41 protein-coding genes and 1 riboswitch (1 of these 42 running past the window's edge) are annotated in these 45298 nt (G+C 46.2%); of the genes, 17 read left to right on the top strand and 24 right to left on the bottom strand.

Annotated elements, in window-relative coordinates; all coding sequences use genetic code 11:
• Nucleotides 1-192 precede the first annotated feature (192 nt).
• The 4 genes from AKL11_RS02980 to AKL11_RS02965 all read right to left on the bottom strand — a co-directional run bounded on the left by AKL11_RS02980 (nucleotide 193) and on the right by AKL11_RS02965 (nucleotide 3974).
• Nucleotides 193-1365 (bottom strand): Na/Pi symporter, encoded by a 1173-nt coding sequence (locus tag AKL11_RS02980; protein WP_172807228.1) that lies wholly within the window; start codon nucleotides 1363-1365, stop codon nucleotides 193-195.
• A gap of 223 nt (nucleotides 1366-1588) precedes the next feature.
• Nucleotides 1589-2827, bottom strand: coding sequence for a molybdopterin molybdotransferase MoeA (gene moeA / locus AKL11_RS02975; RefSeq protein WP_067515113.1), 1239 nt, complete (start codon nucleotides 2825-2827; stop codon nucleotides 1589-1591).
• A complete protein-coding gene (gene mobB, locus AKL11_RS02970; protein ID WP_253705160.1) occupies nucleotides 2820-3389 on the bottom strand; it encodes a molybdopterin-guanine dinucleotide biosynthesis protein B in 570 nt (189 codons plus the stop codon). Before mobB ends, moeA begins: the two co-directional genes overlap by 8 nt.
• Before the next feature lie 18 nt (nucleotides 3390-3407).
• Nucleotides 3408-3974, bottom strand: a complete 567-nt coding sequence (locus AKL11_RS02965; RefSeq protein WP_067515111.1) for a dihydrofolate reductase family protein — start codon at nucleotides 3972-3974, stop codon at nucleotides 3408-3410.
• Nucleotides 3975-4096: 122 nt separating this feature from the next.
• Nucleotides 4097-4247: riboswitch (molybdenum cofactor riboswitch) on the top strand.
• On the opposite strand from AKL11_RS02965, the gene moaA reads away from it, so the two are divergent.
• The 6 genes from moaA to AKL11_RS02935 all read left to right on the top strand — a co-directional run bounded on the left by moaA (nucleotide 4236) and on the right by AKL11_RS02935 (nucleotide 10570).
• Complete coding sequence (gene moaA, locus AKL11_RS02960; RefSeq protein WP_366556841.1) at nucleotides 4236-5240, top strand: GTP 3',8-cyclase MoaA; 1005 nt, start codon at nucleotides 4236-4238, stop codon at nucleotides 5238-5240. It overlaps the preceding riboswitch by 12 nt.
• A gap of 105 nt (nucleotides 5241-5345) precedes the next feature.
• A complete protein-coding gene (locus tag AKL11_RS02955; protein WP_067515110.1) occupies nucleotides 5346-6461 on the top strand; it encodes a hypothetical protein in 1116 nt (371 codons plus the stop codon).
• Between the two features lie 80 nt (nucleotides 6462-6541).
• Nucleotides 6542-7237: a pyroglutamyl-peptidase I gene (gene pcp / locus AKL11_RS02950; protein WP_067515109.1), complete on the top strand. Its 696-nt coding sequence runs from the start codon at nucleotides 6542-6544 to the stop codon at nucleotides 7235-7237.
• A gap of 50 nt (nucleotides 7238-7287) precedes the next feature.
• On the top strand, nucleotides 7288-8259 hold the full coding sequence (locus tag AKL11_RS02945; protein WP_067515108.1) for an aldo/keto reductase: 972 nt from the start codon (nucleotides 7288-7290) through the stop codon (nucleotides 8257-8259).
• Nucleotides 8260-8477: 218 nt separating this feature from the next.
• Nucleotides 8478-8699 carry a hypothetical protein gene (locus AKL11_RS02940; protein WP_157673382.1) on the top strand — a complete coding sequence of 74 codons (222 nt, stop codon included), beginning with the start codon at nucleotides 8478-8480 and terminating at the stop codon, nucleotides 8697-8699.
• Between the two features lie 26 nt (nucleotides 8700-8725).
• Entirely contained in the window at nucleotides 8726-10570 is a 1845-nt protein-coding gene (locus tag AKL11_RS02935) for a DEAD/DEAH box helicase (RefSeq protein WP_067515106.1), read from the top strand.
• Between the two features lie 55 nt (nucleotides 10571-10625).
• Here AKL11_RS02935 and AKL11_RS02930 read toward each other — a convergent pair whose 3' ends face one another.
• The gene (locus AKL11_RS02930) at nucleotides 10626-12257 is read right to left on the bottom strand and encodes a zeta toxin family protein (protein WP_067515105.1); all 1632 of its coding nucleotides are present in this window, start codon (nucleotides 12255-12257) and stop codon (nucleotides 10626-10628) included.
• 233 nt (nucleotides 12258-12490) lie between these two features.
• A complete protein-coding gene (trhA, locus tag AKL11_RS02925; RefSeq protein WP_067515104.1) occupies nucleotides 12491-13168 on the bottom strand; it encodes a PAQR family membrane homeostasis protein TrhA in 678 nt (225 codons plus the stop codon).
• Nucleotides 13169-13601: 433 nt separating this feature from the next.
• Here trhA and AKL11_RS02920 point away from each other — a divergent pair, with 433 nt between their 5' ends.
• Nucleotides 13602-14330, top strand: coding sequence for an META domain-containing protein (locus AKL11_RS02920; protein WP_067515103.1), 729 nt, complete (start codon nucleotides 13602-13604; stop codon nucleotides 14328-14330).
• Between the two features lie 45 nt (nucleotides 14331-14375).
• Here AKL11_RS02920 and AKL11_RS02915 read toward each other — a convergent pair whose 3' ends face one another.
• A complete protein-coding gene (locus AKL11_RS02915) occupies nucleotides 14376-14765 on the bottom strand; it encodes an acyl-CoA thioesterase (RefSeq protein ID WP_067515102.1) in 390 nt (129 codons plus the stop codon).
• A gap of 264 nt (nucleotides 14766-15029) precedes the next feature.
• Between AKL11_RS02915 and AKL11_RS02910 the strand changes: the two genes are divergently transcribed.
• From AKL11_RS02910 to AKL11_RS02895, 4 genes are all read left to right on the top strand, one after another.
• Nucleotides 15030-15362, top strand: a complete 333-nt coding sequence (locus AKL11_RS02910; RefSeq protein ID WP_067515101.1) for a PBPRA1643 family SWIM/SEC-C metal-binding motif protein — start codon at nucleotides 15030-15032, stop codon at nucleotides 15360-15362.
• A 238-nt stretch (nucleotides 15363-15600) separates the two neighbouring features.
• Nucleotides 15601-15894: a GIY-YIG nuclease family protein gene (locus tag AKL11_RS02905; RefSeq protein ID WP_067515100.1), complete on the top strand. Its 294-nt coding sequence runs from the start codon at nucleotides 15601-15603 to the stop codon at nucleotides 15892-15894.
• A 162-nt stretch (nucleotides 15895-16056) separates the two neighbouring features.
• Nucleotides 16057-17775: an AMP-binding protein gene (locus AKL11_RS02900; protein WP_067515099.1), complete on the top strand. Its 1719-nt coding sequence runs from the start codon at nucleotides 16057-16059 to the stop codon at nucleotides 17773-17775.
• 548 nt (nucleotides 17776-18323) lie between these two features.
• The gene (locus AKL11_RS02895) at nucleotides 18324-18755 is read left to right on the top strand and encodes an H-NS family histone-like protein (protein WP_067515098.1); all 432 of its coding nucleotides are present in this window, start codon (nucleotides 18324-18326) and stop codon (nucleotides 18753-18755) included.
• 253 nt (nucleotides 18756-19008) lie between these two features.
• Here the strand turns inward: AKL11_RS02895 and AKL11_RS02890 are convergent, their stop codons facing one another.
• Complete coding sequence (locus AKL11_RS02890; protein WP_067515097.1) at nucleotides 19009-19740, bottom strand: DsbA family protein; 732 nt, start codon at nucleotides 19738-19740, stop codon at nucleotides 19009-19011.
• 356 nt (nucleotides 19741-20096) lie between these two features.
• Between AKL11_RS02890 and AKL11_RS02885 the strand changes: the two genes are divergently transcribed.
• Nucleotides 20097-20363: a hypothetical protein gene (locus AKL11_RS02885; RefSeq protein ID WP_067515096.1), complete on the top strand. Its 267-nt coding sequence runs from the start codon at nucleotides 20097-20099 to the stop codon at nucleotides 20361-20363.
• Nucleotides 20364-20563: 200 nt separating this feature from the next.
• Here the strand turns inward: AKL11_RS02885 and AKL11_RS02880 are convergent, their stop codons facing one another.
• From AKL11_RS02880 to AKL11_RS02850, 7 genes are all read right to left on the bottom strand, one after another.
• Nucleotides 20564-22477, bottom strand: a complete 1914-nt coding sequence (locus AKL11_RS02880) for a DUF1302 domain-containing protein (protein ID WP_067515095.1) — start codon at nucleotides 22475-22477, stop codon at nucleotides 20564-20566.
• Between the two features lie 405 nt (nucleotides 22478-22882).
• Nucleotides 22883-24067, bottom strand: a complete 1185-nt coding sequence (locus AKL11_RS02875) for an SO2930 family diheme c-type cytochrome (RefSeq protein ID WP_067515094.1) — start codon at nucleotides 24065-24067, stop codon at nucleotides 22883-22885.
• 3 nt (nucleotides 24068-24070) lie between these two features.
• A complete protein-coding gene (locus tag AKL11_RS02870) occupies nucleotides 24071-25297 on the bottom strand; it encodes a parallel beta-helix domain-containing protein (protein WP_067515093.1) in 1227 nt (408 codons plus the stop codon).
• A 110-nt stretch (nucleotides 25298-25407) separates the two neighbouring features.
• The gene (locus tag AKL11_RS02865) at nucleotides 25408-26553 is read right to left on the bottom strand and encodes a helix-turn-helix domain-containing protein (RefSeq protein ID WP_067515092.1); all 1146 of its coding nucleotides are present in this window, start codon (nucleotides 26551-26553) and stop codon (nucleotides 25408-25410) included.
• Between the two features lie 270 nt (nucleotides 26554-26823).
• Nucleotides 26824-27507 (bottom strand): hypothetical protein, encoded by a 684-nt coding sequence (locus AKL11_RS02860; RefSeq protein ID WP_157673381.1) that lies wholly within the window; start codon nucleotides 27505-27507, stop codon nucleotides 26824-26826.
• A gap of 226 nt (nucleotides 27508-27733) precedes the next feature.
• Entirely contained in the window at nucleotides 27734-28366 is a 633-nt protein-coding gene (locus AKL11_RS02855; protein WP_067515090.1) for a hypothetical protein, read from the bottom strand.
• Between the two features lie 494 nt (nucleotides 28367-28860).
• Nucleotides 28861-29322 carry a hypothetical protein gene (locus AKL11_RS02850; RefSeq protein WP_157673380.1) on the bottom strand — a complete coding sequence of 154 codons (462 nt, stop codon included), beginning with the start codon at nucleotides 29320-29322 and terminating at the stop codon, nucleotides 28861-28863.
• A gap of 250 nt (nucleotides 29323-29572) precedes the next feature.
• Here AKL11_RS02850 and AKL11_RS02845 point away from each other — a divergent pair, with 250 nt between their 5' ends.
• Nucleotides 29573-30541, top strand: a complete 969-nt coding sequence (locus AKL11_RS02845) for a LysR family transcriptional regulator (protein WP_067515088.1) — start codon at nucleotides 29573-29575, stop codon at nucleotides 30539-30541.
• Here AKL11_RS02845 and ilvM read toward each other — a convergent pair.
• The 7 genes from ilvM to AKL11_RS02810 form a co-directional block, all read right to left on the bottom strand.
• Nucleotides 30515-30775 carry an acetolactate synthase 2 small subunit gene (gene ilvM, locus AKL11_RS02840; RefSeq protein ID WP_067515087.1) on the bottom strand — a complete coding sequence of 87 codons (261 nt, stop codon included), beginning with the start codon at nucleotides 30773-30775 and terminating at the stop codon, nucleotides 30515-30517. The genes AKL11_RS02845 and ilvM overlap by 27 nt on opposite strands.
• Nucleotides 30772-31893, bottom strand: a complete 1122-nt coding sequence (locus AKL11_RS02835; RefSeq protein WP_095210114.1) for a thiamine pyrophosphate-dependent enzyme — start codon at nucleotides 31891-31893, stop codon at nucleotides 30772-30774. The genes ilvM and AKL11_RS02835 overlap by 4 nt, the downstream gene beginning before the upstream one ends.
• Entirely contained in the window at nucleotides 31863-32780 is a 918-nt protein-coding gene (locus tag AKL11_RS02830; protein WP_366556846.1) for a UPF0236 family transposase-like protein, read from the bottom strand. The genes AKL11_RS02835 and AKL11_RS02830 overlap by 31 nt, the downstream gene beginning before the upstream one ends.
• Nucleotides 32781-32874: 94 nt before the next feature.
• The gene (locus AKL11_RS02825) at nucleotides 32875-33168 is read right to left on the bottom strand and encodes a hypothetical protein (RefSeq protein ID WP_067515085.1); all 294 of its coding nucleotides are present in this window, start codon (nucleotides 33166-33168) and stop codon (nucleotides 32875-32877) included.
• 285 nt (nucleotides 33169-33453) lie between these two features.
• Nucleotides 33454-33882 (bottom strand): IS200/IS605 family transposase, encoded by a 429-nt coding sequence (gene tnpA / locus AKL11_RS02820; protein ID WP_067515084.1) that lies wholly within the window; start codon nucleotides 33880-33882, stop codon nucleotides 33454-33456.
• Nucleotides 33883-33960: 78 nt separating this feature from the next.
• Entirely contained in the window at nucleotides 33961-34317 is a 357-nt protein-coding gene (locus AKL11_RS02815) for a hypothetical protein (protein WP_157673379.1), read from the bottom strand.
• Nucleotides 34318-34459: 142 nt separating this feature from the next.
• On the bottom strand, nucleotides 34460-35074 hold the full coding sequence (locus tag AKL11_RS02810) for a thiamine pyrophosphate-binding protein (protein ID WP_095210112.1): 615 nt from the start codon (nucleotides 35072-35074) through the stop codon (nucleotides 34460-34462).
• A gap of 637 nt (nucleotides 35075-35711) precedes the next feature.
• Here AKL11_RS02810 and AKL11_RS02805 point away from each other — a divergent pair.
• Nucleotides 35712-37445 carry a SufS family cysteine desulfurase gene (locus tag AKL11_RS02805; RefSeq protein ID WP_067515082.1) on the top strand — a complete coding sequence of 578 codons (1734 nt, stop codon included), beginning with the start codon at nucleotides 35712-35714 and terminating at the stop codon, nucleotides 37443-37445.
• Here the strand turns inward: AKL11_RS02805 and tcdA are convergent.
• Nucleotides 37442-38236: a tRNA cyclic N6-threonylcarbamoyladenosine(37) synthase TcdA gene (gene tcdA, locus AKL11_RS02800; RefSeq protein WP_067515081.1), complete on the bottom strand. Its 795-nt coding sequence runs from the start codon at nucleotides 38234-38236 to the stop codon at nucleotides 37442-37444. The genes AKL11_RS02805 and tcdA overlap by 4 nt on opposite strands.
• A 205-nt stretch (nucleotides 38237-38441) precedes the next feature.
• Between tcdA and AKL11_RS02795 the strand changes: the two genes are divergently transcribed.
• Both AKL11_RS02795 and AKL11_RS02790 read left to right on the top strand, forming a co-directional pair.
• Nucleotides 38442-39872, top strand: a complete 1431-nt coding sequence (locus tag AKL11_RS02795) for a baculoviral IAP repeat-containing protein (RefSeq protein WP_067515080.1) — start codon at nucleotides 38442-38444, stop codon at nucleotides 39870-39872.
• Nucleotides 39873-40256: 384 nt separating this feature from the next.
• Nucleotides 40257-41654, top strand: a complete 1398-nt coding sequence (locus AKL11_RS02790; protein WP_157673378.1) for a T3SS effector OspC family protein — start codon at nucleotides 40257-40259, stop codon at nucleotides 41652-41654.
• 61 nt (nucleotides 41655-41715) lie between these two features.
• On the opposite strand, the gene AKL11_RS02785 is transcribed toward AKL11_RS02790, so the two are convergent.
• Nucleotides 41716-44097: a Lon protease family protein gene (locus AKL11_RS02785; protein WP_342669745.1), complete on the bottom strand. Its 2382-nt coding sequence runs from the start codon at nucleotides 44095-44097 to the stop codon at nucleotides 41716-41718.
• A gap of 214 nt (nucleotides 44098-44311) precedes the next feature.
• On the opposite strand from AKL11_RS02785, the gene dacB reads away from it, so the two are divergent.
• Nucleotides 44312-45298, top strand: partial view of a D-alanyl-D-alanine carboxypeptidase/D-alanyl-D-alanine endopeptidase gene (gene dacB / locus AKL11_RS02780; RefSeq protein WP_067515077.1) — the 5' portion only. It continues 420 nt past the right edge of the window; 987 of the gene's 1407 nt are visible here — the first part of the coding sequence; its start codon is at nucleotides 44312-44314; the stop codon falls past the right edge of the window.

The following is a 45298-nucleotide window of genomic DNA, read 5'->3' as shown; positions in this document are numbered from 1 at the left end:
TAGTTATGGCAAAAAATGATCTGTAATTATACGTCTTGAATCGTTTTTCGTTTCATGCTTTGGATCAATTTATCTGCTCATTTAGAACCGTATGTTTCAAATGAGTTTTGGTTTATGCAACTGAGATAGAAAGGGGATGCTATTTAGGAGATGAAAACCATCGACATAGGTCGATGGTTTTAGGGGGGCAAATCAGGCGGTCAGAAAAATAATGATGCCTGGCAGGATAAAGAACGCAATGAACAGATAACCAAAAGCGTACATTCTGTTTTTTACTGCCAGATCAGACAGCTTGTCTGCCATAAACAGCGGAATCTCTCTTAACCACTTGATACCGTAAATCAGTACAACGGCAGATAAGTTAAAGAAGAAATGAACCATCGCGATGGTTAACGCCGGCAGAGCTGCTGGGCCCGTAATTGCTGTGGCTGCCAAAAGCGCAGTAATAGTAGTACCGATATTGGCACCCAGTGTGAAAGGGTACATCTGTCGCACGGTAAACAAACCATTCGCCACCATGGGAACCATCAGGCTGGTGGTGGTAGAAGAAGACTGAACCATTACTGTCATAGTCATACCAGACAAGATTCCGCTGACAGGACCACGACCAATCGACTTGTGAAGTGCATCTTTTGCTCTGCCCACCATGACTTTCTTCAGTAGCTTGCCAAGACGAACTACCGAGAAAAAGATCAGAACGATACCAATACCAATCATCGCGATACCAGATAGGGTACTGTCAGGCAAAACAGTAACGAAGCCTTTGATAATATCTTCAGCCGGTGCTGTCAGTGGTTTGATAAAGTTCAGGCCTTTCATCGACATATTCTGACTACCAACCAGCATACCAGCGACGTATGTTGATATCTTGGTGAGGAAGCCGGTGAACAGTTCCAGAGGCAGAAGGATCAGAACCGCCAGCCAGTTGAAGAAGTCGTGCACTGTAGAAGCAGCAAAGGCCTGTTTGAACTCTTTATGGCAGCGAATATGGCCAAGGCTGACAATCGTGTTGGTGATGGTTGTACCAATGTTGGCACCCATGATCATCGGGATAGCCAAATGTACCGGCAGGCCGCCTGCCACCAGACCGACGATAACAGACGTCACAGTACTGGAAGATTGAACCAGTGCTGTGGCAAGAGTACCGGCTAACAGACCCAGAATGGCATTGTTTGCGAAACTGAAAAGCTGTGCTGCCGCTTCACTGCCGCCGACTGCCATTTTAAAGCCGGAGCCAATAACACTAACAGCCACAAGCAGAGCGTAGATCCAGAGAACCACACGTAACCAGATACGACCATAGTGTCGTGTGGTTAGTGTTTCAAAGTCGACGCTCTGTTCAGAAGTTGATGTCATTTCAGACATAGAGTGTGCACCTGGTGCTTGTAAAGATGTGTGTAACTTAGCTTTTGTTTATGACAGTTTTATTACAAAATCTTCATATAGCTGACATATTTGAGCGGGAGCACGTTTATAAAATATCCGGGCTAATCCTCAGCATAAAGTTGGAGTGCTCAGGCAGATCAGCTATTGGTTCAGGAATAGAAAAGGCAGCTGTAAGTCTAAACAGCCGCCTGTTAACAAGAAGTTATTTCAAAAGTTCATCAAACAGCTGAACTTTTACGGTGCTTTCTGCATCAATATTTCCTTCCTCCTCAGCCAGAACAATATAGCAATCTGACTGACTGAGAGTGCTCATTACACCTGAACCTTGATTGCCGGTGGATATGACTTGCAGTGATCCTGCCTGATCTTGAACCAGCTTTCCTCGCTGAAAATCACGGCGGCCAGGTCTCTTTTTCAGGCCAGATTGAGAGGTCAGTGTTAATTCCACTGGTTTTTCTGGCGCTTGGTTCATCATATGACGCAGAGCAGGTGCAGCCAGTTGTTGAAATGTGACGGTTGCTGAAACGGGGTTACCCGGCAAGCCAAAGAAGACACTGTTCGGTAGCTGACCAAAAGCAAAAGGTTTACCGGGCTTGATTGCCAGTTTCCAAAATCCGGTTTCGCCCAGTTCGTCCAGAATGTCTTTCGTGTAATCAGCATCACCAACAGACACACCGCCGGAGCTGATCACTGCATCGGCTTGCTCATCGGCTTTAAGAAATGCGTCTCTTAACTGGGCTTTGTCGTCTGCTATTTTTCCAAGGTCGAGAATGTCGATGTTCATTTTCTGTAGCATCGCTTTGATAACAAAACGATTGCTGTCGTAAATATCACCTTGCCCTAATGGTTCGCCGGGCAGCTTGAGCTCGTCACCTGTGGAAAAAACAGCAACTTTTACTTTGCGATAAACCTTTACAGACGCCACCCCCAAAGAGGCCAGTAAGCCAACGTCCTGTGGGCGAATTCTGCGCCCGGGGGTAAATACCAAACTGCCACCGGGGATATCTTCACCAGCGTGACGAATGTTATTACCGGTTTTTTCTGGCTTACTGATGAATCGGATATGACTGCCAACCGTCTTGGTTTGCTCCTGCATGATCACCGTGTCGGCACCTTCAGGAATGCTGGCGCCGGTCATAATCCGGATGCAGCTGCCTGCAGGCATCGATTCCTTAAAAGGATGGCCGGCAAGAGACTGCCCGGCTAATGGCAGAGTAGCATTCGACTGTAAATCCTGAAGTCGAAGCGCATAACCGTCCATGGCTGAATTATCATGGGATGGCACATTAATGGGTGAGATGACTTCTTGTGCCAGCACTCTGCCCAGACTGTCTTCCAGTGAAATGTTGTCGATGTCGGTAACGGGGCGGACACTGCGAATAAGAATGTCCAGCGCTTCTTCCAGTCGCATTAATCCATCGGTTGCGCAGCAATCACTCATAGTGGTCCTCGTTGGGATTTTTGTAGGCATTGTCATTGAAAGCGTGACAAAACTGTTCAATAAAGGCAGCAATGTTTGCCGGATTGTTGATGTCCAGCTCCGTAATGGTGCTTGGTAGCGTAATACCGTCGTTTATATCCCAGGCTATCGCAATGATGTTTGGGTCTGATGGAAACAGGTAGGGTTTGTCATAATCACTGCGGTGCAGTTCGATTTTCGGGATGGGTGCTTCACGAAAGCCTTCGACAATGATTAGTTCCAGTGCGTCATGATCCAGAAGGTTTAGCTGTTCTTCAAGGCTACGCTCATGGCCTTGAGCGTATTCGGTGTAACAGATTGAACGACCAGGGGTGCTTAATACCAATTGGTGCGCGCCAGCTTGTCTTAAACGAAAGCTGTCTTTGCCCGGAGGATCCGGCTCAATGGTGTGGTGTGAGGCTTTTACCATCCCGATACGAAAGCCTCTATTCGTCAGGATAGGAATAAGCTGTTCAATCAATGTAGTTTTGCCGGTTCCACTATGGGCGGCAACACCGAGAACAGGGATAGTCAGTTTGATCACAGAAGTTGCCATGCAATGTCAGGCTTCACGTTTTCTCAGGTAATGACGTTGAACCAGTTGGTTGTTGAGTACTTTGGTATCGATGTTTTCAAACCATAGTCGTTGATCTGGTTCGCCAAGCCGTTCACCAAATTTTTCACCAAATAAAGGTGTTCCACTACCCAGAACTACCGGGATATCAGTCAGAATCAGTTCATCAATCAGATCTTTTGCCAGTAGGCTTTGAATCGTTTGGCCTCCGTCAATATAAAGGTTTTTGAAACCCTTGCTGTGAAGAGACTCAATAGCTTCCTCTACCGGTGAGCAGATATGGCAGACTTTGTCGTTTAGCTCAGCAGGAACGCTGGTGAGCATGGATGTGCTGATAACAAATACTGGCTTTTCATAGGGCCAGGGTACATCAAAGCCAATGACCGTTTCGTAGGTTTTCCGACCCATTAATAACGCATCAATGCGATTCATAAAGGCAGAAAAGCCGTAATCGTCGTTTTCTGGGTTGGGTATCTGATTGAGCCAGTCAAGGTTTCCATCACTGTCTGCAATATAGCCATCAAGACTTTGAGCAATATAGACAATATTGGCCACAGCTAGTCTCCTTTATAAACAGGTGGCAAGTGTATAGAAGAATTACGTACTGTACGAACAAAACAATAGCGTCTCAGGCATGGTTTTGCAGCGGATAAGCGGGTAGGATTCGGGGTAAATCGTTTAATCGCGAGCGCCGAGCTTTAGCACCTAAAGAGATGCATTCTTCACAGAGCAGTCTCCATGGACTAAAAGCCGCAGCCTTGGCTGCCAGGGTAATGGAAGAAACTCTATTGCCTCCCGCATTTGGAAAGGTGTTCTATGGAATCTACTTCTCGCTCTATGCCCGAGGGGTTGCAGGATATTCAGGGTCGAACGTTTCCCTACCTGCGCCTGTCGGTGACTGATTTATGCAACTTCCGCTGCAACTATTGTCTGCCGGACGGTTGTGTTGATCATCATCACAATGATGCCCTGTCAGTGGACGAGATTCGTCGTCTGGTAACGGCGTTCGCCTATCTTGGTGTCCAGAAAATACGTCTCACCGGTGGTGAGCCGACTCTGCGTCAGGACTTTACCGACGTGGTTCATACTATCCGTCAGGTGTCTGGTATTAAAAAGCTGGCAATGACTACCAATGGCTATCGTATGGATAAAAGGGTTACCAGCTGGATGGATGCTGGCATCGATGCCATTAATGTCAGTGTGGATAGTCTTGATCCCCGCGCTTTTAAAGCCATTACCGGGCATGATCGGTTACGAGAGATTTTGTCGGGCATTCAGGCGGCATTTGATCATGGTTTGCCGTCCATTAAGGTTAATGCGGTGGCCATGAAAGGGGTGAATGACGATCAACTGGATGCGTTTCTGGAATGGATACGCAGTCACCCAATCTCAATCCGCTTTATTGAATTGATGCAGACTGGTGGGAATCTGGCGTTCTTTCAACAGCACCACTTTCCGGGAAAAACGATCCAGGAACTTCTGCTGGCGCGTGGCTGGGTGCGGAAGATGAGTGCGGCTGATGCCGGGCCGGCTCAGGAGTATTGTCACAGTGACTATCAGGGCACCGTTGGTTTGATTATGCCCTACAGTAAGGATTTCTGTAATGACTGCAATCGCCTTCGGGTGACCAGCCTGGGGCAGCTACAGCTGTGTCTGTTTGCAGAATCGGGCATTGATCTTAGAGATTTGTTGCAAAGTGATGATCAACAAGGTGCGCTGGTTATGCGTATTCGTGACTCTCTAAGATTGAAAGAAAGCGGCCACTTTCTGGACCAGGGGCTTACCGGTGGAACCCGCAACTTATCTCAGATGGGGGGGTGATCGAGGGAACTTTCTGTTGTTAGTACTGTCATCTATGTACGTTAGTTTAATATTAAGCGGGTGCATTTCAAGCCTGCTCAACGTGTACAGTACCAGGAGCAGGCAATGGACACAGCGATTAACAGTCAGCACTTACCCCACCCAGTGTTATCTTCTGAAGGGCGTGCAACAAGTGCTGACCCCGAAAGTAGTTTTCGTGGTCGTGATGTTAAGTTACAAAAGGTTGAGCGTTTTTTTGTCAAGATTGGAGCAACTATTAATAAAGGTCTTCAGTCTTTTAGTGCTCTCTGCCACCGTGTTATTTCAGTAATACTTACCCCTATTATCTGGCTTGCCGAAAACCGCTTTGGGTTGACTAAACTCGCTGGGCTATTGTTGGTTCCTTCTCAATTTGATGTGCTCTGTAACTCTAAACAGTGTACCAAGCTCATCAATGCCCTTTGTAAAGTGGAGTTTAAAGATGGTAGAAGCTATCGACAGATAGATGTTGAGGATGGCTCTACCAAGCTCAAAGCAGTGATTTGCTACCCTCCCGGCTGGAATTATCAGGATAATCCAACATCAAACTGCATTGTATTTAACAATCCAAATGGGATGGTGACAGGTCAGCTATTTAATCCCGAGGGCAAGTTCTGGTGTGATATGTTGCCTGGTTATCTTCAAAAACAAAGACATTGCCCTGTGATTATTTATGACTACAGCGGTACCGGACTCAATAAAACTCCCTCATCTCCCTGGCCTACTGGTGATACGATTATTCGTGATGGTTGCGCTGTTCTTAAGTACGCGGCAAAGCATTTTGGGCATATTGAAAACACCGGCACTTCTTTGGGAGGCGGTGTTGCTACGGTTAGCCTTGAGAAACTGGTGAGTGAGGGCATGCTGGAGGAAAAACGCGCAAACCTGATAAGCCATGATTCATTTACCTCAATACCAAGGGTTGTCATGCCCAGGTGTCATGCCTTCGCTGATTTTCTGGGTTTGCTGGTGGGCGGAACGGTTAATGCGGAACGGTCAATGAATAAATTGATCGACAGAAGTGTGTCGGTAAAAGTACTCAATAATAAAAAAGATCACGTGATTCGTGATGGTGCGAGAATGTCTGGCTTTGCATCCTGCTATGCCAAGAGGCTTAATGTGAGTGTTTATGAAAGTGCCGAAGGTCAGGGGCATATGGCCTTACCTTATAAATTTAGGGAGGCACTTAAAGACCCTGCTTAAGTTTTTTGTTACTGGCGCACAGAAATTATGTTTAGAGCTATTATTGATAGACATAATTATTTCAAGCCATCGGGTAGTCCATGAAAACAATACTAGTGACCGGTTTTGAACCTTTTGGTGGCATGCCACTGAACCCGGCATTAGAAACGATCAGAGCGTTGAACGGCACGCAGGTCATGGATGGTTTTGCCGTTTTTCAAAAAGTCTGTGTACCGGCTGTTCATAATAAGTGCATTCAGAAGGTCTTGGCTGCCATCGAACAGTATCAGCCTGAGCTGGTTCTGATGTTAGGGCTTGCTCCCGGGCGTAAGGGGGTTACCCCGGAGCGGGTGGCGATCAATATGGATGATTTTCGTATCCCGGATAACGAAGGTAATCAGATCGTAGATAACCCCATTGTTTCTGATGGGCCCGCTGCATATTTCAGTACGCTGCCTATTAAGTCCATGGTTCATAAAATGCACCTGTCTGGTATCCCCTCTTCAGTGTCTAACAGCGCTGGCAGCTTTGTATGCAATCATCTTTTTTATGGCGTGATGCATCATTTACACAGCCCTGAGCCTAGAAAAAGCCTTGCGCCAGGAGAAAACCTTACGCCAGGAAAAAGCCTTGTGCGTGCAGGGTTTATCCACATCCCACTGTTACCAGAGCAAGCAGTGAAAGGTGATGAACCTTCAATGTCACTGGAACACATTGTGAAAGCAATAAGGGTTTGCGCAGAAACGGCGCTGTCTGTTACAAAGGATATGGTAATTACAGGCGGAGAGATTGCCTGAACCTATTCCCCCATAATAATTGCATAAGTTGGCCAATGGGTCGGAGTCTTATGAACAGAATTCCCTTAAATATTTTTTTACATCATTCCAGTCGGATTGCTGCGGGGTGCATGGGTTTGGGCGGAAGCTGGGACGATGCCCCAGTGACAGGCAATGATGTCCGTCTTGCCCATGAGCTGGTGGATCATTCATTGGATTGCGGCATTAATTTTTTCGATCATGCCGACATTTATACCCGTGGCAAGGCTGAACAGGTATTCGGGAAAGTATTGTCTGAACGACCAGAATTAAGAAGAGATATTTTTATCCAAAGTAAGTGCGGTATTCGCTTTCAGGAAAATGGTGCGCCTCAGCGATACGATTTTTCCAAAGAATGGATTATCAGCAGTGTCGAAAACAGTCTTGCCCGATTAAACACAGAATATCTGGATCTGTTGCTTCTGCACCGCCCTGACCCGTTGCTGGAGCCAGAAGACGTCGCCGATGCCTTTCAGCAATTACAAAGAGCAGGCAAAGTGAAGCATTTTGGTGTTTCCAACATGAATGGACATCAGATTAAATTCCTTCAGGGGTATCTTGAGCAACCCATTATTGTGAACCAGCTGGAGATGAGCCTTTCTCACCTGGACTGGGTCGATGAAGGGGTTGTGTTTAATTATCCAGACAGTGCTGCCATCAGCTTTACGCCGGGCACCATTGAATACTGCCGTACTCATAACATTCAGTTGCAGGCTTGGGGCTGTTTAAGTAAAGGGTTGTTCAGTGGCAAAGACATCAGCGGTGAATCCGAATCTGTGAAAGCAACGGCTCAGCTGGTTGCGAGTTATGCCGCAGAGTTGAATGTCTCGCGAGAAGCGATTGTTCTTGCCTGGCTGATGCGTCATCCGGCAGGTATTCAGCCGGTGATTGGCACCACCAATGGTGAGCGGATTCGAGCCTGCCAGCAGGCGGAAAGCATCGAACTGAGTCGTGAACAGTGGTACCAACTATTTTTAACGGCTCGAGGTCGTGCACTTCCTTGACCTGAGTCATTGAAATAAAAGAGTATTCACTATCCGAAAAACGCGCTAGAATACGCGATCTTTTTCTTGTCCCCTGTATTTTGGCTTTGTTCCACAATACAGGGTGTGTTGAGAAGTCCTGGCACTTCGTTTCCTGCATCTCATTAAGTTGATTGTTCGAATCAACGGTTAACCGGCGGATCTGGCTGATGATATAGCCCCGTCAATGCAGGCCAAGCTTGTTTATTCAAGCCTCTTCAAACGCAGTCATGGACCTAACCGGCGATCTGGAATCAGGAGTCTTATCTCCTGATCCGGATACCAGCACCAGGAAGTCCATGGCGAGCCACCTTTCCGAACATCTCTCGGTAATGTGCATTGCCATTTTATTTCTGCTTGTTCAGGGCGTCGCCAGCCCAAAGCAGCCGTGGGTCAGAATTGCCCGTGAGCCGCTTTTTTAGTACGGAATTCATTTTTGGAGTTATTAATGACAGATACCAATGACGCGATCACCTTTGCGGATCTTCCCCTGTCAGAAGCGGTACTCAAGGCGGTTCAGGACGTAGGCTACGAAAGCCCATCCCCGATTCAGGCCCAGAGTATTCCTCATCTTCTGGAAGGAAAAGACCTGCTGGGTCTGGCGCAGACCGGTACCGGTAAAACAGCAGCTTTTGCTCTGCCACTGCTGTCCGGCATTGATCTGAAACAGCGCGATCCTCAGATTCTGGTACTGACACCAACCCGTGAACTGGCCATTCAGGTAGCGGAAGCATTCCAACGTTATGCTCGTCATATGAAAGGCTTTCACGTACTGCCAGTATACGGCGGTCAGGATATGCGTGGTCAGCTGCGTAGCCTGCAGCGCGGTGCTCACGTTATCGTGGGTACGCCTGGCCGTGTAATGGACCATCTGCGTCGTGAAAGTTTGAAACTGAGCGGCTTGAAAACGGTGGTTCTGGATGAAGCCGACGAAATGCTGCGCATGGGCTTCGTAGACGACATCGAGTGGATTATGGAGCAGACACCTGCTGAGCGTCAGGTAGCTCTGTTCTCTGCCACCATGCCTTATCAGATCCGTAAGATTGCTGATACGCACCTGAAGAACCCAGCAACGGTTGAAATCAAGGCTAAAACAGCCACCGTTGATACCATCACCCAGAAAGTCTGCATGGTCAGCGGTTTCCACAAACTGGATGCGCTGACTCGTATTCTGGAAGTGGAACCTTTTGATGCCATGATTATTTTCGTGCGCACCAAAACGGCCACCGTAGAACTGGCAGAAAAGCTGGAAGCCCGTGGTTTTGCGGCCGCTGCACTGAACGGTGATATGAGCCAGGCATTGCGTGAAAAAGTAGTCGATCGTCTCAAGAAGGGTTCTCTGGATATTCTGATCGCTACCGACGTCGCAGCCCGTGGTCTTGACGTTGAGCGTATGAGTCACGTAGTAAACTACGACATTCCTTACGATACAGAAGCTTATGTACACCGTATTGGTCGTACTGGCCGTGCAGGTCGTACCGGTACAGCGATTCTGTTTGCTACCCATCGTGAGCGCAGAATGCTGCGTGCCATTGAAAGTGCGACACGACAGCGCATCGATACAATGCGTCTGCCTTCCATGAGCGATGTGCGTGATATCCGTATCCGTCAGTTCAAGGAAGAAGTGGGCAAAGTGCTCGAAATGGGCGAAGAGCTGGATATGTTCCGTGAGCTGGTTGCAGAAATGGAACAGGAAAATGCCCTGAGCTACGAAGATATGGCGGCTGCGCTGTGCTTTATGGCTCAGAAAGAACGTCCATTCCCAGACGGTAAAGAGCCAGAACAGCCACGTCAAGGTCGTGATCGTGACCGAGGTGATCGCGGAGACAGAGGCGATCGTCGTGAACGTGGTGGCCGCGAGCGCGGTGGTGAAAGAGGCGAGCGTCGTGAGCGCAGCAACGAAGGCATGGTTCGCTATCGTGTTGAACTGGGTCGTGACCAGGGTATCAACCCGGGCGATCTGGTGGGTGCTATTGCTAACGAAGGCAAGATTTCTGGCCAGAGCATTGGTCATATCAAACTGTTCGACAGCTGCTCTTCTGTCTACCTGCCAGAAGGAATGGATAAAAACATTATTCAAACCTTGCAGGGTGCCAAGATTCGTAACCGTCCAATGGAACTGAAACTTTGGACTGGTGAAGAGCCTCCGGCATCAGAGCGTCGTGACGGTGGCCGCAGAGACGGTGGTCGTGGTCGTCGTGAAGGCGGAGCGCCACGTAGAGAGGGAGCTCCTCGTCGTGAAGGCAGTCGTGGCGGTGATCGTCGTCCGCGTCGTGATAACAGTACTAGTTAATCAGCTAATGGTTGAGCCTTTGTTAAGAGGCTCAACCATTTATATTACTTTGGTGTCAGTTTCTTTTAGGTTGTAATGACAGCCCTGAATAATCATTTCTTATTTTCTCAATCATTTTTAATTGGCTGTTATTTTCATACCGGCGGGCCGTGTGAGCAATTTGACGATAGGTTTGATTAAAAAGTTGTCTTGAATCCTTGTTCGATTTTTTTATGACCTCCGTTGGAATAAACCTACCGGAGAAGTCCTGTCTTGTCTTAGCACGCTGAAGGCAAGTGTCAAGATCGACATCGACAAAATAGATTTTTACATAGAAGCCTGCTTGTTTGAACTTATTAACAAGCCCAGTAAAATATATTTCATCGGTTGCCGTGGTTGTATGAATAAAATGTTGCTTTTGGGTAAGAGCAGTATTTATTTGTGCATTCTTAGCTCTGACCGCTTTCCAGTGAAGATTTGTTCCTTTGTGTTTAACATGGTTATCGAATGCCGTGTTTGCGGCTATATCGTGATTAGCAGGCACATGGCTCTTAATTTCTTGTGCTAGCTGCTGGTATTCTGGGTCTTCTTTTTTAATTTGGTCTGCATCAATAAGCCGGTAAGCCCTTTTAGGTACTTGAGGGTCTTTTAGCCCCATAATTTCATTAGCCAAACCATTTTTACCAGAGGCTGACCCTCCTATGATAAAAATTGCTCTTGGTACATTGTCTGAAACAGAATATTGTTGCTGTTGAACAGTCTGGGCTCTTAGTACCTGATGAGTAGGAGCCGAATTTTTATTTACTGGGTTTCTCCGGTGTTTTGGCCGTGACGGGTTCTGTTGAATAATCGGTTGTGGTGAGATTGATAGTACGTCATTCCATTGCTTGTTTGGAATGCCTTTTTGTTGATGCCGTTGCATGAATTTACATAGTTTTACTGCATATTCTTTATGCCCGACAGCGACCAGAAATCTAAACATACGTTTGATACGTGCTTCATTGTGATCACCGTTACCTTGCCAGCGAACAGCCTTGTTCTTATTTATGATTTTAAAGTCGCAGTCTTTTAGTGGTGCGTTGGGATAGGAACCGATCTGTTTAATTCCCCAGTGTGGTAACATTGTATCGGCCACCATCTCGCTAATGAATTGATCCAGTTCAGTTTTTCGATTCTGAGTCATTTCTTGAATGAGCGCCTTGTTCAGTAGAGGCGCAGGTCTTGCTCCTTTTTTATAGCCTGGGAAAATGTCCTGAATAAAGTCATGATTTTCAAGGTACTGTTCATTACCTTTTCTGATGGATGCACGGGTATGGCCATTGATCATTCCTGTTCCCGCCATGAATGAAAGCCATATACGATCCTGCCCTTGTAGTTTATTGACAGTAGGTGTGTAAGTTCTATGAATATTTTGTGTTTTCTGGTGTTGGTTTTGTTCTGCCAACTTAGCAGGATCGTTTGTTTTTTTGGATGTGGTATTATTTTTTGGCAAGTGATTAATTGCTGGCAGAACCTTGGGTTGCTTCTTTATACAACGGTCATAAAGGCTAACGAAAAATTGTTTGATTGCAGTCCATATTTTTTTTAAAAATGATTCAATGCTTTCGATGATTGTTACTTTTTTATCTTTAAATTTTCCTGTTTCTATCTTTGGATGTGCGGGTTTCTCGTAAGCTTGTTTGTTCATGTTGATGGTATCTACGTTCATTATTTCTACTCCTTGTAATATTAATAAACAGAGCCTAGCAGCTAACTAGCCAGCTATAGTCTCATGTAACCGATAACAAGGCTGATAGAGTGACCGCAGTTTGAATGGTTTCTAATAACAGCGAATATAATATTTATTGGCCAAATTGCACTAACAAGGCTGTTAGCATTGCTGACATAGTGTGTTTTTTTAGCCTACTTTCTTCTGAATGCGATTTTGATAACCATCAGCTATTAGGCTGATGGTAAGACATGAAATAAGATAGAAAAAAAGTGACAGATTGCTCCGCCAAGAACAAATACGTGCCAGATAGCATGATTAAATGGCAACTTGTTCCATACATAAAAAACAACACCAAGCGTATACAGCAAACCTCCGCCAAGCAGCCAGTACATGCCAGCGACTGATAAACTTTCCGATAGCTCGCCCATGGCAAATAAAGCCATCCAGCTCATCAACAGATAAGTGCTTAATGACAGTTTCTTATATTTAGAGCCCAGAACGACTTTGAAAATAATACCGGCGACAGCCAGGGTCCAGACAATGGCAAAGAGAACCCAGCCCGTAACACTGTTCATGCTGACCAGTAAAAATGGGGTATAGGTACCGGCAATTAATAAATAGATAGAACAGTGGTCAAGTATTTTAAAAACCTGTTTGGTTTTTGGGTGCTGAAAAGCGTGGTACAGGGTAGACGCCAGAAACAATATGACCATGGACGTACCGTATACACTGAAACTGACCACTTTCCAGACGTCCGCCTGATGAGCTGAGTAAGTCACTAGTAGTGTTAAACCCGCAACGCTGAGCAGAGCCCCAAGCCCGTGGGTGACGCTGTTAGCAATTTCTTCTGCTAGGCCGTAGCTAGCACGAGCGGGTGTGTGGCGTTCAGGGGTACTCAAAGTCAGCATCCGTTGTCTTGTTAGACAGCTGATGATACTGAAGAACATTGTCAGGGTCTGTTAACGTTTCGTTACGAAGCTTAAAAAATATAACCCATCCTAACCCGGATATTTCATAAACATGTTCCCGTTCTCACTTGCCCTTTGCCGCACTAAGGGAGCTTTACTCAGTCGACCGTACTCCCCGGTATTTATGCCCTGTGGGTACGGCGCTCCATCGCAAAATCCCTTAGTACGACAAATGCCTGTGCGAGATTCGGGGCAGTTTATGAAATATCCGGGCTAAAAACCCAGCACTGAAAGACCAGAAAGAATGGCAGTGTCGGGTAATGTTCGACTACTTTTATTTTGTCGGCTCCTTTGTTTCTGTGTGGTTTCATCAATGCAAACTCTTCAGATTCTGGTAGCTATTCCCGCTTGGTTTCCGTACCTGGATTAAGAGATGAAACAGATAATTGGTTTTTGTGCAGTAATCACCGTTGGAATGTTGTTAACAGGCTGTGCCCATGATCTGACGGGCATTGAGCCGAGCCAGGTGGAAAACAAACGATGGATATTAATCTCTCAGGATGGGCGGCCGGTATCCGGGCCAAGGGTGACGATGGAAATGAGGCCCGTTACTGCACAGGATGGTCGGATTGGTGGGCAGGCTCAATGTAATCGATATTTTGGCAGCTATCAGGTAACCAACAATACACTGCACTTCTCGCCTATGGGAGGCAGTCGTGCAGCTTGCCCGGCACCGTTCATGACCAAAGAAGCGGAGTATCTCTCAGTCTTTCCTAAGTTAAACGATATTACTTTCAAAGATAACTCTTTGGAGTTGAGCCATTCTGGCGGATATCCAAAGCTCTCTTATGTCTCTGAATCTGCCAGCCTTGGTGGTCAGATCACCACTAGCCAGGGTAATTTTCCTGCGGGATCCGATATTATTATTGTGCTTCAAGATAGCAGTATGCCTGAAGATCCAGCAGGCATAGTGGGTATTGAAAGTATACAGGTAGGAAGAGACGTTGATGTTGTGGACTACGTTGTAAACTATGCACCAGAATTGGTGAAAGCAAATGGCCGGTATGAATTGATTGCAGAAGTTATACAGAATGGTCAGTTAGTGTATATGACAACCATAAGGCCAGCGGTGCAGCTCAAATCTGCCCCGGTAAAACAGTAAATCGATTGGCTCTGTTTTAATAAATAAACAGAGCCGGCTCCAAAGTTAAGCAGTCATCGCCTGTGGTATTTTCTCTGCCCCAATCTGGTGCGCAGAAGGATTTCCATGGGCATCAACACAGACAAAGACGATACGATCCACAACAATAATCACCTGTCGTGTGACTTTGTTTCGTACACAGCAGCACAGTGTCAGTGATGTCGTCCCGACATTAACCACTTCCAGGCCAAACTCAAGAACATCACCACAGGCTGCGGAGCTGACAAAATCAATCTCCGACATGTACTTGGTGACCAGCAGTTTTCCTGATCCCATTTTACAAGAGGCGTAAATGCCAGCCTCTTCATCAATCCATGCTAATAACGTACCGCCAAATAAACGGTACGCTGGGTTAAGGTCGCCCGGTTTTACTGCACGACGGGAAAAGTATTTCATCTTCAGATCCTTCTGATTGCCTGAGCAATCAATAATGGCAACGATTTATGACAAAATTTATACAAAATCGATATATGGCTGTGTCATCAGCAATTTAAATGCCAATCAAAGACCAGAAGTCGTGTGGACACCTATGAGGAAAGCCCCAATTGGCTTAAATCAAGGCGTTGCAGTAGAATGCGGCTCTCAAATTTTTCATTGGTTCTTTGGGTGCTCAACACACTCCGAAGGATCCGTTCATTGTCAGAATTTTCAGGTGAATATATGGGCAAATTTTATACTCAAACTAACCTTCAGATTGATGATAAGCAGGCTTGGCGGGTTTTTGATGGCAAGAAACAAGCTCGCCTTGGCTCTGAAAAGAACCCTGCAACCTTGATGGTTCAGACCGAAGAGCGTAAAGCAGAGCTGGAAAAAGAAGTGATTGAAAATGGCTGGTTTGCCAACTTTGAAGTGGATGAAGAGCAGCCAGAAGACATTTCTGCTCTGCAGACCTTGAGAGATACACCAAAGACGACCGTGCTGGAAAAGACTCCGGGTCGTAATGATGCCTGCATCTGTGGCAGCGGCAAGAAATATAAGAAGTGCTGTGCCTGATTGCTGAGCTACTGGCAGCAAACGTGCTGCCAGTAAAACAAATATGCAACCTCGTTCCCATGCTCTGAGGGTATCGCAAAACTTCAGAAACCTCGTTCCCATGCTTCGCGTGGGAATGCATACCCCAGACATCAGTGTTAAAGGGGTTCTAAGCAACCTCTATAAATGCCGGTAGTGAATTTGCTGGCAGTAATGAATAAATGTATATAGAAGGAAGCACCCTCAGGGATAGAAAAAAATGCCTTCTGATAACTGGTTTGTCTATATTATCGTCGCCAGCGATAACTCTCTCTATACCGGAATAACCACGGACATTAAACGACGGTGGCGCCAGCATTCCGGTGACATCATAGGCGGTGCGCGTTTTTTTCGTGGCAGAAAACCAGAAAAGTTAGTGTATGTAGAAGAGGGCAGTGATCGATCCTCCGTCAGTAAACGTGAAGCCGCCATAAAAAAAATGACACGTCAGCAGAAGTTGAAGCTGCTGTCGGACCCCGCCAATAAAAGTGCCAACTGGTTAGCAACACTATAACAGACGCATGTTGTCTACCCCCATATAGAACAAAATGAAGCAGAAAGTATCATTTTGGGTTCAAGAAATGACAAGGAAATAGTATGATGCACTTCAGTCTAGGGTAGTAACTAAGACTCTTCATTACCTTGGCATAACAACAAAAAAACGTATGAGGTGTTCATGGAAGCCAGTTTTTGGGACGGTAAGCGGGCCCCGGGTATCGCTGACAAGATCGATCTTGATCAGTTTCACACCCTAAGGGATGTCATTGAACATTCCGTAAAATCCTATGGCGACAGACCAGCATACACCAGCCTTGGAAAAACCATCACGTTCAACGATGTTGACCGGCTGAGTACAGAGTTTGCAGCCTATCTGCAAAATCATACGACACTGAAACCTGGCGATAAGATCGCCCTGCAAATGCCCAACCTGATTCAATATCCAGTGGTTGCCTATGGGGCGATCAAGGCTGGGTTGGTTATTGTGAATACAAATCCGCTGTACACCGCGCGGGAAATGAAACACCAGTTTAATGATTCCGGTGCCAAGGCTCTGGTTTGTTTGAACGTTGTGGGTCACTTGGTTGAAGAAATCATTAAAGACACGCCGGTAGAGCACCTTATTGTTACCGAGCTGGCCGATATGCTGCCATGGCCAAAGCGTTCGCTGCTGAACCTTGCTGTAAAGCATGTTAAAAAAATGGTTCAGCCATACAACCTGCCTCAGGCAGTGCCCTTTACCAAAGTGATGAAGCTGGGTGCATCATCCACCTATACAAAACCAGCCGCGCCAGACCGAGATGACATTGCCGTATTGCAGTACACCGGTGGCACGACAGGTGTCGCTAAAGGCGCCATGCTGACTCACCGTAACCTGGTCAGTAATGTGCTTCAGACGTCTAACGTCATGACTCAGTTTGATGAAAATGGCCAGCCGATTATTGGTGAATCATCAACCACAGCGATTGCACCTTTACCGCTGTACCATATTTATGCGTTTACCATTCACCTGATGACATTTTTCCAGTTGGGTGGGCACAGTGTACTGATCGCTAACCCAAGGGATATGGATACCTTTGTAAAAGCATTGGTGCCACACAAGATGAATGTCTTTGTTGGGCTGAACACTCTGTTTGTCGGGCTGATGAATCACCCTCAGTTTAAGCAGCTTGATTTTTCTGCTCTGAAATTGACCCTGTCTGGCGGAACCGCTTTGCAGGCGGCAGTGGCTGAGCGCTGGAATGATGTAACCGGTTGCACCATTTCCGAGGGCTATGGTTTGTCAGAAACGTCCCCCGTGGTTTCTTTCAACCCGGCTGGAAAGTACACCAAAATTGGTACTGTCGGTCTTCCTATGGTTGCCTCAGCAGTGAAAACCATTGATGACGAGGGTAATGACTTACCTTTCGGCGAGCGCGGTGAACTGTGTGTTAAAGGTCCTCAGGTAATGAAAGGTTACCTGAATCGTCCGGAAGCAACGGCTGAAGTGTTGTCCGAAGATGGTTGGTTCAAGACCGGTGACGTTGCTGTTATTGATGATACTGGCTTCGTCAAGATCGTTGATCGTTTGAAGGACATGGTTCTGGTTTCTGGCTTTAACGTTTATCCAAACGAAATTGAAGACGTTGTCTCCAAACTGGATAAGGTGATGAATTGCGCGGTCATCGGTGTACCCGATGAGAAAACCGGGGAGGCCGTCAAACTGTTTGTTATTCCTCAGGATAAAGAGCTCACAGCGGAAGAAGTGAAGGAATACTGCAAATTGAACTTGACCGCTTACAAAGTGCCCAAGCAGATTGAATTCCGCGATGAGTTACCGGTGACGCCCGTTGGTAAAGTCTTAAGAAAAGACCTTCGCGCTGAAGAGTTGAAAAAGCGCGAGGCCTTGGCTTCCTAAAGCTTGAGCAAATAAAAAAAGCCCTGTTGGCTAATAAACCGACAGGGCTTTTTTATTGTTATATTAGGGATAAAAGATAGATGGCAGAATTTAATACATTATAAATGAATTAATATGAATGACTGCATGGGGTGAAATGACTCGACTGGCATAATTTTAGAAATGAATTAAAATGTAAGAGTTCATAATCGCTCACTTACGATGGTGGGTGTTTTTTTGATGCTTTCGAGTATTTTCGAGCAAGCAGGCACACCAAAGGCTGATGTCATCATTAGCTAGCTAAAGAACTTTTTTAAAGCGTTTTTTGGTAAGGGTGGTGTTAATATGTTTATTGCTGATGGTTTTTGTGATGGCTGTTCAGTAATGAAATTCTGCGAGTGCAATAAATGGTTATATGTGAGAAATTTCACAGCTCTATTTTAAAGGTTGGTAGTGTGTTTATTAAAGCAAAGTACCGATATTTCTAATGCGCTTCTATTTACAGAAGGCGCGGTAAATGATAATTTTCCAACGTTATTTTTAATCCCTTAATAAGATTGGTTTACCTCATGAATATTTTTGATGAAGCTATCAGTGTGCTTAAATCTAAAGTTCAGGTTCGCAAACTCCTCCAGGATTTGCACGCCGAAGACATTCAGCGGATTATCAGCCGTCTGGAAGCCATTCATGAAGAAAAAATGATGGCTCAAATGGAAGTAGAAGAAGAGCTGAACCGTAAAAAAGCAGCGATGGATGCTGTCAGAGAGAAAATGAAAGAGCTCGGCCTGTCTGTTAACGACATTAAAGGCCTGGGTGAAGAGAAAGCGCCAAGCGCTCGTAAAGGCAAGGTGCGTCAGCGTTATGTTTTCAATTATGAAACTACTGACGGCTCTGTTGTTAATTGGGAAGGTGCTACAACTGGCCGCATCCCAGCTGATTTCTCCGCATACCTTGAGCGTACTGGTAAAGATCGTAAGGCCTGCATTGTTTCTGAATTGTAGTTCTGAGCTGTAATTGTTAACTCAGTTCGATTGAAAAAAGCCCTCTAACGGAGGGCTTTTTTATAAGAAGCTGTTCATGATCGTTTGCAGCTCGCAGAAAGATTATGAACAGCGTCTAAGGGGAGAGGTATTCAGTTTCTTCCCATCGTCATCCCCGCGAAGTCGGGGATCCACTGTTCGTTGTGGATTCCCACCTGCGTGGGAATGACGGGTGGCTGGTAAATTCTTTATTGCTTCTCCCCTAAGGGAAGTTTTAATTCAAACGTTCTTCTATCATTTCTTTCAGCCTATCCTCGTGTGTGAATCCACCCACTACTTTGTCTGGGAATACCAGTGCTGGAGTGCCGGTAATTCCAAGTTTGTGGGCGAGTACAATATTATTATCTAATTGCTGGTTTATTTGATCATCAACAGACGCTTTTAACATTTCAAGGTTAAGGCCCATAGTATTGACTACGTTAGCAATCGATTGAGTGTTATGGGCGCCGGCGTGTTCCATTAGATTTTTATGCAGCGAGAGATAGGTGCTATTGCCAATTTTAGCGGATGCTAAAGCAATTGCGGCTGCTTCTCTTGAGCTCGGGCCAAGAATAGGAAGGTCTTTATAGATAATTCGCACTTCAGGGTAATTTTTAACAACACTTTCAAGAATTGGATCCTGGCGCTTGCAATAACCGCAGTTGATATCACCAAAATAAACAATGCTTAATGTTGGATTCTCTGCGCCGGCGTAGGGGTCAAAGCTATTCTTGAACAATTCAGTATTGTGATTGGTTAATGCTGAATGTTGTGCCTGATTTCTAGCCGCTTCATCCCGCCTTTTTAATTCGTCAATGACCTCAACAATAATATCCGGATTTTGCAGCAGTGTTTCACGAACCAACTGTTTCACATGCGCCTGCTGCTCGCTATCCAGTGGTTCCGCATTTGCAATTGGGGATAGCGCAATAGAGAGCAGCGCTGCCTGAAAAATGAGTTTTTTCATATAGACTCCAACGTTATGTAAAAAGAGGGTTTGGTTATTAATCGGGCTCTTTCTTCTTTTACTTAGAGCCATTACATAAGGCTTGAAGCGGCGAAAACTTTGTCATAAGTCAAAAAAACTTCGCTACATGGGGCGTATGGTTAAATCGTGAGCAGAGGTGTCAAGATCATTCAGGCGGCAGACAGCACAGAATATCGGTGGCATCCGGTGCTCTATATAAAGGTGAATATACTTCAAATCAGGCGTTGTCATTGGTTTCGGGATGTTTCGCAGTGTTCCATCGTAAGCCTGCTAAATGAATTGAGAAGAGGCCGATAACAACAGTTCCTAAATTCAACGTAAAAAGGACTGAAGCGATGAAAGTATTAGCTGTTGCTGTAGCCGGACTGTTATTGGCAGGTGCTGTGCAGGCTGGCGAGAAGGCTGAAAAAGAAGGTATGGTTTGTGGTGCTATGAGTTCTACCAATATTCATCACCAGCCTCGCTTTGGTGATGGTATGTCTCCTAATCTCTCTGTTCCAGTTACTCCAAAATTTTATGTGACCAGTGAGCGTGATTATAAGGCTTGCCGTAAGATGGCTGCTGGAAAAGGCGCTCATGTGATCATTGATCCGAATGCCTGAATATCAGATTTGATTTAGCTGGTTAAAAGAAAAACCGGTAGCTCTTGGGAGTTACCGGTTTTTTTGTGTCTGTCGTATCTCCTGGTCTCGCTCCCATGCTGTGCATGGGAGTGTATACCGATCTCGATGACGGGTATGCATTCCCACGCGTGACCCACGGGGCCTAAAAGCATGGGAACGAGATGGTCGAGATGGTGTTGTTAGAAGGTGTAACCAACAGTACCTGTGATGGTTCCCTTACGCAGTACGTTATCAGCATCACCACCCCAAGCGAGCTTGGCAGTCATGTCGTCGTACTTGGCAGTCAGGCCGAGGTTGATTTTCTTCTCGCCTTCTTCGAAACGACCAGTCATGTGGGAGTTACCACTGACGTCGTGAGTGAATCGGAAAGTGGATTCCAGATTCAGACCAGAGATGGCTACATCATTCCAGTTGGCTCCAACCATCAAGTTATAACCCCAGCTGAAACGATCTAGTCTATCGTCTGCATTTACACTGGCCGCCTCTTGAGCCCAGTCGCTAGAACCTTTAGCCACATAGCGATCATAGTCGTCCAAACCAGAAACCTGTTCAAAAGCAGCTTCAGTTACAACATAGAGCAAGTCTGTACCCAGAACAGCCCCAAATGGTTGGATAACAGAAAGGGACGCATCCCATACAGGTGCAGTCTCATAATTTGAGAACCATTCACCAACTTTGGCAGTTTTGGAGCTGTCAACATGGGAAGAGTCCCATTCACCGTTGTCAATTATGTCATTTCCTGCGAACAGTGCTTTAGCAAGAAGATCTTCAGGGTGGTCGATCCAGATTGGAGAATTCTCTGTATATGTGAGCTCCCCTGCAATTTGCGTGTAGCCGAAGACAGTAGTATTAAAACTGGCCCCCCATATTTTGATATCTTCTGCATAGGATGTGCGGGCATAAGTGGCGTTGTTTAGCAGGTATAGATTGCCAAGGGTGTAATTGCTATCGGGGGCATTAGCAACGGCGTTAGCCGCAGTCATCAAAGTAGCATCATCATCAATCATTACATCAATTGTTGGTAAGCTGGAGTGATAGTTAGCATAGTAGAAAGCAAATTCGGTGTTCTCAAGTGATTCAGGAGCGTATGTAAAGTTAACACCCCATTGGCCACTATTACTGGCTTCACTTGTACCAGAAGTATCTGCAACACGAATAAAGGCCTCTTCATATTGGAAGAGAGGCAAGGAGTTAGCACCTAAGACCGCAGCATTAATATTATTCAGAGTGGTTTTAAAAACGCCAACATCACCACCCGTAGCTATATTTGCAAAAGACTGCAGGTCATAGTGTGCAAAGTCTGACCCTGGTACAAATATATCTTCACCGGAGCCGTAAGTACCACGGCCAGGCATAATTGATTCTTCCCAGTCATATTGAATAAAGCCGGATAAGGTCATTTCATCATTGAACTGGAAGTCGGCACTGATCATACCTTGAGCTAGCTTAAGGTCTCCATCTGAGCCGGGTAGTGTAGAAAGAGCAACGTCGTAGGCATTGAGGTCCATTAAGCCTCCACCATAAAAGATGGTTTCGCCCCAGTTATGAGTTTGCTCACCCACTTTGACACTCAATTTCTGGCCGCCATCAAATGACCAGTTTCCATAAAGGTAAGCGCTTTGAAGTTTAGCCCCACGACCTTGATTGTCTTTTACTTTGTCAGACAGTCCACTATACGTACCTGATTCATCATCAAGCCCTGCTGCCATATCTTTATCATTATTAGACTGCCAATGATCGGCACCTTTCATTAATTCGTAATCATAGAATGCGGTAGCACGACCATAGAAACCATAGTTGTCTTTTTTTAGATCAAGCTCAGAAGTTAATTTCAAAGCCTTGCTAACAAACCCTTTTTCAAACGAACGATCACCGTCGTTTTCGAGCTGTTCGTTGCCGTCCGGAGTAACATACCCTTCCAAATCATACTTGGCACCCAGCGAGATAGTGGTGTTCAAAGTCCCCTGAACTTCACCATCCATCGCTTCGAATTCATAAGCGTAAGCAGAAGACGCGCCCATCATGATGGCGCCGGTTAAAACAAATCCAGCGGCAGCTGGAGCCAGTTGCAGTCGTTTTTGTGGTGTTAACATCGAGAGCTGTACCCTTGCCTTATTATTATTAGTGTTATTTTGTGTGTGTTGTTGTTGTTTGTGTGTCGGCATGCGTAGTTGTACTAAAGTGCATACCGGTATGCAAGATATTTATACCCTGTCTTGTATTTTGTGTGATTGTTACCGTGTTCTCCTGTTTCGTTGCGGTTTATGTAACACTTCTGTCGTGTAGTTTGTGGGCAGTATGTCGGCAGCCCTTTGGTTAACCGACATAACCTTCGACGTTAAGGAGGTAGAAGGGAATAACGTACCGGCTACCGTCATTCCCGCGAAGGCGGGAATCCATTGTTGTCAGTAGATCCCCGCCTTCGCGAGGATGACGATGGTATGTTCTTGCTCGCTACTTCCCTTATTTGTCGGCACCCCTCTGGGTTACCGACGTTGTTACAAAACATACCCACCCGCTACACAAGGTTTGTCGTCTGTACTCATGCCGTTAATCCAATTCGTGATCAACTCAACCCCTTGGTTATGGCTGAGAGATCGACCCAGCTCCGGCATCATGGCGCCGGGTTCTACCGATTCGATGCGGTAGACCAGAATCGATTGATCCGCATGACCCGGCATAATATCCACAGGACGATTGCCCGCGCCCTTGCCTGCAGCAATGGGGCGTTTACAGAAGCCGTAGTTTTCATCCAGTGGTGTGTCTATGGTTAAGAACAGTCCACTGGTGCGCGCCGCGCCGTTTGGGTTGTGGCAATGGCTGCAGTTAGCGTCCAAATAGCTTTTTGCCTGATGTTCGAGAGTTTCATTTTCCCGGGCATTGGGCCATAAGGCGTTCTGTGGTACGCCGTTGATATCGTCCAGTCCGGTTAATAATCCTGCGTTCATCAAGTAAGCAAGCTGATTTTCGGTGCCGGAGCTGTAGGTGAAGTCCCGGTTAAGGTGGCGGATTTTTGGTCCGAGGGGTTTGACTGCCTGCCGACTCTCTTCTTCGGCGTGGCATCCTGCGCATTGGTTAGCGTCAGGAATGATGTAAGTAAACGATGTTTGCTCTGGATTGCCATCAATGTCGGTAACGGTGAGCCGTTTGTAGTCACCTGCCCACTCCAATACGGCTTCTGTCTGTTGTTGGTTCCAGACATAAGGCAGTGCAACCCAACCATTTTCCTGATGGATTAATAAACGGGTTTCAATCAGCTTAACTTTGTCCCGAGGCAACCCGTCTTCCGAAGAAAACAGAGATTTATCACCTTCCGATGCTTTCAGTACTGTGCCTTCTGCAGCTTCTGCAACGGGGTAATAAAACGTTTTGCTGATGATGGTGCCAACGGGGTATTCAATTTCTCCATCAACGACAGTGGCCTGCTTTCCTGGTGGCACCCACAGGGTGCGCAGTTTGCTGGCGTAATCCGTAAACAGCGGTGTGTTCAATGTATACGGCACAATACCCTCAGCCAGTTCCAGATGGCTGCCACTGAACGATAACACCTGCCATTGGCTAAGGTTGTCTGGATAGTTATCCCCGGAGGTCATCAGCAGTGGCTGCGGCTTGTCGCCACAGCCTGCCAATACCAGGGAAAACAACAAGACCAGTAAAGCCCTGACCCTGATAACTGCAGTCATGATTTATCCTTCCATCGTCGGCAAAGAAATTGCGGCCAGCTTTGGTACTTCACAACGATGTTGCGTCATATCAGTGGTGATGTTGCTATAGCCGTTACCTGCATCCACATTCACAACACCACTGTCGCCATTATCGATACACAGAGCCGGCACGGTGCTGTCAGGATTGACAATGCCATCCCACAGAATATCTGGCAGGCTGCCGGTGAAACCGAATTCAGCGATTTTCAGAGCTTTCAGTTCCATGCGATCAGGGCTGTCGCCACCGCCTTCAAAACGGTTGTTGTAAACAAAGATGCCTTCTGGATAAGGGTCGAAGTTATCCGCCTGCTTGTAGTCTTTTTCGTAACCGGCGGTGAAGTAACTGCTCACAATCACGTTGGCGGTTTTGTTGTCTTTGATATCGTTATCAAATATCTCAACTTTGTCGTTTGAGTTGATCAGGATGCCAGAGCCGGCAGGCACAGCGGCCACGGCAGTTCCGGGAGTACCGAAGTTGTCATAGTTGTTTTCGAACACCTGATTTTGATAAATCCGGGTGCTATGACCAGGCTGAGTCAGCTGAGGCATGTTGAAAATCAAAATACCGCCGGTGTTGTTGGTGGCTACGTTGCCGTAAACATCCGCACCGATGGTGTTTTCAATTTCAATACCGGCAACGTTGTATTCTGCGCGATTGTTGCGAACGATCACGTTATTGGATTGCCCAACGTAAATACCCGCGTCGGAAGCACCAATGGCGATAGAGTCTTCTATCAATGTGTTTTCGGTTTGAACCGGATAAAGGCCGTATGCGCCGTTTTTGTTATCCGGGCCATTAGTCCATTCAACCCGTACACGACGGATAACAATGTTTTCACCCTGATTTACTTTCAGTGCATCACCTTTGGTGTCTTCAATGGCCAGATCTTCCACCACAAAATCGTTGGCGTTCACCAACAGGCCTTCTGCGCCGGCAACCTGGCCTTTAAAGGACAGAATGGTTTTATCCATGCCGGCACCGCGAATGGTGACACCATCCACATTCAAAGAGAGGCTGCGATCGATAGTGAACGTGCCTTCCGGTATTTCAATCACATCGCCGGCTTTGGCCTTAATCAGTTTGGATTGTAATTCTTTGCGGAAATCATCGGAGGTTTCGGTGGTCTGGGTGACGTCCTGACCATCCTGACCGCAGGCGGCCAATAAAAAGGACGTGGCAGTGACTGCCAGTAAAGAACGAATCTTCAAAGTCGCTTCCTCATTGTTGTTATTGTTTTCGGTAGTCCAGTGGACTATACGGTGAGGAGCGAGGGAGTGTCTGACTGAAAATAAAAAAGTCAGACTGATTTTAAAATCAGTCAGGCAGTTTCAGAATCAGTCAGTGATGCTGTAGATATTGATGAATGGGCAGGTCTCTGGTCTTTTCGGTATGCGCTGGGTGTCACACCGGTTCTTTCTTTAAACGCACGATTGAATGCGCTCAATGAGCGAAAACCGGTATCCAGTGCAATCGAAAGTACCGGCAAACTGTATTCCTGTTCAGAAATCAGACGACGGCAAGATTCTTGTATCCGGTAGCCATTAAGGAAGTCATTAAAATTCCGGTAACCCATCTGCTGATTGATGAGTTGTCTTAACCGGTATTCCTGAATGTTCATTGCATCGGCGAGATCGCTGATGGTTATACCTTCCTGTTTATACAGCTTCTGTTCTTCCATCAGCTGTTTTAATTGATCAATCGAGTCAGCTTCAAGAGCAGTTTCAGGTTCGTTTTGTGAAGGCTCGCAATCATCATGAAGCAAAACGTGTGTGACGGGTGATTCTTGTGATATCGATTCGGTAAACAACAAACCAGAGCGAAACTTTAGCAGGCGGCCATAAAAGGCAAACAGAAACAGAGCCAGCATAACGGGCTGAGCCAATTTAAACGCCGGTGGTCCGCCATTGAAAAATTGCTCCATAGTGACGACGACGGCGATATAAAAACCAACACTGCCCAACAGCCACACCCGAAGTTGCCGGCGGGATTCCACCAGATCATCCCGCAGGCTACGCACGACGGTGAGCAATGCATGGGCGATCAGGCCAAATTCAAGCCATTGCGGCAGATGAAACATCGCCCAATTGAAAATATAGGAGCTGTCCAGCCCAAACAGGTAAGCAGTCACTCTGCCGATAGGTGGCGAAAAAATAATGATAAAGGGAATAGCGAGTGTTTTTCTATTCAAGCGGAAGCTGTCGTCAAATAGTAGCAGGCAGACCATCCAGAACAGGGTTGGAATCATATTGCGGAAGAAACCGCAGATCCAAAGCAGCCAAAAATTATCCGTTGCTGCCTGAAGTATGGGTTGCAGCAGGTAACCCAGTAAACTGATTTGCAGTAGTGCGAAGCACAGTGCTCGTTTATCGCGACCTTTTAGTTGAACTGCTGGAGCCACCTGAAACAAGGTCATCAGTGCCAATGCAAGGCTGAAAAAGGTAGCGGCAATTTGGTAATCGGGCATCCGGATCTACACTCTTTATTATTGGTTTTATCATGCCTTTATAGACGTCATGGTATACGTAAAAAGGTGGTATAGAAAATAGTAGCTGAATAAATTCAGGGGTATGCATTCCCACGCGGAGCGAGGTTGTCGCAAAAGCCCTGGTTCCCATGCAAAGCATGGGAGCGAGATGTTTGGAGTTTTGCGACACCCTCGGAGCATGGGAACGAGGTTTCTGGAGTTTCGCGACAGCCTCAAAGCATGGGGCTAAGACATATCGAGGAAGCCACTTTATTTTTGCTCTTGTGCATTGTTTATCCACCACTCAGCACCGGATTCAGGGTCAGTTCCCAAGTGGAAAGGGTAGCGATCTTTCACGCTGTTACCTTCTTTTTCAAGATAAAGGTTGATCACTACACCAGGCGCGTTGCCTGTGGATTCTTTTAATCGATGAGTATTTTGCCCTTCAGCGGAAAAATACTCAGCGGGCTCAAACTGCACTAATTCACGACGGTATGGTAGTAACGCCAGTTTAACTTTGTTTTCCGTCAACTGATCAGAGTAACCATAAAATTCTGTGATATGGCCATGCACTAACAGTGGGCCGCAATCTACAAAATGATCATGGGTGACGGTCGCTTCTCCAGGTGACAATGTAATGGCGACCAGAGAAAAAATATCTGTTTGGATATCAAGCTGCTCAGCTGTTTCACTTTGGAACAAAACTTCTCGATGGCAGGACTTCCGCTCTGCAATTTGGGCTAACGGGGTAAGGTTAATGTTGCTATTGGCGAGCGCTTTACCGAGGTTTTTCCATACCCACTTTGGCATTTGGTGTTTTGGAATTTGTGCGTTGGCGCCTTCATCCAATAGTTTGCAGGTGAGGTCGTTTATCTGCCGCCGGATCTCATTGATGGGGTCTGTTAATGTAGCTGGCGGTGTGCCAGTCTTGAAACAGGGTGCTGTATGACTCAAACCGTGATGCCTCTCACACAAAATACAAATGCGTTACCACTATACCCATTGGATTTCAAGTTGCTACTAGGCGACAAGAGAGCGAAGCCCGTGAGCCTACAAGTAGTAGGTGATCGGGGTGAGCGAACGCTGACAACAACGTAGCAGCTTGAAAGACGATGGGTATATATCCTTATGACGAATGATTCCTGCGTGCAGTGAATATAGTCTGAGCACCGGGATTTGCTCAGATGGGATAGGTATCAATCACGATAGTAGCCAGAAGTTTAATAAGTCTTTGATCCACCAGTTCTGGTCGCAGCAGGTTTAGCGACCATTTTTCATGCCCACCGGATGATCTTTTCAAGCTGGCAATTTGAATTCTTGGATTCTCATAAGCCGCGATTCTCAGCTCTCCAGTGGCTTTGTTGAGTGTTGCTTGAGCGACGTAACGACCGTCTTTATTTTGCAGGTAGAGTTTTGCGTCTTTCACTGTGAGTAATGTGGCTTTGATATCGCCAAGATGGGTGCCAGTAGAATCATTCACATAATATTCATGCCAATAAAAGCTAAGCGTGAAAGGTAGATAGGAAGACCAGGTGAACTTGGCGGTGGCATCCCAGAATCCGTCGCTGTTGTAGAGCTCATAAGAGCGGAAGACCCGGAATTTTGATTTATACACAGTGCTGGTTATTCCGCGGATAGCATCTTCGAAAAAGAAGTCTTCGCCAAATAGGTCGTTGTCTTTGGTGATTCTCATGCTGTTGGGTGATGTGGTAATGAAATGTTGTTCATAACATCCGACGTCCAAGCAGGCTGATGCAAATGTGCTGATGAAGGTCAGCGCGATGATGAGTGCGGTGAGTGTTCGTTTGACCATGCTGACACCTGATGTAAGTAAGAAATCTTTTGGTCAATCTTTGATGTGATCTGGTATGAAAAGTTCGCTGAATAGTAATAGCATGCAATGAAAAATGGTGTTGGTTAAAAAATGAGCAGGTTTCTGCGAGGGTTGCAATCAAAGACGAAAACACACTTATCCACAGGTCATTCAATAGGTTGATCAATGAAATTGTTGATTAATATCAATATTGCGATAAGTGATAATTTTTATATTTCCAGAGGCTAAGCTCAGGTTCCCACGCGTAGCGAGGGTGTCGCGAAACTCTCAACCAACTCGTTCCCATGCTCCAGCGTGGGAATGCATACCCCAAACATCAGGGTTGGAGGGTTTCGCGACAGTCTCGGAGTATGGGAATGAGATTTGTGAAGTTTTGCGACAGCCTTTCAAGTGGATATATTTTCAGGGCAGACAAAAATGCCCGACGGGTGTCGGGCATTGATCATTAGAAAGTGAAGATGGTGTGAGAGTGCCTAATGGCGGGTTTCACTGGCGGGTAGGATATTCGGGTGATCCAGCCATTCTTCCGGGTTGTCATCAATAGAATCGATGGTCTCCACTTCGTCCAGCTCGCCACGGGTAGCAAGAACAGCCAGCTCTTTGGCAAACTTTTGCAGCACTTCGATCACATCATCCCTGTGGATATTCATGCTTTCATCAATCTCGATACTGAACAGCGGCGCTGCGTCATCAAGATCTTCATCTTCTTTGCGGATGAGCACCATGTGCAGACCGTCAAATTCGTCGTCACTGACTTCCGCCAGCTTAAAGGTAATGGATTGCGCATCCCGTAATATCGAGAGTAACTTCAGCGCTTCTGCGGCACTGAGATCGCCGGCATCGACCCGTTCTTCAACGTATTCTCTGGCAGAGAGACCGGAATCGATATAGCTATCTACCAGATCTTGAATACTCTTATATTTTTCTTGGCTCATAGACCCTCCGTACAGCTGTGTAAGCTGATGTCTGACGGCATTTTCGTCAGACTTCAAGGCCAGAATCATCAGGAAAAATTGCACGACATAATCCTGATTCCTGATTTCAGTGTACCTGAATGATGATGAATGTATAGGGGTTACTACTGATGAAGTTTGCAGGCTATGACTATAGTCTCGACAGTGATAAGTTTCCCGACTCGAACAATGCTAGCATCTCAGGCAAACAACGCTGTACACAAAAAATAGTATGAATTTATATCGACTCAACCTGAATCTGCTGCCCGGCCTTAAGGCATTGCTGGATACCCAGAGTGTATCCCTTGCGGCCAAACAGATGCACGTCACCCAGTCCGCCATGAGCCGGACGTTGGCACAACTTCGTGAAGCACTTCATGACCCCATTCTGGTGCGTCAGGGAAATAAGGTGTTCCTCTCAGAAAAAGCCCTGGCGCTGAAAGAAGATGTAAACCGTGTGGTGACTGAAGCTGGGACGATTTTTGAGAATCAGCAGTTTGATCCATGGACAACAGAAAAAAATTTCACCATTGCTGGTAGCTATATTCTGCTTGAGCAGTACTTGCCCGATATTCTTCATCAGTTTTGGAAGCAGGCGCCTAATTTCAACTTTGAGCTGCTCGACTTCAGTCCGCAGCTTGATCAAAAGCTGGAGGCAGGGCAGGTGGATCTGGTGATGGCTTATGTGGGTAAGCCGCCAGCGGGTTTCAGTTATGTGCCTCTGATGGAAGATACGCTCTGTGCCTTGATATCAGAGGATCATCCAATTAGTGATAACGACATTACGGTTGAAGATTTAGAAAAATATGCTGTTGTGCGGCACTCTTCCTGGTTGGGAAGTCCTCACTTTATGCGGGATTATCTGGATGGACTTAGCAGAAATATCCGAGTGGCAGCGAAAGCGCCAAGCTTCCCGGTTGCGCTGCAGCTGGTGAATGACAGTAATCGCATCTTGCTGACCATGGAAAAAGTGGCGGAAGCCAACACCTATGTAAAGAACATGAGAATGAAGCCGCTGCCCGGCAAGCTTCCCAAAGTTCAGTATTACATTGTATGGCCCGAGTACTGGGAACATAACCGAGCCCACCGATGGTTCCGGGAGTTCATCATCAACCGATTCCGTCAGCAGTTGAAAGAAGCGGAGAGACGGAGTCAGATTCTGACAGAGCAGGTATCAGCTGCTGATGCCTGCATGGTCTAACGATTCATCACAGACGCTCAAATTCAGCACATCATGCAGCTTTTTCAGTTGAGCTGTTAGTAAATGCAAAGGCCTGCTGCTGGAAACGGTCACCGCCACTTCAATCTTCTCACCACAGCTGGATGGCGCCATGCTCATGGCGTTCAAAGTGAAACCACGGTGACGGATAACCCTGAGAATGCGCTCAACTACATCGGGTTGTTGACGGCAGTGCAGGTGTAATTGAACGCTCATATGGTTTCCTCCAGCATTTCGTGATTAGCAGCGCCCGGCGGTACCAGCGGCCAGACGTTTTCCATGGCATCAATTCGAACGTGTAACAGCCAGGATCCCGGTGCTGCCAGCATCTCTTCTAATGCAGGTTGAACGTCGTCCCGGTGGGTGATGGTTCGACCAGGAATTCCAAAGGCACTGGCCAGTGTTACGAAGTCCGGGTTGTCAGACAGGTCCGTTTCGCTGTAGCGACCTTCAAAAAATAGCTGTTGCCATTGGCGCACCATGCCCAGCTTTTCGTTATCCAATAAAACAATTTTTACGGGTAACTGTTTTCTTCGAATCGTATTCAGTTCCTGCACATTCATCATGAACGAACCATCACCAGAGACCAGAATGACCGGGTCCTCTGGCCGGGAAAGTACAGCTCCGATAGCCGCTGGTAAACCATAGCCCATGGTACCTAATCCGCCACTGGTCAGATGATTGCGAGGGTGATGAAAGCCCACGTGTTGTGCAACCCACATTTGGTGTTGGCCGACATCGCAGCTGACAACGGCATTCACTGGTAAACGATCGGACAGTTCTTTTAGCAGCTTTGGGGCAAAAATATCGTCGCCGGGTTTGTTGTATTCCCAGGCGTATTGTTGAGAAAGTTGAGAGCAATAATCCGTCCAAGGCGAGACGACTAGCTTTTCTGAAAGCTGTGATAAAACCCAATTCATCGGTTGATGCAATGTGACATCCGGTTGTCGGCGTTTATTAACTTCAGCCGGATCAATATCCATGTGGATAACTTTGGCGTTAGGGGCAAAGGTGTCGAGCTTGCCGGTCACCCGGTCATCAAAGCGAGCGCCAATCGCCAACAAAAGATCGCACTCCTGAACCGCAATGTTGGCTGCCTGAGTGCCGTGCATTCCCAGCATTCCAAGATAACCGTTGGTGTCTGGTGCGACGGAACCTAAACCTTTTAGGGTGCAAACACTGGGAATGCCTGTGGTGTCCAGGAAATGACGGAGTTCGTCAATGGCGTCGGCCATCACGGCACCGCCACCGATGTAAGCAATGGGGTTTGACGAGGGTGAAATTAAAAGTGTCCTTTCACCGGTTACCCTAAGCGCTCCCAGTACTGATCCCATTCACCGTTAGCTCGTAATGTTCTTAAGCCAAGCATTGCTTCAGCGTTCTCGGGTTTCCACCAGGCGCCGGGTATCTTGAGTCGCATTTGCACTATTGAACTGTTCGCACTCTCTATTTCACCAGAACCGATGGGAAGGTTTACCGCTCTCGCTGCCGCATATTCAAACTGACCTGGACGGTTTCTGATGTATCGATGGCATTCCTCAGACTTATTCGCGGCCTTGCCCTTCTTTCCATTTCTATGCTGATCAAGCTCTGCTATGACTGCACTCACATCTCCTGACTTCATCCGTTCCTGTTGGCAATGCCGCCACTCGATACGAGCCGCCTTTTTATAGCCCACGCACTCTTCTGCTGCATCAGCAAAGTACTCAGAGAGATGGTAATAGTCGACAAGGTAGCTCCCTTGGTTTCCAAACACCCTTTTTGCCTGGCTGGCAATCCAGGTAGCTCCATCACTTACGCAGTGAATAGACGACTTCGGATTAAAGCCTTGTGCTAAAGCACAGTTTAACCACTGATCACCGGCCTTATTAGGGCCTTTCATAGTAGCCAGATGACGCTTATCATTGCTGCCGAGCTTATAGACCTGACAAAACTTGGCTTCTTGCCATTCCGTTTTACGCGTTTTTCGTTTGTCTCCGTCTTCTACGTCATTAAATAGAACAACAGGAATCATACTGCCATCCATTTCGCCCACAAACTGCTCAGCTTCACCGGTGAAGTCCTGAGAATTCTGTTCGGGAATGAAGGTTTCCTCTTGCATGCAACTGGCATGTTCAAGCGTAATAGCACGTACAGACGACTCAGGAATATCTATACCGTAATGTTCGTGCATTTTCTTAGAGGCTGCCTGGAAAGAGCAGTCAGCAGCAAAGTCGACAATTTTGCGTTGAATAGTGAGAGAATAGTCTCTGCAGTGAACCTGGGCAGCATGGCTAAAGGGTCTGAATCGATGTTGATCGATCGTTGGACAGCGCTCAACGACGCCTATTTTTCCGTAAGTGCTGAACCAATGAGTGTTTTTTTCGAACTTTACTGTCGGGGTGTTTCAGGCAGGCCTCAGAAAACTTCTGATTTTCTTTGCAGGCACCCCAATCAGTAAGAAGCTCGTTACCCATACTACGGAGGTTCTGTGTGACGGTCTCCTCAGCATCACTGGCACGATCGAGCTGTCCAGACTCAGCTTCAACGATATCTAATAGGGCAGACACTCTACGTTCAAGTATCAGGTGGGCAGCAAGTCTATCAGCAAGAGAAACAGGCGAGGACATATTGATCTAACCGCTGAGAAATACTCATACAGTATTGTTCAAATCTTGGTTTTTTGGGGATGAAAAGGCTCTGGTGAGCACATTTAATTTCACCCATCATAATGAGTCAGCTTCAATTTTTTTGGTATATCATTAACATCACGCGCCTTAAAGAAAATCTCATCAATAATTTTTTGTTCCTTTTCAGACATCTCGATATAGTTTGAATGAGAACTCAACAACCACCGGCTAAAGCCGGTGGGTTAGATTTACGGACTGAAAGTCCGGATACGCGTCCAAGACGCGTTAGTATTCAGTCCTGAAGCTATCATCTACTTTGGGCTCAAAATGATGATCCAGATACTCCTTGATCATCTCTTCAGTCACCTTTCCCGATGTGACACAAAAATAGCCTCTTGCCCAAAAATGCCTTCCCCAGTATCGCTTCTTCAAATCAGGGAAACTTTCAAACAATCTTGTAGACGACCTTCCTTTGACCCTCCTCATTATTTCACTCGGAGCCATATTCGGAGGCGCTGACACAAACAGATGTACATGATCCTTACTAATCACTCCCTTAAGAATCTCTATCTCAAATGCCTGGCACGTTTCTCTTATCAGCTCCCTGGCTCTTAAGCCAACATCTCCCTTGAGCACCTGATACCGGTACTTCGTGACAAACACAAAGTGGTACTGAATATTAAATACTGTGTGACTGCCATACCTGTAGTCCATCGCAGAACCTCTACATCCAGATAACTGCGACAAAATATCATAGCTAAAGCTGACCGGCTAAAGCCGGTGGTTTTAACCTTACGAAAGACTAATAAAGTCTTCGGCTGCATGTAGCGCACTACCCAAATATGTGAACGCTCCGTTCAGATCACCAACAATTGCCAACTTAGAAGCTGCTTCAATATTCTTACGATACATCACAATACCGTTAGTGAATGCTTCTTTGTTGGTTTCAGTCTGATACCGGTCAAAATGAATCTCAGGGATATACTCTTTATTACCACCTGTAGTGTTGAAATCACGATCCGGATAAACAACCGAAGCCTTCAAAATTTGYATGGCTTCATCTGCCCACAAACCATATTTTGCGGCTTCTTCTGTGATAGCAGGATGAGCACCAAAAGTTGACATACCATAGGAAGTAGTCGCAGCCAAAGATAATGCAACTGCAGCTGCAGGGTGTAATTAAAAGTGTTCCCGATGTGGTGAAAATTCAAATTTCATCAGCTGTTACCCCCGCATGAATACTCGGTATCAAAAATAGAAAATTCACAAAATTACAGACTGTTGAACACTTTTAATTACACCCGTTTGACGACGCTTGCAAAAGCGTCAATGCCTGTTGAATGTCATCCAAATCAGAACTTGCGGGCTCAAACTCATTGCTAACCAGATCCAAAGGTGGGTGCCACTGCGCTTCATGGAGTTGAACATCTTTCGGGATATCAACCAAGACCGGCCCGGGCCTGCCTTCATTAGCCAGAACAAATGCTTCATGAAGGGTTTGGCAGAGCTTATCTCCATCGGTCACCAGAAAGCTGTGCTTGGTGCAGGCCATGGAAAGTCCGAGCATATCCATTTCCTGAAAGGCGTCGGTGCCAATGCCTTCTCTGGAAACCTGACCGGTAATGGCAACAATAGGCACCGAATCCATCATGGCATCCGCCAGCGCGGTGATCAGATTGGTGGCGCCGGGGCCGGAAGTCGCAATGCAAACCCCGGTGCGATGCCCTGCCCGGGCATAACCAATGGCCGCAAAGCCGGCACCTTGTTCATGACGGCAGAGCACGTGCTCAACAGAGGAATCCAACAGCGCATCGTAGACAGGCATGATTGTGCCGCCGGGATAACCAAATACGGTGGTTATCCCGTGTTCCTCAAGCGTTTTAACGATAGCCTGTGCGCCGTTCATGATTCTGCCCCCTTATACCAATTCTGTTTTTAAATTATGGGCTGCGCAGCTATTTTGACCGACTGGATCTGCGTTGAAGTTCCTCGCCATAGCCATAGCTATGACTCGTCTCTTCGCCTGGCCCAGTCGCTCAAAATGGCTTGCTCGTTCCAAAATTTAAAAACGCCATTTGTATTACCTGTGAAGGTAAATTATTAATGCATAAAAAAACCCCCGAACCTTTCGGTGCGGGGGTTTTTGTCGTGACCTTTTGTTCAGCCAGACAGTTCCCCCGCGGAGATAATAATCACCACGTTTATAAGTAGGAGCTGGCTGAAAGATGAAAGCATGTGTATTCCTGATCGTTTTTTTCGGAAAATATTTACTGTGTACGTGTTTATAGCACAGCGGCTATAAATGGTCGAATTACCAATTAGTCTTGCCTCATATTGCGCTTTACATAAAATGGCGTCACGAAAGAGACTAAAGACCTGTAATTATTACCAATTCTGTTTTTAAATTATGGGCTGCGCAGCTATTTTGACCGACTGGATCTGCGTTGAAGTTCCTCGCCATAGCTATGGCTCGTCTCTTCGTCTTGCCCAGTCGCCCAAAATAATTTGCTCGTTCCAAAATTTAAAAACGCCATTGGTATAATATGACAATCCAGGCCCGCCAAAGTTCACCTGTTATTAATGTGGAGCGTATCCGACAGCAGTTTCCCTTGCTGCAGCGAACGGTTCATGGGTGTCCGTTGGTGTATCTGGATAATGCGGCCACGACTCAGAAGCCGGCTTCCGTCATTGAATCTATTGATCATTATTACCGGGCGCAGAATGCCAATGTGCACCGTGCAGCACACTTTCTGAGCGCTTGTACCACTCATGCTTTTGAAGATGCCCGGGAAACCGCCCGGCAACTGCTCAATGCGCCTTACGCCGAAGAAGTGATCTGGACCCGCGGAGCGACTGAAGCCATCAATTTGGTTGCCCATAGTTGGGGACGAAACCAGTTGCAGGCAGGCGATGAGATTATGCTCAGTCGGTTAGAGCACCACGCCAATATCGTCCCATGGCAAATGGTAGCGGAAGTCACTGGTGCCATTATTCGAGTGATTGATCTGGATGACGCTGGCAATGTTGATCTGAATTCATACCGTCAGCTGCTTTCTGAGAAAACACGGCTGGTGGCTATCGCTCACACGTCCAATGCCATCGGTACTATTTTACCGGTGCAGGAAATGATTCGCCTGGCCCATGATGCCGGCGCCTTGGTGCTGGTGGACGGTTCACAGGCAGTGGCGCATCAGAAAGTGGATGTTCAGCAATTGGGAGCGGATTTTTACGTTTACTCCGGTCATAAAGTGTACGGGCCAACAGGGATTGGTGTTCTTTACGGTCGGCGTGAATTATTAGAATCGATGCCGCCATGGCAAGGTGGTGGTGAAATGATCGAGCGGGTCAGTTTTACCGAAACCCGTTATAACGCATTGCCATTCAAGTTTGAGGCAGGAACTCCCAATATTGCTGGCGCCCTCGGGCTGGCGAGAGCCCTTGAGTTTTTATCCTCAATTGATATCGATCAGCTACAACACCATGAAAATAGACTTCGACTGCTGGCGGAAGAAGGGCTTCGGTCAATAAACGGCATCCGTCTTATTGGTGAGGCGGATCAGAAAGCGCCGGTAGTGTCTTTCCTTTCTGACCAGTACCACCATCAGGATTTAGGGCTGATGCTGGATCAACAGGGCATTGCTGTGCGTGTTGGTCATCATTGCGCCATGCCGTTGATGGAAAGCCTGAATCTGAAAGGAACGGTCAGAGCATCCTTTGCGATGTACAACACGGAGCAGGAAGTTCAGCAGTTTATTACTGCTATGGAGCAGCTTCATCACTCGCCAGTGTTTGGCGTGGGCAGCGGAGAGTTGACTATTTCTGACAATGTTGAGCCTGCAGGGTTGTCGGAAGTATTCCAGACCCAATCACCGGATCGCAGAACAATAGAGAACCGGCTGAGTGGTTTTACCAACTGGCAGGCTCGTTATCGAGAGATCATGATGTTGGCGAAAGAGTTGCCTGCATTGCCAGAAGCGTGGAAAACGGAAGATGCCAGGTTGCACGACTGTGAAAGCAGCGTCTGGCTGCACTCGCACTATGACGATGAAACCATGCAACTGTATTTTGCTGCAGATTCCGATGCCCGGGTTATTCGAGGGTTAATTGCCATGGTGCTCTCGGTGTACAGCGGTCAGACGCCAGAAACGATCGAGAGTGAGAATATTGATCAGTGGTTTCAAGAACTGGGGCTGTATAATCACTTGAGCCCTTCCCGCGGGAACGGGCTCAGGGCAATCGTCAAAGAGATTCAGGCGATTGCCCATCGCTACCGTTAAACCGATTTTGTGATTTTCTCGATAATGCGAGCGGCCGCCACAAAACCAAAAGTAGCAGTGACTGCAGTACAAGCACCAAAACCGCTGGAGCAATCCATTTTCATGGAGCCTTCACCGGAAGGCTTTGTCTGACATACAGTACCATCAGCTTGTGGATAAACCGCCTGCTCTGAAGAGAATACACAATCCACACCGAATTTCTTTTTAGTGTCTTTGCTGAAACCGTGGCGATCTCTCAACTGGCTTCGTACTTTGCGTGCCAGTGGATCGTGCCAGGTTTTGGTTAGGTCGATGATTTGAATTTGTGTGGGGTCGATTTGCCCGCCAGCACCGCCGGTGGTGATAATTTTGATTTTGTTTCTTTTGCAGTGGGCGATCAGTGCAGCTTTGACCCGGAAGCTGTCGATAGCGTCCAGCACGTAATCAAAATCATGGGTAATAAGTTCCTGAATATTGTCTTCAGTAACGAAGTCTTCAATGATTTTGCACTGGCAGTCAGGGTTTATTTGGGTAATTCGTTCGGCCATTGTATCCACTTTCATCTGACCAATTGTATTGGTCAAAGCGTGAAGCTGTCGGTTTGTGTTGGTTATGCAAATATCGTCCAGATCAATCAGGGTGATTTTACCAACGGCCGTTCTTGCCAGTGCCTCTGCTGCCCAGGAGCCGACACCACCTATGCCGATGACACAAACATGGGATTTGCTCAGCTTATTTACAGCGTCAACGCCGTACAGACGTTGTATACCGCCAAATCGTTCGTTGAATCGGCCTTGTGAAAGGGAGGGCATTATAAAAACTTCTCTGGAAAAGTAGGGGGTTATAAATCAATGCTCACACTGTTAGCACCGTTGTGGTTTTTCGAAGGTCAGGCTGGTTTCGCATGTCTTATAGTAGATTGTTACCTATTCTAACCCATTTGATATACCAATCGTGAAACCTAATTGTTAATTTGGTTGTCACTAATCACTACTGATATTTCTTGTGGAGTTTTACATGACCATAACGTATAAGGCCTTTTCTGGCGATTGTGTGGGTGCCAGATGTCTCAGTGCATCATTGATTCCTGGTAAAGAGTTGGGTAGAGGAGCAGCTGATGCCAATGGTCGGCTAGTGACTATTTCTTGCAAAGAATCTACTTCGCTAATTGTGGATACCTGCATGGGAGGAGATGTTGTTAAGGAAATCGATGCATCATGTCGTTTTATTATTCCAGAGAATGATTTAGGTAGGAGTAAAATCTCTGGATATATAAAAAGTTTAGCGGAAAGAAAAATATTTGCGCTTAAAGAAATTGAACTTCCTAATATTGAATTGATAAAGAGGGAGTGTAGGGAATCATTTTATCACCCGAATGGAGAATTGAAAAATCCGGTATTTAATAATGAAGGCATAACTCCTTTTGATATGTCTGAGTTGGGGATGAAGTTTGTTGGCGGTAATAAGGAGAATGATAGAACAGTATGTGCTTTAAATGAAAGGCACGGTCTTGTTGGATGGTCGGCGGGTGATAACCCAAGAAACGATCATATTAGATGCTTTGGAGATACCTTGCCTTGTATTAAAACAGCTTTTGACCGCTATCCTGTCATAAAATCAAAAGCTGGCCATGATATTACAAAAAGACACTATACGTTGGTAACCCCAGAAAATAAAGTAGCTAAGCGTGACTTTTACTGTGATAAAAGCGCAATGGTGGTTGAGAACTCATTGTCACCTTTACAATTCATTTTAGAGAAAGAGATTGGTGCAGTTATAAAAGAAATAGATGCAGATAAGCTTGATCAGCAAATGAAAGAACTTAGAAATAAAAATGAATATGGTAAGGAGTATAAGGAATTATTATCAAAAAAGTATCGTGCCAGTTACTTTGATGAACTTTTGGAAACGTATAAAACGGCTAAAGATAATTTCCTTCGGCTCTCTGGATTTGTTTTGAAAAAATCTGAACATGATGCGGAATTAAACAGCGATGAAGAATCAATACGAGATGCTAAGTGGGCGATAGAGATATTGAACTCTAATAATATGGAAGAGGAAGTTAACCGGCGTTTGAGTTCGCTTATTGATTTGCTCATAGTTAGCCACTTTGTCCAATATGGGTTACCTGCATCGCTTCCCCATAATGTTATTAACGCAGGAGGAGAAGCAATGCTAAATCAGGCAAGGGAAGATTTTGTGAACTCATTGCCTGCTGCTTCGGGAGCACAATGCTTTAACCGGGAATTTAATGAACTGGTGATGGCCGGGGAAATTCGCTGCCTGTTTAAGCGCGGTTATGGCACGGTGGCCGAGATGTCTGACTCGAACCCGGTAGATCAGCTGTGTAAGTCAGGCAATGAAGTATTGACTGTATTTGCTAATCTCTCACATCTGGTTGAAAAGTTATCAGAAGCTGAATTGGGGGCTTTCGAAACAGAGATATAAATTATCGTACCGTGCTTGTATTGACCAGTGTCGTTGCAATCATCGATCTATTTCCCCAAAAAATAGCAATTCCGATGTTATTGCCAAGGGCTATGGTGAGACATGAACTTGGGGCACTTCTGATCAACAGCGCAGTACGTTCGATACGCAGGTGGACGTTTGGAAAATACGATTGATAGTCGATTTGGGTAAGTTGTTTCAGGGAGAAAAAGCCGGGTGGTTCGCCCGGCATCACTGTGTTGCATTGATTGGTCAATTTTTTAGCTTATATGAGAATGAAAAGATAGATTTGCTCTAAGGAGGTAAGTGATGGATTGTGTATCAGGAGTGTCGTCGGAATCTTTGTCTTTAAGTGGCGGGTGTCTAACACAATGTCGAAAAGCAATGGGTGAATTTGGAAATTGGGTAGTCTACAAGATAACCAGAAAAAGAAAAGCCACGTTTAAAAGTGAGCTTTCAGAGCGAAAATTTAAAGATCATTGTGCTGATATAAAGGATAGGAATGCTGGAATTTTTTGTCATCCTGAAAGTGGTTCATCAATTGATCCCAAAAAAATATATTCAGGGGAAAAAGAAGATAGAGCGGCAAGAGTTATTCAAAAAGCCGTTACCAATTGGCTTGATAAAAAAACCTTAAAAAATGATTTTAAATATTTAGGACTTCCCGAAAATATGAAAGGCACTGCTTTCGGAAATCTTAGAGCTCAGTCGGCGATGAATTTAGAAAAAATAAGAATAGAATTGGGTGAACTAACTGATGATGAAAAAAATATTTTGTCAATTATTCGGTCTGTGAAAATGCGATTTAGGCATCAAACCGGTATACGTTTGGATAAAACTCGTTTGATTATGATGTCTCCCTCTTTGAGGCAAACAGAGGGTAGGCACCGTAACCATTATCATAATAATTATTTGTTTTATTCTGTGGAGTTTGCTCATGAATTTTCAAATGAAGAACCTTTGAAAACAAAGCAAACGAGCGTTGATCAGGGGCCGATTGCTTATCTGCTGAGTAAAAAGGAAGTAGAGTCAAGGCCATGTCTTATAACCTTATGCGACTCATATACAAGAAGTGTATTTTATCGCTCTTTTTGTAGTGGTTTTCCAACACCGGGTGAAAAGGTACGAGGTTTATATAAGTCCTATGATGCAAGAACATTCTTTATACCTGATCACTTGTTATCGGCGATGGGTTTATATTTGATTCAGGGTATCAGGGATTTTCAAAAGTCTAATCCCAGTTACGCGGACATGATTATTGAAAAAATATATACCTCAAGTTCTGAAAATAATAATGTTCAGGAAGTATTGAATTCATTGATGGAGCCGGAAGCGAAAGTTCCAAGAATGTTGAAATCTAGCGATTTTTGTAAAAAGCAGTTTAGGCGATATAGCGTTTCCGAAGCCATTAAGTTTCAAAAGATGGATGAGCTTTTATCATATTTGAATAATAAGGATGATTGTGTCGGCATGCTTGCTGAGATTTTAGAGGATGAATATGCTAAAGGAAAATGCATGGAACCTGTTTTTAAAAAGATTTTCTCGATGGTTGGCAGAGAAGACCTTCCTGCTATTAAAGAAGCATACGCCAAAATATCAAAGTGGAGTAAACCAGGAAAGCCTGCCGATTTAGCAAATTATCTTTGCTATGAGTGGAATGATGACAATAGAGAGTTACTGCTCGATAAAGGGATTGTTAAACTTTTTGATCCGATTTCTACGCCGTTTCATAGTTATAAAGCAACTAATATGAAAGAGTTAATAAAGGGAATACGCAAGTAAGGCTGGATTGAATCGGTCAGCGCATATTTCATGTACTGACCGACGATGACAATCAAAAAAATCAGGCGTGGCTTTCTTTTGCCAGGTCAGCAATTTCCTGCAGACGCTCAAGCACTTTCTGGTTGATTGAACCTTTAGGGTATTTTCCTCTGCTGTTGATAACACCTGTGCGGTGCCCGGTAAGAAGTTCCAACGCTTCTTCTACATGAGAAACCGCGTACACATTAAACTTCTTGGCTTTTACAGCATCGACGACTTTGCTGTGCAGCATCAGGTTGCGCACGTTCGCCTGAGGAATTATGACACCCTGTTCACCGGTCAAACCCCGGGCGCTACACAGATCAAAGTAACCTTCAATCTTCTCATTCACACCACCTATGGCTTGAACTTCACCGTGCTGGTTCATGGAACCCGTAATGGCGTAGCACTGCTTGATGGGTGTATCAGTCAGTGCTGAAATCAGGCAGCAGAGCTCTGCCATGGAGGCGCTGTCACCGTCGATATAACCGTAGGATTGCTCCATGGCCAGACTGGCAGAAATGGCCAGTGGGAATTTCTGAGCATAACGACTGCCAAGGTAGCCGGTAAGAATCATAACGCCCTTGGAGTGAATTGCCTGACCAAGCGACACCTCTCGCTCAATATCCACAATGCCTTGTGAGCCAGGATAGACTGCTGCGGTAATACGAGCAGGAGAACCAAAGCAGGCATCGCCAATGGCGAGCACGGTTAGGCCATTGATTTTACCGACTTGCTCGCCGTCGGTGTCGATCAGAATGCTGCCTTCCAGCATGTCTTCAAGAATCTGTTTACTCACCCGGCCGGTGCGTTCCGCTTTGGCATCCAGCGCCTTATCAATATGGTCGTGGTTGATCTTGCGACCACTCACGGTGCGGCGAATAAAGTCCGCTTCGGCCAGCAAGTCGAACAATTCGCCAATCTTGGCGGAAAGCTGAGTCTGGTTCTCGGTCATGCGGGAGCTTTGTTCCACCATTCTTGCCACAGCAGTGGAGGTAAGTGGTGGGTAGTTTTCATCGTCAGCGCGATTTTTCAATAATTGCGCAAAGGCCTGAACGGTTTCAGGAATGCGGGGGAGCTGATCATCAAAATCCACGAGCACCCGGAACATTTCATGGAAGTCCGGATCAAGCTGCTGAAGGATGTAATAGATATCCCGTGAACCCACAAGAATGATTTTGACATGGAGCGGAATGTTCTCTGGTGCCAGAGTGATGGTGTTCATCAATCCCATTTCAGAATAGGGCGATTCGATTTTTAACTCGCGTTCCTTTAATGCTCGTTTCAGTGCTTCCCAAACAAAAGGTTCTTCAAGCAGTTTGTTGGCATCCAGTAATAAATAACCACCGTTTGCCTGATGCAATGAACCCGGGCAGATTTGACGATAATTGGTGACTAACGCGCCCATGTCGCTAGCGTATTCGATGCGCCCAAACAGATTTTTGTAATTTGGGTGCGATTCGTAGATAACCGGTGCAGTGGCATCGTTCTCATGAGCAACTACAAGGTTTGGGCAGTACAGTTCTTCCAGTGCGGAACGCTTGCTGGCGTCTTCTTTCGATTCCAGTGCCCGTTCGTCCGCCAGATATTCAATAACGGTTCTGTGAAGGTGCTGTTTTACTGCTTCGAGGTAATCAAGAATGTTTTGTTCTTTGCTGAATTTCTTCAGCATTGGCTTTAATAAAGGTGCCAAAGCCTGATCAATCGTATCCTGATTCAGGTCCTGCAGCTTTTCATTGGATTCCCGCTTCCATTGTGGCAATTCCACCAGGGCTTCGTTCAGGCGGGTTTCCAGCAGGCTGATATCATTGTTGAACTTTTCGCGCTTCTTATCCGGTAACTGGGCGAATTCGGTTTCGTCCATGGCTTTACCGCTCAGCATCGGCGTAAAGCTTAGAGAGCCGGTATCACGGTAAAGGGCGATATCCCGTTTCAGCGCTTCTTGCTCGATTTGGTCAATGGCCTGATCGTAGCGGCGGTTAAAACTGCGCTCAATGGCACTTTTTTTATGTTGATACGTTGGGTTTTCGAAAGCGGCCGGGAAGGTCATCAGCAGCTTATCGATAAAATTTTCAAAGTCTTTGAGCAAGCTACTGCCAAGGCCTGCAGGAAGCTTGAGTGCTTTTGGTTCCCGAGGGTTATCAAAATTATTCACATAAGCCCAGTCATCGGAAGTGCTTCGACTCTGTGCTTCGGATTCCAGATATTTGCGCAGGTAGGACATTCGCCCGGTACCAGACTCACCCATGACATACATGTTGTAGCCGGACCGGTGCATGGCAACACCAAACTGAATAGCCGTGGCGGCTCTATCCTGACCGAGAATGCCAACGTAGTTTTCGAGCTCGTCGGTGGACTTGAACCCCAAATCCTTCACTGGTTGTTTGGCGATCAGCTGGTTCGCAGTTAATTTGAGTTTCTTCACAAGTCTTGCCATTTCCCGCTAAAAGCGTTCACAGTGGGAGCCAGTCGGCTATCCGGGGTGGATATCTTATTGTTTTAACATCTTACTCTCATCGATTAAGTTTGTCGGCACCCAAGCCGCTGTATTGATCTGGTATTGTCTAAATAGCATAGTGGTAGTTTGGACGATTGGATGTATTCCATATTGCACTTTTTATGCGTCAGGGCTTCTTGAAATGAAACTGTTCAATCAATACTTTTTCCTGATGTTCCTGTTAATGATCAAGCCCGTTCAGGCTTCTATAAATGAAGAACTGGATCAACTCCTTTCGACTTTACCACCGGGACATATCCATTCCATAAAAGTCATTGATGCCGAAACGGGGTCGGTTGTTCTTGATCGAAACAGTCAGTTCAATCTGTTACCGGCCAGCACTGTTAAAGCGATTACCGCTATTTCAGCGTATCAGAGCCTCGGGAAAGATTTTCGCTACGCTACATCATTGCTATCCGATCGGAAGTTGGGTGCTAACTCAACCTACTCAGGCAATTTAGTCATTTCGTTTTCTGGCGACCCATCACTGACGCGGCAAGATCTATCCGGGTTATTGGAGAAGCTTTCTATTAAAGGTGTTGAAACCATTAAAGGGAATATATGGATTGATGGCTCTATATACGATGGCTACTCAAGAGCCGGTGGTGCGAGTTGGGATGATCACAACATCTGTTTTGCGGCACCGGTCAGTGCGGTCATTCTGGATCGAAATTGTTTTTATGGTTGGTTGGTGCCGGCAAAAATTCCCGGTGACTATGCGCAGATGTTTTACGATGAACCCAGCTGGCTTCTTTCTATAGACAGTCATGTAGTGACCAAAGCGCCGAGTAAGAAGGAAGAGGGTGGTTGTATTCAGGAAGTGTGGCCAACACCAGGTCATGAATACCGGCTGGAAGGTTGCCTGGAGTCTAGTAAAAAAAGAGTAAGAATGGCGTTCGCTGTTCGTGATCCGGAAGAAGCCGCGGCCCGGTATGTTGAGTCGTGGTTGGACAAGCAAGGAATCGTACATCACGGCAAAGTGATTATTGGTAAACCGGAAGACAGCTTCAAGCAGCTGGTAGCAAATCATCAATCCGAACCGGTACCAGAGTTGCTTCAGGAGCTGTTGGATAAGTCAGACAACTTGTATGCAGACAGCATATTGAAAACCATCGGTCGAACGGTGAAT

Origin of the sequence: Endozoicomonas ascidiicola (genome assembly GCF_001646945.1) — a bacterium.
GTDB lineage: Bacteria > Pseudomonadota > Gammaproteobacteria > Pseudomonadales > Endozoicomonadaceae > Endozoicomonas > Endozoicomonas ascidiicola.
This window is presented reverse-complemented; position numbering and strand designations above follow the sequence as displayed.

Bases quoted from the DNA above. Each gene is read 5' to 3' on its own strand.
- AKL11_RS02980 (WP_172807228.1), bottom strand. From the start codon at position 1,365: ATGTCTGAAATGACATCAACTTCTGAACAGAGCGTCGACTTTGAAACA.
- moeA (WP_067515113.1), bottom strand. From the start codon at position 2,827: ATGAGTGATTGCTGCGCAACCGATGGATTAATGCGACTGGAAGAAGCG.
- moaA (WP_366556841.1), top strand. From the start codon at position 4,236: ATGGAATCTACTTCTCGCTCTATGCCCGAGGGGTTGCAGGATATTCAG.
- AKL11_RS02955 (WP_067515110.1), top strand. From the start codon at position 5,346: ATGGACACAGCGATTAACAGTCAGCACTTACCCCACCCAGTGTTATCT.
- pcp (WP_067515109.1), top strand. From the start codon at position 6,542: ATGAAAACAATACTAGTGACCGGTTTTGAACCTTTTGGTGGCATGCCA.
- AKL11_RS02945 (WP_067515108.1), top strand. From the start codon at position 7,288: ATGAACAGAATTCCCTTAAATATTTTTTTACATCATTCCAGTCGGATT.
- AKL11_RS02935 (WP_067515106.1), top strand. From the start codon at position 8,726: ATGACAGATACCAATGACGCGATCACCTTTGCGGATCTTCCCCTGTCA.
- AKL11_RS02930 (WP_067515105.1), bottom strand. From the start codon at position 12,257: ATGAACGTAGATACCATCAACATGAACAAACAAGCTTACGAGAAACCC.
- trhA (WP_067515104.1), bottom strand. From the start codon at position 13,168: ATGCTGACTTTGAGTACCCCTGAACGCCACACACCCGCTCGTGCTAGC.
- AKL11_RS02920 (WP_067515103.1), top strand. From the start codon at position 13,602: ATGAAACAGATAATTGGTTTTTGTGCAGTAATCACCGTTGGAATGTTG.
- AKL11_RS02915 (WP_067515102.1), bottom strand. From the start codon at position 14,765: ATGAAATACTTTTCCCGTCGTGCAGTAAAACCGGGCGACCTTAACCCA.
- AKL11_RS02910 (WP_067515101.1), top strand. From the start codon at position 15,030: ATGGGCAAATTTTATACTCAAACTAACCTTCAGATTGATGATAAGCAG.
- AKL11_RS02905 (WP_067515100.1), top strand. From the start codon at position 15,601: ATGCCTTCTGATAACTGGTTTGTCTATATTATCGTCGCCAGCGATAAC.
- AKL11_RS02900 (WP_067515099.1), top strand. From the start codon at position 16,057: ATGGAAGCCAGTTTTTGGGACGGTAAGCGGGCCCCGGGTATCGCTGAC.
- AKL11_RS02895 (WP_067515098.1), top strand. From the start codon at position 18,324: ATGAATATTTTTGATGAAGCTATCAGTGTGCTTAAATCTAAAGTTCAG.
- AKL11_RS02890 (WP_067515097.1), bottom strand. From the start codon at position 19,740: ATGAAAAAACTCATTTTTCAGGCAGCGCTGCTCTCTATTGCGCTATCC.
- AKL11_RS02885 (WP_067515096.1), top strand. From the start codon at position 20,097: ATGAAAGTATTAGCTGTTGCTGTAGCCGGACTGTTATTGGCAGGTGCT.
- AKL11_RS02880 (WP_067515095.1), bottom strand. From the start codon at position 22,477: ATGTTAACACCACAAAAACGACTGCAACTGGCTCCAGCTGCCGCTGGA.
- AKL11_RS02875 (WP_067515094.1), bottom strand. From the start codon at position 24,067: ATGACTGCAGTTATCAGGGTCAGGGCTTTACTGGTCTTGTTGTTTTCC.
- AKL11_RS02865 (WP_067515092.1), bottom strand. From the start codon at position 26,553: ATGCCCGATTACCAAATTGCCGCTACCTTTTTCAGCCTTGCATTGGCA.
- AKL11_RS02855 (WP_067515090.1), bottom strand. From the start codon at position 28,366: ATGGTCAAACGAACACTCACCGCACTCATCATCGCGCTGACCTTCATC.
- AKL11_RS02850 (WP_157673380.1), bottom strand. From the start codon at position 29,322: ATGAGCCAAGAAAAATATAAGAGTATTCAAGATCTGGTAGATAGCTAT.
- AKL11_RS02845 (WP_067515088.1), top strand. From the start codon at position 29,573: ATGAATTTATATCGACTCAACCTGAATCTGCTGCCCGGCCTTAAGGCA.
- ilvM (WP_067515087.1), bottom strand. From the start codon at position 30,775: ATGAGCGTTCAATTACACCTGCACTGCCGTCAACAACCCGATGTAGTT.
- AKL11_RS02835 (WP_095210114.1), bottom strand. From the start codon at position 31,893: ATGGGATCAGTACTGGGAGCGCTTAGGGTAACCGGTGAAAGGACACTT.
- AKL11_RS02825 (WP_067515085.1), bottom strand. From the start codon at position 33,168: ATGTCCTCGCCTGTTTCTCTTGCTGATAGACTTGCTGCCCACCTGATA.
- tnpA (WP_067515084.1), bottom strand. From the start codon at position 33,882: ATGGACTACAGGTATGGCAGTCACACAGTATTTAATATTCAGTACCAC.
- AKL11_RS02810 (WP_095210112.1), bottom strand. From the start codon at position 35,074: ATGAACGGCGCACAGGCTATCGTTAAAACGCTTGAGGAACACGGGATA.
- AKL11_RS02805 (WP_067515082.1), top strand. From the start codon at position 35,712: ATGACAATCCAGGCCCGCCAAAGTTCACCTGTTATTAATGTGGAGCGT.
- tcdA (WP_067515081.1), bottom strand. From the start codon at position 38,236: ATGCCCTCCCTTTCACAAGGCCGATTCAACGAACGATTTGGCGGTATA.
- AKL11_RS02795 (WP_067515080.1), top strand. From the start codon at position 38,442: ATGACCATAACGTATAAGGCCTTTTCTGGCGATTGTGTGGGTGCCAGA.
- AKL11_RS02790 (WP_157673378.1), top strand. From the start codon at position 40,257: ATGGGTGAATTTGGAAATTGGGTAGTCTACAAGATAACCAGAAAAAGA.